A 57,671-nucleotide genomic window follows, 5' to 3' on the forward strand; every position below is an offset into this window, starting at 1 on the left:
AATTTGCTGCCAGATATCATCGGTGAGAAGAGTACGTGCCATTGAAAAAATATAGAAATCAAAAGAGCTTAAAGGAGGATTTTAAGTATTTAAAACCAATTTTTCAAATGAGGACACGCCCTAGTTAAAGTTATATTTTAAACGTTGATAAATAATATAAAATCATCGAATTATTTAAAAAATATTTTGGTTTAAATTACTGCGATCAAGTGCAAATTCCATCAAACATCTACAAACGAAAAAAATGCTTGTATGATGTTTAAATGACTTGAACCAATAACATCAGGGATATCATCATGAGTACAGATTCAGCTTTTCCAACACCAAATAATTTAGGGATAGCGGTTTATAGTAATAATGCAGACGCAATTGGAAATACACCGCTAGTTCGTATTAATCGTGTAATTTCAGCTCCGGTAACTGTACTTGCTAAAATTGAAAGCCGTAATCCGGCCTTTTCAGTCAAATGTCGTATTGGTGCAGCATTAATTAACGATGCAGAAAAATCTGGAAAACTCAAACCCGGTATGCACATCGTTGAACCCACCAGTGGCAATACCGGCATTGCATTGGCCTTTGTGGCAGCCGCTAAAGGTTATGAACTGACGCTCACCATGCCTTCAAGCATGAGTATTGAACGCCGTAAAGTAGTCAAAGCTTTAGGAGCCAATCTGGTCTTGACCGATCCGGCCAAAGGCATGAAAGGGGCGATTGAAGCAGCCGAGAGTCTGTTGAATGAGAACCCGGAGCAGTATTTCCTGCCACAACAGTTTGAAAACCCAGCCAATCCTAAAATTCATGAAGAAACCACCGGCCCAGAAATCTGGGAAGCTACGGCGGGTAACGTCGATATTCTGGTCGCAGGTGTCGGAACAGGCGGAACCATTACCGGTATTTCGCGTTACTTTGAGAAAGTTAAAAATAAGCCTCTATATTCGGTGGCGGTGGAACCTGCTGAATCTGCAATTATTGGTCAGGCCAAACGCGGCGAAACGCTGACACCGGGACCACACAAAATTCAAGGTATCGGAGCCAACTTTATTCCGGGCAACCTGGATTTAGATCTGGTCGATGAAGTGATTGCCATTAATAGCGCAGAGGCAATCGAGTGGGCACGCAAAACTGCAGCTCAGGAAGGTATTTTGGTCGGCATTTCAAGTGGTGCGGCCATGGCGGCAGCGGCACAACTGGCTGCACGCCCTGAAAATGCCGGTAAAAATATTGTGGTGATTTTGCCAGATGGCGGTGAACGCTACCTGTCTTCGGTTCTGTTTGAAGATATTTCTGCCGAATAAAATTGATGCATTCAATATTTTAAACACTGCTATAAAAGCCCGAAGTCATCTTCGGGCTTTTATTTGGTTCTTGGATGAGCATCCAATCGCAATACCGCTTTATCTTTCCTAAAATATTTAAATGAAAGACTTGACCTTGCCATGCTGGGAATGTTTAAGCTATAGCATCGGCAGCAAGTTGATGCATGGAGATGGGCATGGCAGAACAAGACAGCATCCGGTTATATGAACAGCAGGTGCAGATTGGCGGTATGACCTGTGCATCCTGCGTGGCTCGGGTCGAAAAAGCCTTGAAAAAAATTGAGGGCGTGGTTGAGGCATCTGTCAACCTGTCGACTGAAAAAGCTTTTATTAAAAGCCAGCAGCCGATTGCTGCCGCTGTGCTAGTTCAAGCAATTGAAAAAACTGGCTTTGATGTACCGACGCAACAGTTTGCTTTGAATATTGAAGGCATGACCTGTGCATCTTGTGTGGCTCGCGTAGAAAAAGCCCTAAAAAAAGTAGAAGGTGTACTGGATGCACACGTGAATCTGGCCACTGAAAAGGCGCATGTGAGTCTAATCAATTCTGTGCCATTGTCCAAGTTGACTCAGGCGGTGCAAAAAGCCGGTTTTGATCTTCAGGCTGACCGGATTGAACTGGCGATTGAAGGCATGACCTGCGCCTCCTGCGTCGCGCGTGTTGAAAAAGCTTTATTAAAAGTAGACGGCGTCAGTACAGCACAAGTCAATCTGGCGACTGAAACTGCTTCGATTCAGGCATCCCGTCAGCACATCCCAGCTTTGATTGCTGCTGTAGAAAAAGCCGGTTTTAAAGCCACAGAAAAAACCAATACACATCTCTCGGCAGATCGCCATGTGGCTTTTCAGGAAAAGAAAGCCACTGAAACCGCGCAACTGAAACGGGATCTTTGGCTTGCTCTTATTCTGGCAGTCCCTGTATTTATTCTAGAAATGGGTTCACATCTGATCCCGGCTTTTCATCATTTTATTGCGCAGACGTTGGGAATCCAGAACAGCTGGTATCTGCAGTTTGTGCTGACCAGTTTGGTGCTGATTATTCCGGGACGGCGTTTTTATCAGCATGGTATTCCGGCTTTATTGCGTTTGGCGCCGGATATGAATTCTCTGGTCGCAGTCGGAACAATCGCAGCTTATGGATTTTCCTGCATTGCGACCTTTTTTCCGCAGCTGTTACCCCAGTCCACCGTCCATGTATATTTTGAAGCGGCAGCTGTCATTGTTGCGCTGATTTTACTGGGGCGGTATCTGGAAGCCAAAGCCAAAGGTAAAACCTCAGAAGCGATTCAGTATCTGGTCGGCTTGCAACCGAAAACCGCACGGGTACAACAGCATGGCAACTGGGTTGATCTGGCGATTGCCGATGTACAACAGGGCATGCTGATTGAAATCCGCCCGGGTGAAAAAGTCGCCGTCGATGGTGAAGTGGTTGCCGGGCAAAGTTATATCGATGAAGCAATGATGAGTGGTGAGCCTTTACCCGTGGCCAAACAGGCCGGGGATCAGGTGGTGGGTGGTACAGTGAACCAGAATGGAACCTTGCAAATCAGGGCCACTGCGGTCGGACAGGATTCTGTACTGGCGCAGATTATTGAGATGGTGGAACAGGCACAAGGCTCGAAACTACCGATTCAGGCGGTGGTGGATAAAGTGACTTTATGGTTTGTACCTGCCGTCATGGCACTGGCGGCCTTGACCTTCATGGTCTGGTTCCTGTTTGGGCCTGAACCCAATCTGACCTATGCATTGGTCAACGCCGTGGCGGTGCTGATTATTGCCTGTCCGTGTGCGATGGGGCTGGCAACGCCGACCTCAATTATGGTCGGAACTGGGCGTGCCGCTGAACTGGGCGTGCTGTTTCGTAAGGGTGAAGCTTTACAGTTATTGCAGCAAACCCAAGTCGTCGCACTTGATAAAACCGGAACCTTGACTGAAGGAAAACCGTTGCTGACGGACTTTGAAGTCACAGCAGATTTTAATCAGCAGACTGTATTGCAACTGGTGGCTTCGGTTGAAGCCAAGTCAGAACATCCGATTGCCCATGCCATTGTTCAGGCAGCTCATGAGCAACAACTGGAACTGAGTGAAGTCACAGATTTTGATTCGATCACCGGCGCAGGGGTCAAGGCACAGGTAGCTGGTCAGCAGCTGCATATTGGAGCTGAACGTCTGATGCAGAACTTAGGTCTAAATGTCGATCTGTTTCGGTCTACTGCACAAAAACTCGGTGATCAGGGCCGTAGTCCCTTATATGTGGCGATCAATCAAAAGCTGGCGGCGATTATTGCCGTCGCGGATCCGATTAAAGCAACTACCTATAGTGCGATTCAGGCCTTGCATGAGCAGGGTCTAAAAGTAGCGATGATCACCGGTGACAATCAGCATACCGCGCAGGCCATTGCCAAACAGCTGAAAATTGATCAGGTAATTGCGGAAGTTTTACCGCATGAGAAAGTGGATGCGGTACGTCAACTCCAGCAGCAATATGGCGTACTCACTTTTGTCGGGGACGGAATCAATGATGCCCCGGCACTGGCACAGGCTGATGTTGGCATGGCGATTGGTACAGGCACCGATGTCGCGATTGAGGCAGCCGATGTGGTGTTGATGTCAGGTAATTTACAGCATGTGGCCACCGGAATTGGTCTGAGTCAGGCCACCATACGCAATATCCGGCAGAACCTGTTCTGGGCCTTTGTCTATAATATTGCTTTAATCCCGATCGCTGCCGGGGTGCTCTATCCATTCTGGGGCATCTTGTTATCGCCGATGTTTGCCGCAGGTGCGATGGCATTGTCTTCCGTGTTTGTTGTCACTAATGCTTTGAGATTAAAAGCCTACAAAGCGGTACAGTTCAAGGAGCAAGCAGGATGAATATTGGTCAGGCGGCAAAACGTTCCGGCATCTCTGCAAAAATGATTCGTTATTATGAAGACATCGGGTTGTTGCCCGCTGCGAAACGAAGCGATGCAGGCTATCGGGTTTATACTGATGCGGACATTAAAACCTTAAGTTTTATTCAACATGCACGCGAGCTCGGCTTTTCTTCAGAGCAAATGAAAGAATTACTCGGCCTGTGGCTAAACAGCTCACGTCAGAGTAGCGAGGTGAAACAGCTGGCCGAAAAACATATCCAGTTTTTACAACAGAAAATTGCCGATATGCAGCATATGCTGGTCATATTACAGCAATCGGTGGAGCAGTGTGCCGGCAATGAACAGTCCGATTGCCAGATTTTAAAACAGATTGAACAGGGTGTCGTCCCTGAGCAGTACTGAGCTGATCTGCAGCTCAGGTTAAATATAATCTGCCCAATCACATTAATTTTTAAAGCGATCCTATGGAGCCAAATATGAAATTCCGTATTGAAAATATGACCTGTGGTGGCTGTGCACGCAGTGTGACTGCTACGATTAAAGATCTGGATGAAAATGCCACCGTTCATATAGATGTGGCGACTAAGCTGGTCGAAGTTGAATCGACAGTCACTGAGTCCGAGATTGTCGCGGCTTTAACCGAAGACGGATTTCCGCCAATTGCTGCTTGATATTTGTTAAGTCATTCAATTGAAATAAAATGCCGGATTCAATCCGGCATTTTTTATTATAGGGCTTAGACTGACGAGATTTTATCCGGGGTCATCAGCGCCTGATTAATATACAGTTTAATCAGGCGTTCACGTGAACCAATCGCTTTTTGATAATTGGTCGAATTTAATAATAGTGAAGCACCATAAGTCACGGTCCAGATATAAGACAAATAATCCCGAATCGACATGGCACTTTCTAAAGCCACCAGATAATCATGGGTCATGTCTTTAATCCGGATAATCCGTTCTTCGCGAATCCGATAAAGCTCCTGAAATAAATCTTTCAGGTTTTTTTCATTATTGGTTAAACGCTCTTCAATCACATGCAACAGGATGGTGCGATTGGAATTGAGCATGTGATAGAGCATATATTGCGAAACATAATTTTTAATATCGTTATTATATTTTTTTGATATTTCCAGGATTCTTTTTTCATTCAGAATAATTAGTTCTAAATATAACTGGTTCTTGCTTTTGAAATGCTTGTAGATCGTTCCTTTCGCGATGTCCAGTTCACTGGCAAGTTCACTCAGGGTAATGTCCTGATTATTGTCCAGTAGCAGGCTTTCAGCCATGCTCAGGATCTTCTCTTTACGAAGAAGGAAGTTCTGCTGTCTTACAGTCGTCATCTTCTTGGTCCATATTTTTCGAAAAAGAACCTTTCAAGAATATTCAATTTTACCCAAGATAGCTATAAAACTAAGGTCGTGATATTTATCTAATTTTGTATATTTATGCAGCAACTGCTGACAATGAAAAATATATATGGTGTCAGTCTGGAAATATTGTCAAGAAAACTGAACCCTAGAGATCAACTTTGCTAAATAAAATTCCATTTTCAGCATAATTATTTTATTGTTTCAGCACATCAAGTGAAATCATTATTCGGTTTAAGACCGTCCTGGCAAAGGATTATAGTGGTGAATAAAGAATCATTTTAAGCCTGCTTGGTTCAGTAAATAACGGTGACATAAAGCTTGGGTTTTTAAATTTTATGTCGCTTATTTAGTTGAATGAGATTTACTGCTGGATTAATTCGAGATGATGATTTTCGATTGATATGCATTGATTGAAGTAAAATCATAAAAAAGATTTTCATGAATCAATGATTATAAAACGCTCAGCAACAGAATTGAGTATCACCAGTTAAGGAATGTAAGAATGCCTATTTATAATGCGCCGCTAAAAGACATGGAATTTATTTTAAATGATGTGTTTCAAGCTGAACAATTTTGGCAAGGTAATGAAAATCTTGCACATTTAGATATGGCAACTGCAAATGCAATTCTGGAAGAGATGGCCAAATTTTCCAAGAATGTCATTCTTGACCTGAATCGTCCTGCGGATGAAGAAGGTGGTGCTCAGTTTAAACATGGTGAAGTGACCACACCTACAGGCTTTAAAGATGCCTTTAAGCAGTTTGCTGAAGGTGGCTGGGTAGGTTTAGGTGCCAGTGAAGAATGGGGCGGGCAGAATATGCCAAAAATGCTGACCGTGCTGGCCGATGAAATGATCTGGAGTACCAATCCATCATTTATGCTTTACCCGCTGTTAACCGTGGGTGCAGGCATGGCGATCAATGATCGTGCTTCACAAGAACAGAAAGAAACTTATTTACCAAAATTCTATACAGGCGAATGGTCGGGCACCATGTGTCTGACTGAGCCACATTCAGGTACTGATCTTGGCATAATCAAAACCAAGGCTGAACCCAATGAAGATGGCAGCTATAACATCAGCGGTACCAAAATCTTTATTACCAGCGGTGAACATGACCTGAGTGAAAATATCATTCATCTGGTGCTGGCAAAAACACCAAATGCACCCGCCGGTTCACGTGGCATTTCCCTGTTTATTGTGCCGAAATTTCTGGTGAATGCAGATGGTTCACTCGGTGAACGTAATGCAGTATCTGCGGGTTCAATCGAACATAAGATGGGAATTAAAGGCTCGGCGACCTGCGTCATGAACTTTGATGGTGCCAAAGCTTATATGGTCGGTAACGAAAATGAAGGACTGGCCGGCATGTTCGTGATGATGAACTACGAACGTCTGTCGATGGGAATTCAGGGCATTGGCGCGGCAGAATTTGCTTATCAGAATGCGGCACAATATGCGACAGACCGTTTACAGGGACGCGCCTCGACCGGTGCGAAATCACCGGAAAAACCAGCCGATTCGATTCTGGTACATGGTGATGTGCGCCGGATGTTGCTGAATGTGCGCGCCAACAATGAAGCATCTCGTGCCTTTGCTGTCTATGTCGGTCAGCAGCTGGATATCACCAAATATTCGACCGATGCTGAAGCGGTGCGTAAAGCGACCGACCGTGTGGCTCTGTTAACCCCAATTGCCAAAGCATATCTGACTGATAAAGCATTAGATTCTGCACTGGAAGCGCAAATGTGCTTCGGTGGTCATGGTTATATCCGTGAATGGGGTATGGAACAATGTATTCGCGATCTGCGCATTTCACAAATTTATGAAGGCACCAATGGTGTGCAGGCAATTGACCTGATTGGCCGTAAAACTACCAAATGTAAAGGTGCTTATATTGCAGAGTATATCGCTGAAATCCGCGAGTTCGCCCAAGGTCTGGATGATTCATTGACGATTAAAACGGCGACATTAGAGACCTGTCAGCAACTGGAAGACATCACCAGCTTTATCGTCGAGCAGTCTCAACTGAATCCGGACTTTGCTAACTCGATTGCGGTCGATTATCTGCATGCGGTGGGTCTGCTCAGTTTTGTGTATATGTATGCGCGTATCAGCAAAGCTGCAGCAACGAAAGACGATAGCTATTTCCAGAACAAATTGGTACTGGCGAATTATTATGTCGCCAAAGTTCTCCCGGATTTGAGTGCCCGAATTCAACGTATTCAGGCAGGTGCAGAACTGGTCATGCAATTACCTGAAGACTATTTCACTGCACAGGCTTAAACCGGCAAGTATTGCGAAGGACAAACACTGCAGAGCTTCTGCTGTGCGGTGTTAAATAACAATGATGAAAAAGGATGAGATTAGAATGATTGTAATTGTAGAAGCTGTACGTACCGCAATGGGCGGTTTTCAAGGCTCACTTTCAAGCTGTACGGCGCCTGATTTGGGTGCTGTGGCGATCAAGGAAGCTGTAGCTCGTGCTGGTTTAACTGCAAACGATATTGATGAAGTCATTATGGGCTGTGTACTGCCGGCGGGTTTAAAACAGGGCCCGGCACGTCAGGCCATGCGTCAAGCCGGCTTACCGGATTCAACAGGTGCCACCACGATCAATAAAATCTGTGGCTCAGGCATGAAAGCGGTGATGCAGGCAGCAGATGCAATCAAAGCGGGTTCGGCTGAAATTGTGGTCGCAGGTGGCATGGAATCTATGTCTAATGCGCCATATTTGATGGACAAGGCACGTGCCGGTTTCCGTATGGGACATGGCAAAGTCACGGATCACATGTTCCAGGAAGGTCTGGAAGATGCAGAAACAGGTCTGTCGATGGGAGTTCTGGCACAGGAAATGGCAGATAAAAAAGGTTATACACGCGAACAGCAGGACGATTATGCCATTGGCTCATTAAACAAAGCGGTGACGGCTGTTCAGCAAGGCTTCTTTAAAGATGAAATCGTAGCAGTCACTGTCAGTAACCGTAAAGGCGATGTGGTGGTTGAGCAGGATGAACAGCCTTTAAATGCCAAAGCGGACAAAATTTCAAGCTTGCGTCCAGCCTTCAAAAAAGACGGAACCATTACCGCAGCAAATGCCAGTTCAATTTCAGACGGTGCTTCAGCACTGGTGGTCACCTCTAGTGAAATTGCTGCACAGCGTAACTTAAAACCGCTGGCTAATATTTTGGCCTATGCCAGCCATTCGCAGCATCCTTCGGAATTCACCATTGCACCTGTCGGTGCGATTGAAAAAGTGCTGAAAAAAACCGGTTGGGATGCCGCCGATGTTGACCTCTGGGAAATCAATGAGGCTTTTGCCATGGTGACGATGCTAGCCATTGATGGCTTTAAACTGGATACTGCAAAAGTCAACATCAACGGTGGCGCATGTGCGCTCGGTCATCCACTGGGGTCTTCTGGTTCCCGTATTATTGTGACCTTGATTCATGCCTTAAAACGTACTGGTGGCAAGAAAGGTATTGCCGCACTGTGTATCGGTGGCGGTGAAGCAACTGCGATTGCAGTGGAACTGGTTTAAGTCCAGCCAAAATTCAATGCTCGAATTAGCAAAATTAATTATTGATTGATTTAGACGCTAATGCTCTTGGTTCACCAGGAGCAGACGCCTCTTTATTTTATATTTTTGAGATTTTTTATGAACGGTTTAGAGCGCATTCGTTTGCTCCCATTACAAGATAAAGTCGTATCTGTCGAAAAAGCACTACAACTGATTCAAGATGGCGATGTAGTTGGTTTAAGTGGTTTTGGGGGGGCAGGTGAAGCGAAAACTGTGCCTTTGGCCTTGGCTGAATATGCACAGAAGTATCCAATTCATATTACCTTGGCGACAGGTGCAAGTCTGGGGAACCGGATTGATGGAAAACTCAATGAAGCACATGTCATAACCCGCCGTTATCCTTATCAGGCAGATCCTTCTTTACGTAAAGCGATTAATGCCGGTGAAGTGATGTATGTCGATCAGCATCTCTCTGAACTGGCCGATAATATCCGTCATAAAAACTTGCCAGCGATTAATGTGGCTGTAATTGCTGCAACTGCGATTACTGAAGACGGTCAGATTATTCCGACAGGCTCTTGCGGAAATTCTGCAAATTTCATCGAAATGGCAGATCGGGTCATTATTGAAATTGATATGACGATTAATCCCGTGCTAGAAGGCGTTCACGATATCTATGTACCTCAAGCGCGTCCAAACCGTGAGCCAATTCCTCTGACTCAAGCCAGTGACAAAATTGGAACAATCGGGATTCATGTTGCACCTGAAAAAATTTCTGCGATTGTCATCAATGAGATTCCAGACACTTCCTTTGGCATGGACGAACCGGATCAAGAAACGCTGGCGATTGCCAGTCACCTGATTCATTTCTTTGAACAGGAAGTGGCAGCAGGGCGTTTACCTGAAAATCTGGGGCCGCTGCAATCCGGTGTGGGCTCCGTGGCCAATGCGGTCTTTGCCGGCTTTGAACATTCCAATTTCAATAATCTGGAAATGTATTCTGAAGTCTTGCAGGATTGCACTTTCCAGCTTATCGATTCAGGCAAGATGACCTTTGCTTCAGGTTGCTCCATGACCCTGACCGATGACTGTGCCGCACGAGTGATGAACAATTTTGATCGATACAAAGATAAAATTGTCTTGCGTCCACAGGAACTTTCCAATAATCCTGAACTGATTCGCCGTCTTGGGATTATTGCGATTAATACAGCACTTGAGTTTGATATTTACGGAAATGTGAATTCAACCCATGTTACTGGAACCAAGATGATGAACGGCATTGGAGGCTCGGGAGATTTTACCCGTCATGCGCATATTGCCATCTTTGTGACCAAATCCTATGCCAAAGGTGGTGCGATTTCTTCAGTCGTTCCCCTAGTCAGCCATACCGACCATACCGATCATGACGTTGATATTCTGGTGACTGAGCAAGGTTTGGCAGATCTGCGTGGTTTGGCACCGCGTGAACGTGCCCGCAAGATTATCGATATCTGTGCTCATCCAGATTACCGCGAAAGTTTAAATCATTATTTTGAGCGTGCCTGTGCGCGTGGTGGTCAGACACCGCATTTATTGAATGAAGCTTTGTCTTGGCATGCCCAATTTGAAGAAACCGGTTCAATGAAAACCGCTTAATACGTTTTAATCGCATTGATCATCAAATAGAGCCCGTTGTATACGGGCTTTATTCATTTGATTACATCCATTTTTTTGTCGTTTAAAGATCATTTGGATGATTTAAAAACTTTTTCCAGTACATGCCGATGTATAAATCGAAGCTTGTCTTTTACCGCTTCGGTCAGCTTGAATGGGTAGGCATCTTCCAGACCCATACAACGGTTCAAGGCATTTAAATTAAAGGTTAAGGTAACCCAGTTTGCAAGAATATGTTCAACGTCCTGTCCGCCAATTGGACATTCTTTAAAATCCATGCTGGCCAGATAGCCACCATTGCCAATAACGCGGATTCCAGCATAGTAAGCAGTTTCCAGTGTTTCCATCATATGCAGATAATGCGCCCAGGTTTCTGCCCAGTCTTCCCAGGGATGTGCGGTGGCATAAGCACTAATATAGTTTTCCTGCCAGTTGATCGGGGCGCCGTCATTATAATAAGTTTGCAGCGCCTCACTGTAATTTTGCCGCTCATCGCCAAAATAATGACGAAACTCTTCAATCAGTTCCGGATGTAAGTGTTGCATCAGTGCAAAATAGTAATGTCCGCTTTCATGGCGAAAATGGCCCAATAAAGTCCGGTAATTTTCTCCCATATTCACGCGTGTTGTTTCACGATACACCACATCCGCTTCAATCGCATTTAAAGTAATCACACCATTGGCATGACCAATCAAAACCGGCTGATCATCTTCAGGCAGTAAAAAATCAAAACGCAGGCCAAATGGATCATCTTCAGATTTTTTGGGGCGTGGCATCATGTTCATACGCTGCGCCAAATAAAGGAAGCGGCGTTTGGCCTCTTCCAGTCGAAACCAGTAAATCAGGTTCTCTGAATTTTCCAGATCAGGAATCACATGAGTGAGTTGACAGGACTCACAAAAATCTTCATCTTCATTACTGGGAATCATCCAGTTACATACCTGATAGTGCGTATAGTTATGACAGGGTTTATAACTGGCATGCTGATAACTTTTGGAGACTGGAATCCATTGATCAGCACTCTGCTTTTTAAATGCGCACAATTCTTTTTCCGAAGCGACATAGCCGATTGGTGACATACAATGATCACAGACTGATTTGTAAAAAAATAGCTGTTGCTGGCAGACGGCGCATTCAAAATGTTTCATCTAAACTCCCTGTAGGGAAGCAAACTGTCTAGAATGCCTACCTAAATTTCATCCTATTGTAATAACATCATAAAAATTTTAATAAAAACTCTATATGGCTGAATTGTAAATGGAGGATGCTTGGCATTATATTGTGAGCTAAATAACTCGTTATTTTTAAATAGAAAAAGATTGCTTAGAGAAATACAAATTGACAGATGATCTGTTTTTGCAACAAAGCCAGGTTAAGGTGAAATTTAAAATAATATGAACATTAGAAAAGCTACTGTTCAGGATACATCTGCTATCGTAGAAGTCATTGCACCATTTGTAGAGGCTGTCACTACGGCAGAAGAGGGACGCTTACGTTTTAAAGCTGAAGTAATTCAAACCATTTTTGAACGGCCAGATAATTTATTATTATGTGGCTGAAATTGACCGCAGAATAGTCGGTGTGGTGGCTTATATAGCACCTGTACATTTCATGCATTTTTTCTTGAATAAGGCTTATCAAGGTCAAGGTTACGGTCGCCAAATGTGGCGCTTTTTAGAAAAACATATTCGTAGCCAAGGTCATCAATCTATTACTGTAAAATCCAGTTTATATGCTTTGGATATTTATAAACGCTTCGGTTTTGTTGAAATGGGCGAATACACTGAGGAAAATGGCATTCGTTTTATTCCCATGCGAAAAGACTACTTAGCTGAAATTTAAACCATCTAAAAACAATCCAAACTTTCCGCTATTCACCTTCACTCCATTTTTAATTAGTCATGCCTTTTACTTAGGCATAGAATTGGTTCACTTTTGTTATATATGCAAATCATTTTATGGCAATCAGCTGGATCTTTTTCACCTTAATGGCTGCATTTATGCAGGCATGGCGTAATGCATTTCAAAAACAGCTGAGCACTACGGTCGATGTTTGGGGGGTCACGCTGGCACGGTTTATCTTTGCCTTGCCCTTTGCAATAATCTATCTGTCCAGTCTTTATCACTTCAAGCCCGTTGAAAATATTATCCATTTTACTCCCAGGTTTTGGGTCTATATTGTGATTGCTGGTTCAAGCCAGATTTTAGCGACTGCCTTGATGGTGAAGCTGTTTCAACAAAAAAATTATGCGATTGGGGTCGGTTTGGCTAAAAGTGAAGCCATTCTTGCCGCCGTCATTGGTGTCGTGTTTTTAGCCGATCATTTATCGGTACTGGCCTGGATCGGTGTGGTACTCGGTGCTTATGCTGTATTCCTGCTGAGTAAAGGCCAGCAGATCAGCGGATTTTCTGCCCAGACCTTAGCGATTGGAATCGGCAGCGGCTTAAGTTTTGCGATTACCTCACTCTTGGTCAGGGAGGCGAGTCTGGAGCTAAGCACATTGCCAACTGTCCATCGTGCTGCATGGGTACTGCTGATGGTCATCAGTTTTCAATGCATCAGTATGCTGATCTATCTGAGTCTATTTAGCCGCCAGACTTTAGTGGCCATGTGGCAACGCTTGAGATTAACCTTTAAAGTCAGCGTGTGCAGCTTTATGGCATCGCTGGGCTGGTTTACTGCCATGAGCATGATGAGTGTGCCCATTGTCAAAACACTAGGTCAAATCGAGATTTTATTTAGTATGCTGATTTCTGCATATTTCTTTAAGGAGAAACTGGCACGTGCCGAACATTGGGGGTTGGGCTTGGTGGTGATCGCTGCGATTTTGGTCATTTGGGCTTAATGCTGACTCCATCTTGATAAAAAAAAGCCACTGATGATGATCAGTGGCTTTTTTCTTTTTTTGAGCAGTTTAAGCTGCAATAAATGCCTGAACTGCCTGATTGAACGCTTCAGGTTGCTCGACATTGGAAATATGCGATGCATTGATTTCAAACAGTTGGCTATTGGCAATGCTGGCTTGCATCGACTGACCATCAGCAACAGTCGTTACAGGATCTTGCTGACCTGCCACAATCAATACAGGAACTGAAATTGTCTTTAACTGTTCACGTAAATCCGCTTTAGCCAAAGCTTCACAGCAACTCGCATAACCTTCCGGGCTGCCAGCTCCAAGGTCGTTTGAAAGTTCTGCAACAATTGCTGCGTTGCTTTGAATAAAGGGTTCGGTAAACCAGCGTGATGCTGCGGTCGATGCAATCGGTGCCAAGCCTTGCTCACGCACCAGTGCAGCACGTTCCAGCCAGGCCTGTTCCTGACCAATTTTGGCTGCCGTATTACACACAATCACTTGGTTAAAGCGTTCTGGGCGGTTAATTGCCAGCCATTGGCCAGTCAGACCACCCATGGAAATGCCACAGAAAGCAGCTTTCTGGATATTTAAATGATCCAGTAGATTCACTACATCTTGACCCAGTTGATCCAGGGTATATGGCCCTTGTGGTGCGCTCGAGCCACCGTGACCACGGGTGTCATAACACACCACGAAATAATCTTTCTGGAAAAATTCAATTTGTGGCTGCCACATGCTGAATTTGGTGCCCAATGAATTGGAGAACACAATTGCAGGTTTAGAGGCATCCCCAAAAGTCTGGTAATTAATTTGTGCATCGTTAGATGTAAATGTTGGCATTAAAATCCCTCCCGACCTCCCTTTAAAAAAGGGAGGGGAAATTTTCATTAAGTGATATTGCTTTTAGACGCGTTCGATAATCAAAGCAATACCTTGACCGACACCAATACACATTGAACAGAGTGCATATTGACCGCCAGTTTGTTCCAGCTGGTTCAAGGCAGTGGTCACCAGACGTGCACCAGAGGCGCCGAGTGGATGACCCAATGCAATTGCGCCACCGTTCGGATTGACTTTTTCCGAGCCGTCTTCAATGCCTAGATCACGGGTACATGCCAGTGCTTGGGCCGCAAAAGCTTCATTCAGCTCGATCACATCCATCTGCTCTAGCGTTAAACCGGTTTGAGCAAGTAGCTTTTTGATAGCAGGTGCCGGACCAAAGCCCATGATGCGCGGCTCAACACCCACAACTGTTGAGCCAATAATTTTGGCACGTGGTTTTAAACCGTATTGCGCAATCGCTTCATCAGACGCGATCAGTAGGGCGGCAGCACCATCGTTAATGCCTGAAGCATTACCGGCTGTAACTGTACCATCTGCTTTTACCACAGGTTTTAGTTTTGCCAGAGCTTCTGCAGTGGTAGACGCACGTGGATGTTCATCTTTATCTACGACCACCGGATCGCCTTTACGTTGTGGAATCACCACCGGAATGATTTCTTTATCAAAGAAACCTTTGGCTTGTGCTGCTGCTGTACGTTGCTGGCTGCTCAGGGCAAATTTGTCCTGATCTTCACGGTTAATCCCGAACTGTTCAGCAACATTTTCAGCCGTTTGCGGCATGGTTTCTACGCCGTACATGTCTTTGAGTTTCGGGTTAATGAAACGCCAGCCCATGGTGGTATCTTCGATTTTCTGACTACGGCCATAGGCGGTTTCTGATTTACCCATGACAAAGGGTGCACGAGACATTGACTCGACACCACCGGCAATAATCAGATGGGCTTCACCCGCTTTAATCGCACGTGCAGCCATGGAGATAGTATCTAGCGATGAACCACATAGGCGGTTGACTGTAGTTGCAGGCACTTGATAAGGCACACCTGCAAGCAGCGCTGACATGCGGCCAACGTTACGGTTATCTTCACCGGCCTGGTTGGCACAGCCATAGATCACATCATCGACCTGTTCCCAGTTCACCGATGGATTACGTTCTATTAAGGCTTTGATTGGAAGTGCACCGAGATCATCAGTACGAACAGGAGCGAGGCCACCGGCATAACGGCCGAATGGGGTACGGATGGCATCGATAATATAGGCGTTTTTCATGTTTTTACTTTCCAAATCTTTGAATCCCTCCCAACCTCCCTTTACTAAAGGGAGGCGTTTTTCCCGGAATTTAAAGGGTGAAAGTCCCTCCTTTAATAAAGGAGGGATTTAGGGAGGATTTATGAATTAGTTTTGAGTCGCATCAATCAGCTTGGCGCCAGTCAATGACTGCAATTCTTCGAATGACAGACCTTCGACTTTCTCAATCACTTTCATGCCTTCGCTGGTGATATCAATCACACACAGGTCGGTATAGATACGATCCACACATTTCAAACCAGTCGCCGGATATGAAAGCTCAGCCACAATTTTTGGCTCGCCTTTTTTAGTCACGTGGTCGGTGGTGATGAAAACTTTCTTGGCACCCACAGCCAAATCCATTGCACCGCCCACAGCCGGAATCGCATCCGGTGCGCCAGTATGCCAGTTGGCCAGATCACCATTTTCAGCAATCTGGAAGGCACCCAATACCGCGATGTCTAAATGACCGCCACGCATCATCGCGAAGGAATCACCATGATGGAAGAATGAACCCCCTTCCAGTAAGGTTACGAATTCTTTACCAGCATTGATCAGCTCTGGATCACGGTCTTCTTCAGCAGGAGGAGGACCAAAAGCCAACAGGCCATTTTCAGAATGCAGGAATACATCTTTATCTGAAGGCAGGTAGCTGGAAATTTTGGTTGGCAAGCCGATGCCCAGGTTGACATAAGCACCATCAGGAATGTCTTGTGCCACACGTTCAGCGATCTGGTCACGGGTCAGTTTGCTATAGCTCATTATTTATCTCCGATGCCAATTATTGTGCAGGTTTAACTTGAACAACGTGTTGAACAAAAATTCCCGGGGTGATGATGTGCTCTGGATCCAGTGCACCGAGTTCCACGACTTCAGACACTTGAGCAATGGTGATATCTGCGGCCATCGCCATGATCGGGCCAAAGTTACGGGCAGATTTGCGATATACCAGATTGCCCCAACGGTCGCCTTTAGAGGCTTTAATCAAAGCAAAGTCCGCTTTAATTGGATTTTCTAAAACGAAGTCTTTGCCTTCGTAATTTAAAGTCGGTTTGCCTTCAGCCAGCAAGGTACCAAAACCGGTCGGCGTGTAGATTGGACCTAAGCCCATACCTGCGGCCTGAATACGGCAAGCCAGATTACCTTGCGGCACCAGTTCCAGTTCGATCTTACCTGCACGGTAAAGTTCATCGAATACCCAGGAATCAGACTGACGCGGGAAAGAGCAAATGATTTTACGTACAGCCCCGGCTTTCAGCAGTTTCGCCAAACCGTAGTCGCCATTGCCGGCATTGTTATTGACGATAATTAAGTCTTTGATACCCAATTCGATCAGACCATCAATCAGTTCAGCAGGCTGACCTGCTGTACCGAAACCACCAATCATGATGGTTGAACCATCTTTGATCTGGGAGAGTGCTTCTTTCAATGACAATGAACTTTTATCTATCATAATCTGGTCCTTTCATATCCTAAACTTATGGATGTCTTTAAACTCATTTTGAATCTGATGCTGCAAGCGGAACAGCGTTACGGTCTTTCTGTGACAATACAAAGTGCGCCACCAAACCAATACAAATCCCCCAAAAGACTGAGCTCAGTCCAAGGAACTGCATACCAGATGCAGTCGCCAAAAAGGTGATTAGGGCAGCATCACGTTGTGATTCTTTGCCCATTGCAACGGAAATATTGGTGGCAATTGCACCGAGCAATGCCAGTCCTGCCAAAGCCGCAATGAGTTCTTTGGGCATCAGGCTAAACAGCATGACAATGCTGCCGGCAAATAAGCCGCCTAAAATATAAAAAAGCCCATTGGCCACGCCGGCGATATAACGCTTTTCTTTCAGTTCATGGGCATCTTTACCCAAACATAAAGCAGCCGTGATTGAGGCCAGTACAATGGTAATGCCGCCTACACAGGCCACCGCAAGCGAAGCAATACTGGTCACACTAATAATAGGTTTGGCCGGCATGTCATAACCGCTGAGCTTGATAATACTCATGCCTGGTAAAAACTGGCCAGAAAGACTGACTAAAATCAGCGGTAGTGCCAGATTCAAGGTAGAGTTCCAGGTCCATTCCGGGGCAATAAATTGTGGAATCGCCAAGCTAAAATCAGCGGTTACCGGGTTAATTTTGCCCAGTAACAGACTTAAAACCACACCTGCCACTAATACCCAAACCATGGCATAGCGTGGGCTGAAACGCTTGGCCAGTAAAAATACTGCCAGCATGCCAAACACAATGTAGGGCATGGTATCGGTTGCCGTAAACAGACCTAAACCAAACTGCAATAAAATCCCGGCCATCATTCCGGCAGCCACTTCCTGAGGAATCCAGGACAGCAATTTGTCGAAATAACCGGTGATCCCAATGAAAAAAATCACCACGGCAGAGGTGATATAGGCAGCAACCGCTTCATTGAGCGAAATATCAGGAAAAAGCGTGACTAATAAAGCCGTTCCGGGTGCAGACCAGGCAGTCACCACCGGTATTTTGTATTTAATCGATAAGAAAATACCGGCAAGTGCAGCACCAATAGAAATTCCCCAAATCCATGAAATCATCATGTCTGGGGAAACTTGGGCTTGTTGAGCAGCCTGGAAAAAAATGATTAGTGGGCCTGAATAGGAAATCAGTACTGCTAAAAATCCTGCAACAGTTGCTGAAATTGACCAATCATTTTTTAATGTCTGAAACAGGGTGTTCATTGGTGATGTGCCTCCTTGCGTCAAACCATGATCCTGTTAAAAAAAAGTCATGATCAGGATTTAGCCCTGATCACCACCACCGACCGGTACGACGGTACCAGTCATATACGATGATTCATCCGAAGCCAGGAATACAATGGCATTCACCTGTTCCTGAATCGTACCGTAGCGACCCATAAAAGTACGGTCAATGGTCTGATCAACCACTTGCTGCATCCAGTCTTTTTCTGATTCAGTCAGCGGATTGGCATTGCGTGGCACTTTACGCGGTGGTGCTTCGGTACCGCCAGTTGCAATCGCATTGACACGAATTCCATCTTTGGCATGTTCAAAGGCGAGGGAAGCGGTCAAACCGTTCACACCACCTTTAGATGCTGAATATGGAACACGGTTAATACCACGTGTGGCAATAGAAGATACGTTTACAATTGTACCTTTCTGATTTTTAATCATTTCTGGAAGAACTGCACGGCAGCACCACAGCGTTGGGAACAGTGAGCGGTTCACCTCCTTGATAATTTCCTCTTCAGAAAATTCTTCAAAAGGTTTCATCCAAATCGCGCCGCCAACATTGTTGATCAGGACATCGACACGGCCATAAGTTTGCAGCGCTTTGGCGACAACAGATTCTGCGCCGGCAAAGGTTTCCAGATTGGCTTTGACAGTAATCGCATCACCGCCAGTGGCTTCAATTTCAGCCAGAACTTCCTCTACAAAAGGGGAAAGATCCGCCATGACGACTTGTGCGCCTTCGTTTGCCACTTGCAGCGCCACACCGCGCCCGATGCCTTGGGCAGCACCGGTCACGATCACGACTTTATTTTCAAATCTTTTTGAACGGTTCATTCTATTCTCCGGTTCAGTCTGAACTTAGTTTGCAGAGAATTTTTCAAACAGGAAGTTTGCAGGTTTAACGCCTTCAGCATCTAACCAGCCGCGAACTGCTTCAACCATTGGCACAGGACCACACAGATAAATATCCACATCACCCGCATTTAGCCATTCTTTTTCGATATGACCGGTCACATAGCCTTTACGCTCATGATTAGATTCTGGATTCGCAATCACAGTACGGTATTCGAACCAAGGGAATTTATCCTGCAGCTCATTTAGTTTTTCAATCGCCACCAGGTCAAAATCATTGGTCACACCAAACACCAGACGCACTGGATGTTCTGAACCTTTTTCTTCTAAGACTTGCAGCATCGACATAAACGGCGCGATCCCTGTACCACCCGCCAGCATCAGCACCGGCCGTGTCACATTACGCAGGTAGAAGCTACCAAATGGACCCGTGAAAGTCATTTTGTCGCCAGCTTTGGCATTGACGCTTAAAAATTCACTCATTTTACCGTTTGGCACGTTACGTACCACAAACCCGGTTAAACGGTTACCTGGTTTTGAACTGAATGAATAAGAACGGGTTTCAGTCGTTCCCGGAATACCGACATTGACATATTGACCGGCAAGGAAGTGAATGTCTGCCTGACCTTCGTCTAACTGGATGTCAAAAGTAATGGTCGAGTCAGACAGGTTTTCGACACGCGCCAAAGTACCTTGGAAAGCGTGAATTTCAGTTTTGCAGACTTCTGAAGACGCCTGAATCTGGAACACTGCATCTGAAGTTGGTTTACATTGGCAAGCCAGAATAAAGCCTTCAGCGGCTTCTTCAGGCGTTAAAGCATCTTCAATATAAGTTTCTTCAGGCATGTCAAATGAACCTGATTCACAAAACGCACGACACGTTCCACAAGCACCATCACGGCAGTCCAAAGGAATATTGATCTTTTGACGGTAAGCTGCATCCGACAGTGTTTCACCATCTGAAACAGAAATAAAACGTGTAACGCCATCTTCAAATTGAAGTGCAACATTGTGGTTTGACATGGCTGAATATCCTATATAAATCTTTGTAACTGAGCCTTTCAGTCAATTTTCCATCTGACTGAAAGGCTTAACCTGGCTGTATGAACAGTCTTAGAGGTGATAAATGTCGATAACCTGGTTGATGTAATCGTTTTTCAGTACCACGTATTTGCTTAAAATTTGTGGTTTATCGCCTGAGAAATCGATTTCATAACGAGACATACCGAAATAGCTGTAACTTGTTTTGTAACGGAAGCTCAAAGTATTCCAGTTAAAACGTACAGTCACTTTGTCGCCATCACGTTCAACAATTTCAATATTGCTGAGGTTATGGCAGGTACGTGTGTCCGGCATGGTTGCAGACGAACGTTCAGTCTTGATACGGAACACACGGTCTTCAAGTCCTTGACGGTCCGGGTAGTAAATCAACGAGATTTCAGACTGTGGATCTGTGGTCAGTTTGTCGTCATCATCCCAGGCTGGCATCCAGAAAGACGCAGTAGGGGCATAACAAGTTAACCAGTCATCCCATTGCTCATCATCTAAAAAGCGGGCTTCTTGATACAGGAACTGCGCAATATTTTCTAAAGTGATGTCGCTCATGCGTTTTCTCCTTCAGTCGATGCTGCAATTTCTTTCTCGGACGCGATACCTTTCTTGATCAGTTCTAACCAGTATTGATGCTGAGCCAGATACAGACCTTCATCTTCAGTTTTAATACCAGACAGTTTTGGTTTTAAACCGATTTCGTTCGCTGCATCGTCCGGACCATGGATCCAGTGTTTTGAACCGCGACACATATCGTTCCATTCCAGCGCGATACCGGCATAACCTGCCTGACAGGCACGGAATTCTTCAAGATCGTCTGGTGTCGCCATACCTGAAGCGTTAAAGAAATCTTCATACTGACGGATACGACGGGTACGTGCTTCTGGCTCTTCACCGACAGGCGCGATACAGTAGATGGTCACTTCAGTCTTATCGACAGAAATCGGGCGCAGTACACGAATTTGTGAACCGAACTGATCCATGAAGTAAACGTTTGGATAGATACACAGGTTACGTGAACGTTCGATCATCCATTTCGCCATGGCTTCGCCATATTGCTCGGTGTATTCATCTTTCTTGGCAAAGTTAGGACGGTCTTCCGGGTTCGCCCATTGCGTCCAAAGTAGCATGTGACCATGTTCAAAGCCGTAAGAACCACCGCCTTGTTTGCCCCATGAACCTGCGCTCATGGCACGGATGTTATCACCCGCTTCTTTTTCTTTACGTTGCTGAGTCGTGGCAGCATAGTTCCAGTGTACAGCAGACACGTGATAACCATCGGCACCGTTTTCAGCAGTCAACTTCCAGTTGCCTTCATAAGTATAAGTTGAAGAACCACGTAATACTTCCAGACCTTGCTCAGACTGACCCACGATCATGTCAATGATTTTGGTTGCTTCACCCAGGTATTCTTCCAGAGAAGGGACATCCGGATTCAAACTACCAAACAGGAAGCCTTTATAGTTTTCAAAGCGCGCTACTTTTTTCAGGTCATGTGAACCATCTTTATTAAAACAGTCTGAATAACCTGCCTCAGCCGGGTCTTTAACTTTTAATAACTTACCGGAGTTATTGAACGTCCAGCCATGGAAGGGGCAAGTATAGGTCGCTTTATTGCCCTTCTTGTTACGGCACAACTGTGCACCGCGATGCGAACAGGCATTAATCATTGCATTGAGTTCACCTTGACGGTTACGTGCAATGATAATGGGTTGACGGCCCATATAAGTGGTATAGAAATCGTTGTTGTTTGGAATCTGGCTTTCATGTGCCAGATAAACCCAGTTGCTTTCAAAGATGTATTTCATCTCAAGGTCAAACAGGGCCTGGTCTGTAAATACTGAACGGTGTAGTTTAAATTCACCAGATTCATAATCATCAACCAGTAATTCGTCAATGCGGTCTAAATGGCTGGTGTTAATTACGGGAATACGAGGCATGTCCTTTCTCCGACTTTCCAAGGGGGAAGTCAGCGGGATATATCTCAAGGCATATCCCGCTTCTTAATGTATTAAGCGCTAGCGCGGCGACGATCAACTTCAGTAGAAGGTACGTTTTGTTTCTCTTTCACAAGTTCAATATCAAATTGAATGTGTTTGAAAGGACCGTTTAGACCACGTTTTGCAATTTCAGCTTCATCAGTCACGTCAACCGCAGTTGCAACCAAGCCTTCACGAGTCGCGAATGCAAAGTCATCCCACAGGTATTGGTCGCCTTCAATGTTGAATTGAGTAGTCAGTTTGCGGTAACCCGGTGCAGATACGAAGTAATGTACGTGCGACGGACGGTTACCGTGACGGCCTAATTTGTCCAGTACAAACTGGGTGGTACCTTCTGGAGGGCAGCCATAACCCACTGGCATTGTAGTCAATGCAGTATATTGACCATCGGCAGCGGTAATGATGCTGCGACGCAAGTTAAAGTCAGACTGTGACTTGTCAAAGAATGAGTAGTTACCCAGGCTGTTTGCATGCCAGATTTCAACTTTGGCACCTTCAACACGGTTGCCGTCAGTATCCGTCACTGTACCTTCAATGATCAGCGTCGGGATTTTGCCTTCTTCAGAACCATCATCCATACGCGCAAAGCTTACAGTTTCAGGTGCGCCAGCGACATAAAGTGGACCTTCAATCGTACGTGGCGTACCGCCAGTAATACCTGCTTTAGCATCTGCTTCATCAGCACGTAAGTCTAGGTAATGCTCCAGACCCAAACCTGCAGCCAATAAACCTAATTCGTTCGCTTGACCGGCATCAGTAAAGTATTCCAGGCCTTTCCACAGTTCTGACTGGGAAATATCAAGATCTTCGATAGCCTGGAAAAGGTCGCCCAATAAACGCACAACAACTTGTTGTACACGTTCATCTACAGGACCTGTCGCTGTATCAACGTTCATTTGCTTAACTAATGCATCAATTTCTTGGCGATTCATACTATTGCTCCTAAAGTATGTCTTTCATCTTTTAGTGGCGCACTTTTTTAGCTTTCATTGGCTGGCTAAATCTGGCTGGCCACAATCCTTGTTGAGGTACCCTCTGTTTTCGATTCGGAAGGGGAATCCGGTGACTCCCAATCCGCTCATTTAATCAACTGTCGTCATCTCGAACTGAAGATGGGTGACGGTTTAATGCCATCACTTCAATATTCATATAAGGATAGAGCGGCAAGCCTTGTAACAGGTTGTGCAACTCTTCATTGCTTTCAACATCAAAAATACTGATGTTTGAGTACTGGCCCGTGATGCGCCAGATATGACGCCATTTGCCTTGACGCTGCAATTCCTGCGAATAGGCTTTTTCAATGGCCTTGATTTCATTGGCCTGTTCAACTGGCAGGTCACGTGGAATGTTTACATCCATACGTACGTGGAAAAGCATGGTTTTCTCCTGATTACTGACGACGCAAGTTGTCAATCTTGTTTTCATCCAACTCAATCCCCAGACCTGGTCCTTTCGGAATCTCAAGTTCAAAGTTTTGATAGTTGAGTGGGGTTTTTAAAATATCTTCAGTCAGCAGCAAAGGACCAAACAGTTCGGTACCGAACGCCAGACTTTCAAAAGTAGAGAACACATGTGCCGAAGCAATCGTGCCCACCGGGCCTTCCAGCATTGTGCCGCCGTACAGGTCAATACCTGCAAGTTTGGCAATCTTGCCTACTTCACAACCTTCGATCAGACCACCTGACTGGGCAACTTTGACTGCAAAAACAGATGAACCGTTTTGTTTGGCAATCTCATACGCTGAGTGCGGGCCCATTAACGATTCGTCTGCCATGATGGCAATATCAAAACGTCGGGTGAGACGGCGCATTGCATCGAGGTTATCAATCGCACATGGCTGCTCAATCAGATCAACACCGCCGTCTTGCAGCAACTGAATTCCTTTAATGGCGTCTAATTCTGACCAGGCACGGTTGACATCGACACGAATCGAAATATCTTTACCCAAGGCTTTTTTAATCGCCAGCACATGCTCAACATCTTCTTCAACTGGACGGGAACCAATTTTGAGTTTGAAAATGTTATGGCGTTTTGCTGCAATCATTTTTTCTGCTTCAACAATATCTTTTTCTGTATTGCCTGAAGCCAAGACCCAAAGCACTGGAATACTGTCACGTAAGCGGCCACCTAAGACTTCACTGAGCGGCTGCTGCATGCGCTGTGCCTGAATATCTAGCAGGGCAGTCTGAATCGCGCATTTGGCAAAACGGTTACCATTAATATTCTTTTTGATCGCTTGTAATGTTTGTGCAACATTTAAACCGGATAATGTCTTTAAAAGGGGGGCGAAATAAGTTTCAATATTGACTTTAACGCTTTCCGGGCTTTCATCACCATAACCTAAGCCGCCGATCGTCGTTGCCTCACCCCAACCGATATAACCATCTTCAGTGGTGATTTTAACTAAGACCAGGGTCTGGGTTTGCATCGTCGCCACAGCCATCTTGTGAGGGCGAATGGTCGGGATTTCTACCAGCAAGGTTTCAACTGACTTATACATAATACGGATTCACATTCTTGCTTTAATGCTTCGATTTGATATACCTTAAAAGAATAATGTTGATTGGTCTAAGATCGATTTAGCATTTTTTTATACTTTAAAGGTATTCTAGATCATGGAACTTAGACATTTACGCTATTTTGTTGCGGTGGTAGAAGAGCAAAGTTTTACTAAAGCGGCAGAAAAACTATTTATTGCTCAGCCTCCTTTAAGCAGACAGATCCAAAACCTTGAAGCAGAGCTGGATATTCAGTTATTTGAGCGTGGTAGCCGTCCATTGAAGACCACAGAAGCAGGTCAGTTCTTCTATCAGCACGCTGTTAAACTTTTGTCTAATGCGGAAGAAATTAAGTCGATGACCAAGCGCATCGGCATTGCAGATCGCACCATTACCATCGGTTTTGTTGGTTCTTTATTGTTCGGTTTACTGTCGCGTATTCTGTTTTTGTTTAAACAGCAGCATCCTTATCTCAAAATCGAGATGATGGAAATGAATACTTATGAACAGATTCAGGCCCTCAAAGAAGGCCGTATAGATGTCGGTTTTGGCCGCTTAAGAATCTCGGATCCGGCCATAAAGCGGGTGTTGTTGCGTGAAGAGCGCTTGGTGGTGGCAGCACATGCCAGTCATGTCCTTGCTCAACGCGAGAGCCTGCATTTATCTGAACTGGTCGATCAGCAGTTGTTTTTATATCCGAATACGGGAAAGGCTAATTTTGCCACCCAGGTGCGCGGCATATTTTCTGAGTATGGATTAGAGCCTAAAAATCTGCGGATTGTACGCGAATTGCAGCTGGCACTCGGTTTTGTAGCGGCGGGAGAGGGTGTTTGTATCGCGCCGGAAAGTGCACAAAATATTAAATTGGCCCATCTCAACTTTATACCTTTAGCAGATGCATTTGCTGTGAGTCCTGTATTTATGGCCATGCGTAATATGGATGAAAGTGAATATATCCGCTACCTGTTTGATGCTGTCTATCAAGTCTATGATCTTGAAGCATTAAAGTATGATCGTTCGGTGTTTTAAGTCCAATCAATTATCTCAAGAGGCACAGCAATCAGCAGCTCTTGGCAAGTTTATCGGCCTATGTTAAAAAATATTCCACGATTCAATAATATATTTTTTAATTAATTTAAATGCTTAGCCTGAATCAGACTTTATAGGTATAAAGACATGCCTATTCAGTTTTGGACATTATTCTGCATCTTCTTCATTGTGGCTTTCATAAATTGAACTTCACAATCTGGAGGTGGAGATGTCTACAAATAAAGTGAATATAAATACGCTGATTGATGAAGCAAAGTTCACGCCCTTTCACTGGGGCGTGCTGATCTGGTGTTTGCTGATCATTATTTTTGATGGCTATGATCTGGTGATCTATGGGGTCGCCTTGCCTCTGTTGATGCAAGAATGGTCATTAACTACAGTGCAAGCCGGGATGCTGGCCAGTACCGCATTATTTGGCATGATGTTTGGTGCCATGACTTTTGGAACCTTGTCCGATAAGTTAGGTCGTAAAAAAACCATCATGATGTGCGTGGCTATTTTTAGTGGATTCACATTCATCGGTGCTTTTGCGACATCACCGGTCGAATTCGGAATCTTACGTTTCCTTGCCGGTTTAGGGATTGGCGGGGTTATGCCGAACGTGGTGGCCTTGATGACCGAATATGCGCCTAAGCGTATCCGCAGTACTTTGGTGGCCTTAATGTTTAGTGGCTATGCGATTGGCGGTATGACCTCTGCGCTGTTAGGTGCATGGCTGGTGCCACAATATGGCTGGAAAATCATGTTCTTGTTAGCCGGTATTCCACTGTTACTTTTGCCAATTCTTTGGAAATACTTGCCAGAATCGCTGATGTACTTGACCAACAAGCAACAGACTGCACAAGCAAATGATATTATTCAAAAAATATCTCCGACACAGGTTATTACCAGTGACACCCAGTTTGTACTGAATGAAGTACAAAAAGGCGATGAAGCCCCATTAAAAGCACTATTTCAACAAGGTCGCAGCTTCAGTACCTTCATGTTCTGGCTGGCGTTTTTTATGTGCCTATTAATGGTCTATGCCTTGGGAAGCTGGTTACCTAAACTGATGATTCAGGCCGGTTACTCGCTAGGTGCCAGTATGATCTTCCTGTTTGCATTAAATATTGGGGGTATGGTCGGTGCAATTGGCGGTGGTTATCTGGCAGATCGTTTCCACATCAAAAAAGTCCTCACGATCATGTTCTTATGCGGAGCAATCGCCCTGATCTTGCTTGGCTTTAACAGTCCGCAGTTTGTGCTCTATACCCTGATTGCTGTAGCAGGTGCTGCAACGATTGGCTCACAAATTCTACTCTATACCTTTGTTGCGCAATATTATCCATCGACGGTGCGTTCTACCGGCATGGGCTGGGCATCAGGGATTGGACGTATTGGGGCGATTGTTGGTCCGGTACTGACCGGTGCTTTATTAACCATGAATTTACCGCATCAAATGAACTTCTTTGCTATTGCGATTCCTGGCGTGATTGCTGCGCTGGCAATTTTCCTGGTGAACTTAAAAAGCTCTGTAGATGGTCAAGCCCTTACAGCGAAGACTATTCAGCCAGATTCACTGGCAGAAAAGACCAGTTAATGAATTAAACTATAGTTAATAAAGATAGTATTACCAATGATATAGATCGCCATCGTAACGGGTGGTGATCTGTTGCTAGAATCTAGTCGAACAATAAAAAGCGAGTTTAGGATGAACACGACACTATTCACCACAACAATCAATAAGCCAACACGAAAACACACGCTTTTGATGAGCATGATTGCAATCAGTATGGGGAGCATGAGCTTATCGGTTCAAGCACAAACCACGCAGAGCAGTCAGCAGGAAATTGAACAACTACGCCAGGAAGTTCAGGCCTTACGTGCCTTGATTGAACAGCAGCACGTTCAGAAAGCGGCTGTAACTGCGCCGGTCGTCGCATCTACACCTGCAACTCCAGCCAGCAAACCGGTGATGAAAATCGCCAGTGGTGCCGAGTTTAATCTATACGGAAACATTCGTGCCGATGCATCTTATCAGGCTGAAGGTGGGTCAGCAGCACGCATGTTCAACCAGATTGGTTCAGTACCACTTGAAGGTGCTGGGGAGCGTAGTGATGAGTTTAAGTCGACACTTTCTGCCACGCGTTTAGGGATGGATTTTAAAGCACCTGTAGGTGCTGGGGATAAAGCACTCAGCGGTAAAGTTGAGGTGGACTTTTTAGGTGGAGCCGGCTTTGACAACCTGCGAATTCGTCATGCTTATATCAGCTATGCTAACTGGCTGATCGGTCAAACCTGGTCAAACTTTGCCACGCCAGACTATATTCCGGAAACTGTAGATGCTCTGGTATATGCTGGGGGTTCGATTAAACGCACACCACAAGTGCGCCACACCAGCACTTTCAGCCCTGAAACCAATCTGGTCGTTGCAGTTGAAGATCCGAAAGATACGAATCCTGGGATCAAACAACGCCTACCGGCTTTAACCGCACGTTTAAATCATAAATTTGCCGATAATTTTGCAGTCAGCGCACGTGCCATGGGTCATGAAAAGCGCGTGAATGAAGATGAAGAAATGGCGTGGGGCGTGGGGCTGGGGGCGAAATATGACATTGTGCCGGGGACGACTTTAAAAGCCGACTACTATCATGTCAAAGGCGATAGTAGCTTTATCTCGAATGCCAATACGGGTGTAATTACAGCTGTAAATGGTGATCTGTTACAAAGTGAATTCGATTCGATTTCGGTGGGCTTAACCCAGCAATTTAATGACAAGTTGCGCGGTACTTTAGGCTATGGTTATATGAGTTTTGATGATGATCAACGTTATACCGATGCGCTTATTGCTTCGACGCCAGCTGATGCAGCGCAATCTAATGCAACTAGAGCCAACAAAGACCTCTGGCAAGCGTGGGCAAACGTGTTCTATAGCCCAACCAAGCCACTCAGTTTTGGTCTGGAATATGTCTATGGTGAACGTACAGCTTTAGCTCCAGCTACAAATGGCAGTGACAAAGGTGAAGACAACCGAATCAATGCGGTTGCCATTTACAACTTCTAAGATGCTTGTAAATTCGGGTATCTTGACCTAAAAAAAGCGTGGATGAACTCATTCACGCTTTTCTATTTCTGCTGAATGGTATCTGCTAAAAGATTCACTGCATTTTCTATCTCGGCGGTCCATTCAAAAGAACAATTCAGGCGCATATAATGCTGACTGGCATGATCCGGTTTAAACAATAATGCAGGGGCGATTGAAATACCTTTCTGAATCAGTTGCTCATAAAGCACCTGTCCATCTAGACCATTTGGCAATTCGATCCAGAGAAAATAACCACTGGAATAATAGTAAATTTTACATGTAGGCGCTAAGCGGTTTTTGAGATCCTGATAAAACTTCTTTTTATATTTTTCCAGATGATGTCTTAGCTGTCGTAAATGTTTTTCATAATGATGATGCGAAATAAATTCTACCAGCGTGTTCTGGAGTAAGGGACTGACCGTTAAAGTGCTCATGAGCTGCAAATGCTGAATGGCATCGGAAAATGGACCGGCATAGACCCAACCGACGCGTGCGCCCATGCCTAGTGTTTTGGAAAATGAAGCACAGTGCAGCACCATCTGATGCTGGTCAAAATATTTAACCGGTAGCGGTTTGGATGAACCATAATTCAATTCCTGATAAACATCATCTTCGATTAAATAGACCTGATATTCATACAAAAGTTCAGCAATTCTCTGTTTAATTTCCGAACTAACAGTAAAGCCAATCGGATTATGCGCGTTCAGCATTAGCCAGCACACCTTGATTGGATACTGTTTCAAAGCCTGTTCAAATGATGCCAGATCAAAACCGAATTGCGGATGCTCAGGGATAGTAATCACCTGTAGCCCCAAACGCTCGGCTGCCTGCCAGGCCCCATAAAATATGGTTTGTTGCAGCAGGATAAAATCACCGGGTTGGGTCAATGCCTGTAAAGACAGATTCAGTGCTTCTAGTGCACCGGATGTAATGACAATGTCATCTGCATGGCAAGCAATGCCTTGCAACTGGTAACGATTGGCAATCAGTTGGCGTAAATCCTGATTGCCAGGCGGCATATGATTCTGGTTGTTATAACTGCTTTTTCTTTTGGCCTGCTGCGCCAGAATCTGCATAAATTTGGCGTTATATAACAGCTCTGCATTGGGAAATGCGGAACCAAAAGGCACAATTTCTGCTGCTTGGATCGATTTTAAATAATTAAATACCACAGAGTTGATTTGAACTTTTGGGCTTAAACTAATCTGGATTGGTTGTTTGCTGTTGACCAGATCTGTAGAACGCTCTGCAACGTAATAGCCGGATTTATCTCTGGCATAAACCAGACCTTGCGCTTCAAGTTCCTGATAAGCATTGAGTACCGTCATCAGGCTATAGCCAGACAATTGGGTCTGTTCGCGGAGTGAAGGTAATTTTTCATGTACCCTCCATACGCCGTTTTCAATCATCTGACGGATATTCTGCGCCAGTTTTTCAGACTTATACATACACTTGCTTGAACTAAGACTGTTCTAATTATTTTGATTTATAGCATATTTCAAGGTGCTCAATATAACAAATTAAGTTTAATGTGGTTGTCAGTCTATTTTCAAGCTGGCGTTCTATCGATCTGCTGTACTGTTCTTCTAAGATCAGTATCCAAGTAAATATTTCCATTCAAATGGGATGGTTGTATTAATCGGGTCGACATGAACTCAATACATGATCATTAAACTGAATATCAGGCCTCAACCTTTCTAGAGAAATTCTCTACCTCTCCATCAATCGTATTCTAATTTTTATACGCCTGAGTCACTTCTCTTAATTTGTCACAATTCGATACTTACAAATTCAGATTTACTTGCTAAATTCAGTCCACATGATGATAAAAACTATGTCACGGTCTTAGGCCACCCCATCATGTCTATATAACAACGATACGAATACACGGACCAATAATAAGCACAAAGGAGTGGACAATGCTCGGAAATATGATGTTTCAGCCTTTACTGATCAGCAGCATGATTGAACATGCAGGACGCTATCATGCCGATACCGAGGTAATTTCCAAAAATACCGACACCAGCATTAAGGTGACCAACTGGGGCAAAATTCATCAAAACTCGAAACGTTTTGCCAAGGTATTGCAACAACTCGGCTTGGAACAGGGAGATCGGGTTGCCACCATTGCCTGGAATAATCATCGCCATTTAGAGTCCTGGTATGCTATTTCTGGCAGCGGTCTGGTCTGTCATACCATTAATCCGCGCCTGTTTCCGGAGCAGCTGATTTTTATTATGAATGATGCTGCAGATCGTGTGGTCATCTTTGATAAAACATTTGTACCTTTAATCAAGGCGGTAAAACCGCTGCTGACCTCAGTCGAGCATTTTATCTGTCTGGATGCTGCCGATCCGAGCGTCACTGAAGCCATTCCAGAAGTGCAATTTTATGATGATCTGATTGCCAGTCAAAACACAGAATTTGAATGGCCAGTCATTGATGAAAACTCAGCCAGTTCACTGTGCTATACATCAGGAACCACGGGCAACCCTAAAGGCGTGCTATATAGCCACCGCTCTACTGTATTACATAGCTATGCCATCATTTTACCGGACTCACTAAATGTCTCGGCTGCCGATATTATGTTGCCAGTGGTGCCGATGTTCCATGTGAATGCATGGGGTACGCCATACGCGGCGGCCATGGTGGGATGCACACTGGTACTGCCGGGGCCAGGTCTGGATGGTGCCAGTCTGGTGAATCTGATTGATACTTATAAAGTTTCAGTGGCGCTTGGCGTGCCAACCATCTGGCAGGGTTTGATTGCCGCAGCAACACAGTCAGGATCTAAACTAGACAGTTTAAAACGTAATGTAGTCGGCGGTTCGGCCTGTCCACCGGCAATGTTACGAACTTTCAAGGAACAGTTTAATTGTGAAACGATTCACGCTTGGGGCATGACCGAGACCAGTCCGCTGGGGACTGCCAATCAGCTCAAGACCAAACATTTGCAGCTATCAGATGAAGAAAAACAGCAGATTCGGTTGACCCAAGGCCGTCCGCCATTCGGAGTAGATCTGCGTTTGACCGATGCAGAAAAAGGGACACATGAAATTGAACGTGATGGACATACCACAGGAAATTTACAGGTGAAAGGGCATTGGGTCATCAATCATTATTTTGGCAAGGAGGAATCAGCGCTGACTGCTGATAGCTGGTTTGATACCGGTGATATTGCCACCTTGAATCAAGATGGTTTTATGAAACTCAGTGACCGTTCCAAAGATTTAATCAAGTCTGGCGGCGAATGGATTTCATCGGTGGATCTGGAAAATATTGCCATGGGACATCCGGAAATTGCGATGGCGGCGGTGATTGCCGCCCAGCATCCAAAGTGGGATGAACGTCCGGTATTGATTGCGATTAAAAAATCGGACAGTCAGCTGAGTGAGACAGAGCTACTCGATTATTATGCTGATAAAGTCGCTAAATGGCAGGTTCCAGACAGAGTGGTTTTTGTAGACTCAATTCCACTAAGTGGAACTGGAAAGATGCTGAAAAAAGATTTGCGGGAACTCTATGGGAATATTCTTTTAGAGCAGGCTGTCGGTTAGAGCCTCAACATGAAATTTTGATTGAGCCATATATGACATATCTTTTGTCATAAGAAAAGCCTATTCTAAAGAGGATAGGCTTTTTATAAATACTCATATCATTGATTTTTAAAGTTATATATGGAGTTTTAGGGCATTGGTTTTAGAAAATTATAAAATCTTAAATTTCTTTTTCATAAAGTAAAAAGCTAATAAAACACTTAACCAAAATAAATAATTTAAAAGAAAATAGTTAAAGAGAAATTCATCTTGATCCCAGAAAATAAATAACACACTTATATTATTAGCAGGTGATGTAAAATCTCCATCAATTAAGAATACAAAAGGAAATCCTCCTGCAAGTCTATGTACTTCCTCAATTTGATCTACCACTATACGATTAATAGGGATGTATCTTTGATAAAACAAAGATACCGAGGTTAGTGCAAAAGATAAAATGCTGATATATAATATTTTTTTCATAGACTAATTCTTTGTCTTTTAAGTTTATCAAAAACAACCAATAACACAGCCAGGAAATAGAGTCAGAAGAATGGTTGGTATATTGCTATACATTTCAACTATTCTTTAAAAAACTACCCTTTACGAATTTGTCTAAAAAGAATAAAACTAACGTAGCAATAATTAGAGAAGCTAATATATACGGTTAGCAATTTAAGGATGCTATGTTATCAATTCAAATTACTAGAGATGACAAATAATGTATCGCATGACGATCTCACAAGCAAAAAAATCACTCAGAATTGATTTCCCTATAAAAGTCAGCTTTTTATATAGAGTTAGCAGAATTAACAGATATAAAAATCCCTTTTTCTAAAAACTATAGTTTCAGCAGATGCTTTTGCTTCATATTGTCCGACAAAAAGCTCTATTATGTTTGATAAGCACATAATTTGACCTGTATTGATATGGTCTGAATTATAAAACGCTTTATGCTGACAACATAATAAATAGACAGTTGTACATTAATATTACTGTCTGCGGATAAGGGGATAAAAATGACAAGTATGCCGACCTATCAGCCGCATTGGGTGCGTGAAGATTTCATTGATTTTATTGGTGAAAAAATCCATCCAACCTGGGCGTTTAAAAAAGTTAAAGCGGCCATTATGGGCATTCAGGCCATCAGTCCTGACTTTTTCAAGATTCACTTGCGCCCGAATCATAATTTTAAAGCCAGGTCATTTCAGGCTGGCCAGCATATTGCAGTAACAATAAGACTCGATGGTGTACGTCATCAGCGATATTATTCTGTGGTGACGGTATTAAAAAATGGTGATCTGATTATTGCGGTGAAACAGCAAGGCAAAGTGTCACGCGCCTTGAGCCAGATGCAAATCGGGGCTGTCATTGAAATTTCGCAGCCGCAAGGTGACTTTATACTGCAAAACTCTAGCCAGCCAACCTTATTTCTGGCATCCGGCAGTGGTATTACTGCAATATATTCCTTGCTGCAAAAAGCAGTGATCCAGTCCCTGGAACAGATCGACCTGATTTATTTTACTCGCGATGATGCCTTTCATGCTGAATTGAAAACCCTGGCTTTAATGCATCCAAACTTGAAATATCATCATTTTAATACACGGGAACAGCAACAGCATCTGAATCAAAGATTATTGCAAAAACTGGTGCCAGATGTTGCAGAACGAAAAATATATGCCTGTGGCTCTGCTGGGATGATGAAGGCTGCACTTAGAATTGTAGAAAAACTGGATTTGAAATCCAATTTTCATTCGGAATATTTCCAGATTGTGGTCGATGAAAAAATTAAGGCGCAGCCAGTACAGTTTTTAAGATCGCAGCAAGTGTTTCAGGCTCAGTCCAACTTGCTGGAAAGCGCTGAAAATTCAGGCCTGCGTCCTGCTCATGGTTGCCGGATGGGAATCTGTAATACCTGTTCCTGTACCAAAGTCAGTGGCTCGGTGCGTAATGTCCTGACCGGTGAGGTTGATCATGGCAATAACACCCAGATTAAACTTTGTATTTCCCAGGCGATGAGTCCAGTCGTTATTAATTTATAAGCCAGTATTAAACGAATAAAAAGGTGCTCCCATGAATATGCAAATTGATTTTAAACGACACAGTAAGTCGCAATTTCTCAGTCCTGAACAGGTTGAGGAGTTTGGTGCTAAAGTCGATGCGATCCGCCGCGAGGTCATGGACGATCTGGGTGAAAAAGACGCCAATTATATTTATAAAATCCGTAATTTTGTCCGTTATAGCGAAATTGCATCCCGAGGCATGTTGATGTTTGCTGGCTGGTTGCCACCGGTTTGGCTGGCAGGGACAGGGCTGCTTGGCATCTCCAAAATTGTGGAAAATATGGAGCTGGGACATAATGTCATGCACGGTCAGTTCGACTGGATGAATGATCCGACCCTGAACGGAACCACCTATGACTGGGATACGATTTCCACAGGAGATGACTGGAAATATACCCATAACTATATTCATCATACCTATACCAATATTGTCGGGATGGATCATGATGTCGGTTATGGCCTGATTCGGGTCAGTGAATCCCAAAAATGGGAACCACGTTTCCTGTTGAATATTCCACTGGGCATGCAGTTAATGGTGTTTTTTGAATGGTATGTCGGCCTGCAACGCTTGCATCTGGAAGATGTGATTGCCTATAAAACCAAAACCTGGAAAGAAGTTTGGAAAGAAGCGGCTCCACTGCGTCAAAAAATGCGCCGTCAGGTGTTAAAAGATTATGTATTTTTTCCAGTGATTGCTGGCCCGAATGCCATTCCTGTGTTTGCCGGAAATGCCGTAGCCAATGTAATTCGTAGTCTGTGGGCGTCTGCAGTGATTTTTAATGGTCATTTTACGGAAGATGCTGAAACTTTTGAGATGGACAATACCGACAATGAAACCCGTGCTGAGTGGTATTTACGCCAGGTTCGTGGTTCGAGTAATTTTACCGGGACGGACTGGCTGCATATTTTGAGTGGTAATTTGAGCCATCAGATTGAACATCATCTATTTCCGGACATGCCAGCCAATCGCTATGCGCAGGTGGCGCCGAAAGTAAAAACGCTGTGTGCTGAATATGGCATTCATTATAATGAAGCGAGCTTTATAAAACAGTTTTCTACTGTTTGGGTGCGTCTGGCCAAATGTTCATTGCCGAATCACTGGACTGCACAGATTATTGAAAAAACCCACTCTGCTAAATCTGTATTGAGCCACTTTAAATCTAAAATCATGCCCTAATTTTTAATGTGTGGTATTCACCCGTTTGCTACACCTCAATAGATTTACATGGTCTATTGGGGACTTTTTTGCTTTTTTGTCGTTTTAGTAGAAATTGAATCATCCATTTTTATGAATGAAGTATGGAGAGATATTTCAAAAAAATCACCAAAGAAAAACAGATACGGTACTGCTGAAACGCTTTGCCTACAACAACCTGCTTAAGCTCTAGAGGGTTGTCTCTATAATGGCCGCGTTGTCACACTCAAGGGCTCAGTTTTGAAATATCTTCAATTTTTTTCAGGCATCTCATTATTACTGCTTTTAACTGCTTGTAACCTCACAGAAGCACCAGCTCCAGATTATCATGGAAACTGGAAAAATACGCTGGAAAATCCAAAACTTGAAAATGTATTGGTCATTTCGAAAAATGGTGAAAATTACTTCATTACCAACACCATAAAAGACAAAGAAACTGGTAAAACCGAAAAGAAAAATCCGATGCCGGCAGCAGTGAGCAAAAATGGCTTACTTCAGTTAAATGCAGGTGCAGGTATGGTTGATTTTGCAATCGATGAAAAAACAGGAAATCTGGTCGGTTCAGGCTCAGTCTATGAGAAAGCCAAATAACGTTTTCTTCTCAGGTCAGAGATCTGCAGAAAAAATATCATGAAATACAATGATTCATGGCATTTTTTTTATTGGGCTAAACTTAATAACTCAGTAAAATCTTCTGCAAAATAATTTGCTTGGACCTTGATCAAATCTATTTCATGAACAGAGTATTGATCATAAACTGCAATCACATCGATTCCTGCATTGTTGGCCGCTTCAACGCCAATTAATGAATCCTCAATAATCAGGCAATCTGCGGCTTGCACCTGAAAATGCTGAAGGGCATTGAAATAGACTTCAGGATGCGGCTTGATGTTCTGCACATTTTCACGGGTCAAGAGCAGGGCAAAGTCATCATTAAAGCTGATTTTTTTGTTAATGTTTTGATTATTGTCCTGATAACGCTGCACATTGAACAAACTGGTGGTTGTGGTCAGGGCGATCTGAATCCCTTGTTGTTTCAGGGCTTGAATGAACCGTTCAGCATGTGGTTTTAGCTCGACCACATGATCGAGAAAATGCCGTGAAATTGCATAACGGCGGTTTTTTACTTCTTCTTTATTCGGCGCAAATCCATAAAGCGCTTTTAAATAAGCACAATATTCCAGATAGGGATCCGGCCGATGTTTAAATTTTTTGAGCTGAAGATCGCGCTGTTGCTGGATCTGACCTAAGTCGACTTCAATATTTGCCAACTCCTGAATCAGCGCAGCATCGACCTGATTCCAGACTCCCACAGAATCAATCAAGGTGCCATCCAAATCAAAACACACCAACTTTTTGCCTTGGAACATATGATATTTCTCTTAATTTGCATCGTTAATTCTGTGGGTTTGAGTATATAGCATGAAGCTTGCGTGTTTAAGTTGACCAAGGAAAAACAGAAGTGCATATTTACAACAGAACTACTTGTAACGAGGCTCCACATCAGAGAAAAGTAATTTTTAACACCACATGGAAATTGACTGATCCTAGAAATCGTTGCAAAGTGTTATATTTGAACATTGGCAATTGATAAAATGATGTCGATGATATCTTCGTCAAAATTATTAGAAAGTTAAAGGAAATGTGTTTCTGTGTTTGAACTTGACTGTAAATTGCTCAGTATTTTTTATTATGTCTATAAATTTAAAAACGTATCTCAGGCAGCTGATCATTTAGACATGAGCCAGCCAGCGGTGAGCAATCTGCTGAATAAAATTCGCCAGCATTATGGTGATCCTTTATTTTTACGTATTGGCAATGAAATGCTGCCGACAGATTTATCTAAGCAGTTGTTTCCCTTGGTCAGTGAAGCACTCAGTAAAGTTGAAGCGATTAATAATTTCACCATCAATTTTGATCAGGTCACTTCACAGCAACGTTTTACACTGGCGATGACCGATGTATCGCATCTGGTGTTATTGCCAAAAATTTCACAGTATCTCAAGCAGCATGCATCACATATCCGCCTGAATGTGCGTCCGATTACCTCGGAAACCAGTTATCAGATGGCCAATGGCGAGATTGATCTGGCTTTGGGCTTCTTGCCAAATCTGGAGAATGGCTTTTATCAGCAGAAACTGTTTGAACAGTATTATGTGGTGATCGCAGCGAAAGACCATCCGCGACTAACGGGTGACAGCATCACGACCGAAGAGTATTTACGTGAAACCCATATCGATATTGATGCCGGGATGGGGCATTACCATATTGAAAATGAATTGCTGAATCTGGAACTCAAGCGCGACATTCTAATGCGTCTGCCCAGCTATTTAGGCGTGGGACTGGTGGTACAGGAAACCGATGCGATTGCGACCGTGCCTTATTATTTGAGTGAAGTCCTGTTATCACGTGGCAATCTCAAGATTTTTGGGGCACCGATTGCTTTCCCGACCTATTCTGTAAAGCAGTATTGGCATATGTCCTGTCATCATAAAACCAGTCATCAATGGCTACGCAATATGTTGCATGAAATCTTAAGCAAATAGCATTTCAGCATACATGCATTGTGCTGCAATCTGCTTTTTCTCTATCTCAGAGATTTCGACACCATCCCATTTTTCAATCTGCTCGATTAACCAGATAAAATCGGCAAGCTGCGGTTTCGCACTTGCACCAACAAGATTGCGGATGATGTTTTGAATTTTATGATAGTCACAGACATGACGCTGTGCAGAGCATTCAAACTGGATAATCTGATAATCAACCAGCATGTCCCAAACTTGGGACAGATCAGCACGCTGTTTTAAATCCGTTTGGGCTTTCTGGACAGCATTGACCAAAGCCTTCACCGTGCATGGATGTAATTCTGCCCATTCCTGAGTCATGGCCAGAACCTTGTCGGCAACTTTAGGAATGACATTCTGGCTTGCAGCGACAATTAAACTATAGCCTTCAAGCTTGGCCTGAATATTCCAGGGTTCTCCCACACAAAAGCCATCAAAGACCTGTTCCGAGATTCCTTTTACCATCGAAGCTGGTGGTGAGGTCATGAGCTGAATCTTGTGGGCAATATTGACATCTGTCAGGGCTAACCATTCTTTTATACAATAATGATGAATTGAGTGCTTATAGACATAGGCCAGATTCATTTTCTGCTGTTGTTGCAAGGCCTGCACCAGTTTTTGAGAACTGCTTTTTTCATCATCTTCTGCATCAATTCCCAATTCATGACACAGATCTTGACGCAGGCTGATAAAAGCCTGATTCATGCTCAGTACCAACGGGGTTTGCAAAGCCACCTGTAACTGGTCTGTACCCAGAGCAGCAGCAGGTAGCATGGCGGACAAACAATGCGCAGCGTCCAGAAAGCCATAGGCCAGACGGTCTCTTAAACTGGACCAGGAGGCCTCCCGGATTAAGTTGATGGTTAATCCCTGTTCGGCAAAATAACCCTGTTTTTCGGCCCAGAGAATGGCCACACAATCAAGCAAAGGAATATAGCCAATATTGAGTTCAGTTTTTTCTAATGTGGACATATGCTTTTCCTTATTGGCCCAATAACAGCTTCTGTGCATCGAGCAGGCGTCTGGCCATTTCACCAATGGTAATCCGGTGACTCATGGCATTTTTACGTAATAAGGCAAAGGCCTGTTCTTCAGATAATGCATGCAGCTGGATCAGCAATGCTTTGGCTTTATCGATATCTTTACGGTCAATCAGCTTGTCTTGGGTTTCTTTTAAATCGTTCAGCAGCTTTTTATGCTTGCGGAACTGTTCAATTGATATTTCCAGAATGCTTTCTAATTTGCTGGGATCAATACCATCGACAATATAAGCCGTGATCCCGGCATCAATCGCACTTTTGATGGTGTCTTTATTGGAGTTTTGGGTAAACAGTACGGTAGGAAGTTCATATTGGCTGACACAGCTTTCAATAATATCCCGATGTGGATGATCCATATTTAGCAGAATCACATCTGCATGGATGCCTTTGACATGCACCATATTCAGATCATTCAGGATTAAACAGGCCACCACCTGAAAATCATGTAACAGCAGCGATTCCTGGATGAATTGGGCGCGCTCCAGATCATCATCAATAAGAGCAATTCGTAATTTAGACATGGAATATTTTCAAGTAAGGCCTAAGGAATATTCAAGTACGAATAATGCAAAAAACATGCCATGATATTGGTGCATCAAAGAGTTATTTTGAGTTCAATTTGGTGCAGGAGTTTGGCATCCATCATCAAAATAAAGCATTTCCTGCAATTTTCTGGCTGATATCAGTCATTGTGTTGCTAAAAAAGTTGGCATGCTTCCTGCATTTATCAAATTGTCAAAGATGACTTTCAATACGAATAACGGCCAACGATGCCCGTTCTGATCGTAGTTGCACTTTAAAAGGGTGCAACTGATATTTCGTTCAGCACAGGATAAATGACATGGTCAGTTGTTCAGCAATACAAACCGTACGGGCATTTCAACCTTTGATCCAGCATTTCAAACAGCTGGGCACGGTATTTACCACCCATTCAAACAGTCGACATATCAACCACTAGATCTGATATGTGGCTTTTTATCGTCTTTAAAAAAACAATAGTCGGAGCGCAGATATGAAAATTCTCATGATTGGGCATGGCATGGTGGGGCATAAATTCATCGAATCTGTACTGGAACAGGCCGGTGATGACATTGAGCTGACCATTTTGGCAGAAGAGCCACATTTGGCTTATGACCGGGTACATTTGACCGAATATTTCAGCGGCAAGTCGGTCAAGGATCTGAGTCTATGCCGTAGTGATTTCGCCGATGCCTATGGCATTGATTTACGACTGAATACCAAAGCAGTTGAAATGGATCAGCTGAATAAAACGGTAACGACTAATCACGGTGATGTGCTGAGTTTTGACAAGTTGATTCTTGCCACCGGCTCTTATGCCTTTATACCGCCAATCCCGGGCAATGAGCGTCAAAACTGTTTTGTCTATCGTACTATTGAAGATCTGGACGCGATTCGTGCCGCCAGCCTGAATGCAAAAACCGGTGTGGTGATTGGTGGCGGCTTGCTCGGACTGGAAGCAGCGAAGGCATTACGAGATCTGAATCTAGACACCCATGTGGTGGAATTTGCACCGCGTCTGATGGCGGTGCAGATTGATGATCTGGGTGGCCGGGTATTGCGTTCTAAAATCGAAGATTTAGGCGTCAAGGTTCATACCCAGAAAGCCACATCAAGTATTGAAGATGGTGACAGCACTCAGCATGTAATAAAGTTTGGCGATGGCTCAGTCCTTGAAACCGACATCATTTTATTCTCTGCCGGCATTCGCCCACGTGATGAACTGGCCCGGCAGAGCGGTCTGCTCATCGGTGAACGAGGCGGTATCATCATTAATGATTATTGCCAGACCTCACATCCGGACATTTATGCCATTGGTGAATGTGCACTTTGGGACAATAAAATTTATGGTCTGGTTGCACCAGGCTATGACATGGCGCGTATCGCAGCGAAACATGTACTGGGCCAAGAGAGTCATGCATTCGCTGGCGCCGACATGAGCACCAAGCTCAAACTGATGGGTGTGGATGTTGCTTCTATTGGTGACGCACATGCCATGTCACCTGGTGCCTTGAGCTATTTCTATGCTGATGAAGCCGCGCAGGTTTATAAAAAAATCGTGGTGTCAGCAGACAGGACCAAGCTGCTGGGCGCGGTGCTGGTGGGCTGTGCCAAAGAGTATAGCGATCTCCTACAAATGATGCTGAATGGTCTGGCTGTGCCGGAGCAACCGGAAAGCCTGATCATGCCAGGCTTTGATCAGTCAACTTCCAAATCGGGTGGCAGTGGCATCGATTTATTGCCTGACAGTGCGACCATCTGTTCCTGTAATAACGTTTCCAAAGCTGATATCTGTTCAGCCATTGATGGCGGTGCAACTTCATTGGGTGCACTGAAAAAATGCACGCAGGCTGCAACGGCGTGCGGTGGCTGTGCGCCACTGGTGACGCAGGTTCTCAAATCCGAATTACAGCGTCAGGGTGTCACGGTGAACAATCACCTGTGCGAACATTTTGCCTATTCGCGTCAGGAACTGTATCACCTGGTACGCGTGCATGAAATCAAGACTTTCTCTGACCTGATTCAGCAACATGGTCATGGGATGGGCTGTGATATCTGCAAACCGACTGTGGCCAATATTCTGGCATCCTGCTGGAATGATTTTGTTCTGAAACCAAGTCATGCCGGTTTGCAGGACAGCAATGACTATTATCTGGGCAATATCCAGAAAGATGGTTCCTATTCGATTGTGCCACGTGTGGCAGGCGGCGAGATCACCCCGGATGGCCTGATTAGCATCGGTCAGATTGCCAAAGATTATGGCTTATATACGAAAATCACGGGTGGACAACGGATTGACATGTTTGGTGCGCAGGTACATCAATTACCGGAAATCTGGGGAAAACTGATCAATGCCGGTTTCGAGTCCGGACATGCCTACGGCAAATCCTTACGTACCGTGAAATCTTGTGTGGGCAGTACCTGGTGCCGTTTTGGAGTCGATGATTCTGTCGGCTTGGCGATTTTCCTGGAGAACCGTTATAAAGGCCTGCGTTCACCACATAAAACCAAAATGGCAGTATCTGGCTGTACCCGTGAATGTGCAGAAGCACAGAGCAAGGATGTCGGTGTCATTGCCACGGAAAAAGGCTGGAATCTGTATGTATGCGGCAATGGCGGTATGAAACCGCGCCATGCTGAACTACTCGCCTCGGATCTGGATACTTCCACACTGATCAAATATATCGACCGCTTCTTTATGTTCTATATCCAGACGGCAGACCGTCTGCAGCGCACCAGCGTATGGCGTGACAATATGGAAGGCGGGCTGGACTATCTGAAAGATGTCATTGTGCATGATTCACTCGGTATTGCTGCTGAACTGGAAAGCCGTATGCAGCATGTGATTGGCACTTATCAGGATGAATGGCGTACCGCAATTGAAGATCCTGAAGTGCGCAAACGCTTTAAGACCTTTATTAATGCCAAAACAGCCGAGCAGAATGACCCGCATATTCAGTTTGCGCCTGTACGTGGCCAGATTCGTCCAAAGACAGAAGCTGAACGTGATTTAAACCGTATTCCAGTGGTTGAAGCCTAAATACCACAGTCAGGGAGAATGAAAATGACAATTTTAAAAGACATGAACGAACTGTACTGGTACGAAGTCTGTCATCTGGATGAGATCACCCCGAATACCGGTGTTGCAGCCCTGATTGAAGATCAGCAGATTGCAATTTTTCGCGTGGGTCAGGAACAGCGGGTTTATGCGCTTAGCAATCAGGATCCGTTTAGTCTGGCCAATGTCATGGCACGTGGCATTCTGGGTGATCTGCAAGGTGAGCGTGTAGTCGCATCCCCAATTTACAAGCAGCATTTCAGTCTGGTGACCGGTCGTTGTCTGGAAGAACAAGAGCAGAAATTACTAGTATTTCCAACCCGAATTGAAAATGGCAAAGTTCTGGTGAGTCCAACTCCACAAAAGACCTATATTTCCAGTAATGGTCAAAACACAGAGCGTTTAAAACTGGTACTGGTCGGGAATGGGCTAGCGGGTATGCGTTGTCTGGAAGACTTGCTGGATATGGCGCCAGATCGTTATGACATTACCGTGATTGGGGAAGAGCCATGGGGTAATTACAACCGGATCATGTTGTCACCGGTATTGTCTGGTGAGAAAAGCTTTGCCGAAATTATGCTGCATTCAGCCGACTGGTATGCCGAAAAAGGCATTCGATTCATTGCTGGAGATGCTGCCATCTCTATCGACCGTTCACGTAAGCAGGTTCATACCGAAAAAGGCGAAGTCGTTGCTTATGATCGTCTGATCCTCGCGACCGGTTCGAAACCTTTCGTACCCCCAATTCCAGGTACTGAACTTGAAGGCGTGATTAGCTTCCGGGATATTCAGGATGTTAACCGCATGCTGGATTACTGCAAAACCAAACAAAACGCCGTCGTGATTGGGGGCGGCCTGCTCGGACTGGAAGCAGCTTATGGACTGAAGCAGCAGGGGATGAATGTGACTGTGCTGCACTTGATGGACCGTATTATGGATCGTCAGCTGGACATGAAAGCCAGTCAAATGCTGAAAAAATCAATTGAAGACAAAGGTATCCAGATCATCACCAAAGCCGACACCGAAGAGCTGCTCGGTATTGATGGTCACGTGACTCAACTGCGTTTAAAAGACGGGACAATGCTGGATGCCGATTTGGTGGTTTTTGCCATCGGGATTCGTCCGAATAAAACCTTGGCTGAACAGGCTGGCCTGCGCTGCAATCGCGGAGTACTGGTGAATGACACCATGCAAACCTATGACCCGAGTATTTATGCAGTGGGGGAATGTATTGAGCATCGTGGCCAGACCTTTGGACTGGTTGAGCCACTCTGGGGGCAGGCCTTTATCTGTGCGACACATCTGGCTGAACATGGCCGACTGACCTTTAAGGCACCACCTGTTCCGACCCAACTCAAGGTTAGCGGATGTGATGTCTTCTCAGCCGGAAATTTCGAACCTCAGGATGATTTTGAAGATATCGTGCTAAATGATGAAAAGCGTCAGATCTATAAACGGATCATTATCCAGCAGGACAAAGTCATTGGTGCTGTGCTATTTGGCGATACTGAAGATGGGGCTTGGTATGCAGAACTGATTGCAGACCAGACACCGATTAGTAATATCCGCAGCAAACTGCTTTTTGGTCGGGATTTTGCATTAAGGAAAGTAGGCTAATCGGATAAAGCTCTCCAGCCCTTCTTTAGCAAAGGAGGGTTGGGGAGGATTAAATTTTAGGCTTGCTCATTCAGAAATTATATTGCTGGATAAGCCTTCAATTGTAGGTTGGTGCAACAAAGCCAATTACATTTAAAAATATGGCACGTTATTTGCTGATCTATTTAGTAAATATGGCAACGGCGCCATGACACGATTGATCTGCTTAAATAATGCAAGGCAAAGACGCCTAGGGTTGAAATAGACCTTAGGCGTCTTTTTATTTAATAACAGGCAAGAAATTTTTATATAAAGGGGATAAAACTATGGCTTATCTTGCTCCTGCAGAGTTTGCAAAAAAAGTAGTCGATGCTGGTGAAGCAAAACTGCATATGGCCACACGTGATGTTGTAATTCGTGCATTTATGGCCGGTGCGATTCTGGCGCTGGCAGCAGTATTTGCGGTGACGATTGCTGTACAGACAGGGGTGCCACTGATCGGTGCACTGTTATTTCCAGTCGGGTTTTGCATGTTATATCTATTGGGCTATGACCTGCTGACCGGGGTATTTGTATTGACTCCTTTGGCCTGGCTAGACAAACGTCCAGGGGTGACATGGGCGCGTATTTTAAAAAACTGGGGGCTGGTGTTTTTAGGCAATTTTATTGGATGTTTAACCGTCGCAATCTTGATGGCGGCGGTCTATACCATGGGTTTCGCAGCTGAACCAAACGAAGTCGGCGTAAAAATTGCTCATATTGGTGAAGACCGGACTTTGGGTTATGCCGAATATGGCTTTGCTGGCTGGATGACCATCTTTATACGCGGCATGCTGTGTAACTGGATGGTGTCACTTGGTGTGATTGGCGCCATGATGTCAACAACTGTAAGTGGAAAATTCATTGCCATGTGGATGCCGATCATGCTGTTCTTTGCCATGGGATTTGAGCATTCTGTCGTGAATATGTTCCTGTTCCCATTTGCCATGATGATGGGCGGTGATTTCTCGATTACAGACTATTTCTTGTGGAATGAATTACCGGTAGTGCTGGGTAACTTGGTTGGTGGTTTAGCTTTAACTGGTCTGGCGCTGTATACCACGCATGTCCGTACAGGTGATAAAAAAGAATTTTAATTTGAGCATGATATTTATGTCTTGAAATTGAAGGGATCGATTCGATCCCTTTTCGAGTGTCTACAATGAATAAAAAATTAAAAATCAGTATCGGACAATATTCTTCCGCCGGAATCAAAGCACAAAATCAGGATTTTTATGGCATTTATATTCCTGAAGGCCATGCGCTGAGCAGCAAAGGTATTGCCTGTGCCATTGCAGACGGGATTAGCAGCAGCAATGTCAGCCATATTGCGGCAGAAACGGCGGTCAGTAGTTTTTTATCCGATTATTATTCAACTTCGGATGCATGGAGTACCCAAACTTCAGCTGCTCGGGTGATTCGTGCGACCAACTCTTGGCTGTATGCGCAAACCCAACAGAGTCAGGGACGTTTTGATAAAGATCATGGTTATGTCTGCACCTTGAGTGCACTGATTTTGAAACAAAACAGGGCACATATTTTTCATGCAGGTGATGGCCGTGTTTATCGCATTCAAGCCCAAAGCATTGAACAGCTGACCATTGATCATCGGGTTCGTTTATCTTCAACCGAGCATTATTTAAGTCGTGCTTTAGGTGTAGATCATCGGATTGAAGTCGATTATCAACAACTTGAATTATGTGAAGATGATTTGTTTCTCTTGATGACCGATGGTGTCTATGAATTTATCGATATACAGCAGATCTCGGATATGCTGCAGCAAAAACAAAATCTGGATACTATTGCCCAATCTATCGTCGAACTGGCCTTAAAGCGCGGCAGCGATGACAATCTCACCATTCAAATCATCCGAATTGATGCATTAGCTCAAGAGAAAAGCTTTCAGATTCAGGAAAATATTTTATTTCCACAGCAACTCAGTCATGGTGATTTGTTTGAAGGTTATCGCATTCATAAAATCCTGCACCAAAATCATCGCAGTAGCCTTTATTTGGCGCAGGATGCAGCCACACAAGCTCAGCTGGTCATTAAAACCTTGTCTGTCGATTTGCAGGATGACCTGAAAGCAGTGGAACAATTCCAGCTGGAAGACTGGGTATCCAAGCGTTTAAAACATGAAAACCTGATGCACTACTATCCGCATACAGGCAGTAAAAAGTTTTTATTTCAAAGTTATGAATACTTGCAAGGGGAAAGCTTAAACCGATGGCTACATCGTCAAAAAACTGCTTTAAGTTTAAAACAACTGATTCCGATTATTGAACAGGTGGCCAAAGCACTGAATGCCATGCATCGACTTGAAATGCTGCATCAGGATGTACGGCCAGAAAATGTCATGCTGCTTGAACCGATTGATGCTTTGAAAGTAAAACTGATTGATTATGGATCGACGGCAGTTAGAGGGCTGGTCGAACTGAATCCTAAACATGCAGATGTGCCTTTGGGAACGTTGGCATTTATGGCACCAGAGTATTTTATAGGGCGCTCACCCTCGGTAAAATCAGATCAGTTTTCACTGGCAGTGATGAGCTATTATTTATTGACCCGGCAATTGCCTTATGGGACAGAGCTGGCGCGCTGCAAGACCGAAAAAAAATTAAAAAAGGTACGCTATCATTCACTGTCTGAATATCGTCCGGATTTGCCCAAGGGTTTGGATGCGATTTTTAAAAAAGCACTGTCAATTCGTCCAGAGCAACGTTATGAGGCACTTTCAGCATTTATCTATGACTTGAAACAGCCTGATCTTGAATTAAAAAAATCTGTTTCACGTCCTGTGATTGAGCGTCATCCCCTGACATTCTGGAAATGCTGCACCGCGATTCTGTTTATCTTATTACTCTTGGTCTTTTCCCTATATTTTACAAAATAAAGCTCTTTAATAGGCTATTCAATTATATTTTTTGAATTGTCAGCAGCAAGTTCGGGAATGTTTGGCATATTATTCAGTCCAAATATCTGCTTATTCTATGTGCAGGTTTTAATGAAACAGTTGCTGTTTGCATCACTTTATGTTCACGCGGTTTTCACCCTTTTTCTGCTCAATGAGTGAATAATTTTTGAATATGAGTCAGGTTGAGTCTGATCCAAAATTTATCCTTTAGCCCAGATCCAAGACCCAGTGCTCAGTAATTTTCTCAAAATATATAAACGACTGTGGGCTCGATCCAAGACGATGCTATGAGCTAATTCAAATCGATATGCTACTCAATTTCAGTGAGCTTTGAATATGAAGTAACTGGTTTAGTCCACTATGAATTTAACGCAGTATTACATTATGCCAACTGGAAATACATGTGTGCAGAATTAAATAGCATATTATTTAATATCAAATACTTAATTATTAAGTTCTTGGAACTTGTGAGGATGTGGTAGCTATCTTGCAAGTTGTATAATCAAAAAATACCAAAATTACATCAAAAAATATACGCTGATCAGTCAGTTTTTTGGCAGAAAATAATGCCTTGATTCGGCATTGTTCATTTATGCTACAGCATAATTTTTAAAACCAGAATCCCTCTAGGATTAGGATCATGTATACAGGATTGTATAAACCCGATATGAGCACGAGAACAATTCCGCTGAACAAAAAACCGCTAAGCTTGATGATCCTTTCAGTTCTTTCCAGTGCTGTCTATGCTGAAACATCTCGCAGCCAGCATCCTGTGCAACAACTCAACACCATCGTGGTCAGTGCTGAACAGACAGATCCGCAGCAGCAATACCAGACCGAGCTTGCGCAAACCTCAGGTGGAACCAATTTTATTTCAGCCCAGCAGCTTGAACATCAACATATTGCAAATAATGCCGATGTATTTCGTCTGCAACCCGGTATCTATGCTCAATCCCCGGGCAATGAAGGCGCCAAAGTGTCTATCCGTGGCTCGGGTATTAACCGGACATCAGGTGCGCATGCCTCTGGTACCTTTGTGCTGATTGATGACATTCCATTTACCGGGCCGGGCGGCACCGCTTATGAATTACTAGAGCCTTGGTGGATTGATCATGTCGGCGTCTATCGCGGTGCAAACGGTTTTAAACAGGGGGCGCTGGCGCTAGGCGGAGCGATTAACTATAAAAGCAAGACTGGTGCCGAGCAGAATGGTTCTGAACTGAAGTATGAGGCAGGCAGTCATGGTTATCAAAAATATCAGTTCAGTACCGGCCGTAAACTGGATCAGCTGGATTATTATCTGGCACTAACGGGTAACCAGTTTGACGGAATTCAGGATCATGCCAAAGGTGATGGCAAAGGCCTAGCTTTTAATCTCGGCTACCAGATTAGCCCGGACATTGAAACCCGTTTTTATGCCCGTTACCGTGAGAGCAAACATCTGACACCGGGGCGTATTAGGCAAGAACAATTAAAAAACAATCCTAAAGTAGCTGATCCTAATTTTGTAGGAATTGATGCCAAACGTATCCAGTCGGGCAGTACCTGGCTCGCCAACACCACCACCTGGAATTTACAGGATGATGCAAAATTGACTGCTAGTCTGGCATATCATCATTATCCGTTAGACTTACGTGAAAGTCGCTATCGTACCAATGTCGATTATGAAGATATTACTGCACGTATTCAGTATGAAAAGCCCTATCAATTGTTAGGTCTGGAACATCAGGGGCGTATTGCCTTACGCAGTACCACCCATCGTCCAAACAGTGGTGTAACGGAAACTTTAAGATTTAATACAGAAATTGGTAATCAAACATATCCGGCAGATACGGTCACACGCCGTTATACCTATCGTGGTTCAGACAATGTATTGCAATTTGATCAGCAGACGGCGCTCAATGACCAGCTCTCCCTAGATCTGGGGCTTGCAGCAGTCTATGCCCATCGTGAAAGTGAAGTGACTTATCCAGTTGCCAGTTCTAAGATCAATCAGTATGAGTGGGATTTTGCCCCACGTCTCGGGATGACTTATCAACCGAATGAGTCTGTGCAGTGGTTTGCCAATTTAAGCCGCAGCATTGAACCGGCTCATCCTTGGGCGATGGCATGGTCATCCCCCTATTATTTTGATGAAGGGGTTGCCTCAGGTCGGGTACGTGCTCCGATTCATTTAAAAACCCAGACTGCAAATAGTTTTGAAGTGGGTGGACGTGGCCAATCAGGCTTTGGTGACTGGGCGCTAAGCTATTATTATTCTAAAGTTAAAAATGAACTTTTAACGTCTGAAATGATTAAGGATTATGGAAATAATGCTGACCCTTCAGAAGATAGAATTGGTGTAGAAGCAAATGCCACGCCAACCATTCATCAAGGCGTCGAACTCAGTTTAGATACACCTCTACGCGAATTTCAACACGGTGAGTTGCGCTTGCAACAGGCCTATACACTGAGTGATTTCCAATATAAAAATGATCCGCTATTTGGCGAAAACCAGTTGCCCGGGATTCCAAAACATTTGTATCAGGCACAGCTCAGTTATGCCATGCATAATGGTTTTTATATTGGCCTGAATACCGAATATGCCTCTAGAATGGCGCATGATTATGCCAATAGCCGCTTTAGTGATGATTACCAGATCTGGGGCATTGATCTGGGTTATGCACCTGAACATCAGTCCTGGAAAACCTGGATCAACTTCAAGAATATTACCGATGAAAAATATGCTGCGGTCGTGATTCCAGGCTATAACGATCAAGGTGATGATGTAGCCCGATCTTCGCCGGGAGAAGGATTCTCGACTTATGCTGGCGTATCTTTCAAGTTTTAAAAGTTAGGCTTTAATAGCAAAAAAAGAGCGGGGATTAACCCGCTCTTTTCATTGGTCAATTTAATATCAGAAGTGCTTCTTGATTATCCCTGGATAATTCCATTGACGCCCGTGACGATCATGTCGATCGCAATGGTACCAATCAGCAGCGCAGCAACACGGCCAACAATATCCACATATAAATCTATATAGTTGGAATATTTATGCTGCAAATGATCATGCAGGTATTTCATTAAAATCAGCAGGCTACAGGTCAAAAACAGGGTAAGAAAAATCACCAGCATCGTTTGCCATAAACTGAGCTGAATTCCGGTAATCACCGCCGCTGAAATGGTGCCCGGGCCAATCATAAATGGCATGGCAATGGTGCCTGCCAGATGATGAGGCGCCCCACGCATCACGCCAATGGTATCGGCGCCTTCAAAGACATAGCGATAACCAATCACCAGAAAAATGATACCGCCAAAAATCTGGAAAGATTCAAAACGGACATGCAGTACTTCCTGAAAAAAGGCTTCACCGGTCTTGGCAAAAATAATAAAGACGATAAAGCTGATCAGGCTGCCCTGAATCAATGCCATGTTAAAGACTTTGGCTTCGGAATTACGGATAATTCCGAGCATATAAATACTCATCAAAAATGGATTGAGTAAAGAGAAGAACAGGGCAAAGGCATGTAAGCTTTCTGACATTATCGATTCCTTCTAGGGCCTTGGACGGTATTAATTTTCACGGTCTGGAAACAGCGGGCGTGTACCCGGACTGATACGGTTAATATGCAGATACATCATATGACGTTCATATTTATCCAGAATGTCGTTAATGACCTGTTCCTTGCTATAACCGACCAGATCATTGCCTTGCGAACCTTCAAACAGATAGCTTTCCAGACGATAGTAATAACGTTTGGCACGTTTCCCGCGCGAACTGAAGTTTGGGGTGTCATAACGCACCGGCCAGATTTCATAAACAAAATTTTCTTCTTCATCGAGCTGAATAATCAGATCCAGATGATAGAGTTCCGGTTCATCCTCTACCGGTTTTTCCTGTACATCAACATGCACACCTTTAGTGATGAGTTCGGCTGCAACAGCCTCAATAGCCGGTTTGCACACCTCATTTAGCATGCTTCGGGTCTGGGGCAGGCTTGGATGTAACATCACCCGACTCAGCCGTTTTTTCCAGTTAAAGATGTCCACGTTTCCGACCACAGGTGCCGCATTCATACTGGTACTGGCCTGACGGAAATCTTCCAGACGCAGGGATTTATACAGGCCCGCCATGACAAAGAAAATCACAAAGCTAAAAGGCAGTCCCATAATAATGGTGGTGTTTTGCAAGGCTGTAACACCGTTGGCCATCAGCATCGCCAAAGTCAGCAAGCCAATCGCAATGGCCCAGAAAATACTCAGCCAGCGCGGTGAATCATGCTCGATATTGGTAAATTTAGTGGTGAAATTCCCCAGTACCAAAGCGCCAGAATCCGCAGAAGTGACATAGAACAACAAACCGGTAATGGTCGCGATCCCTGCGATAAAGCTAAAGCCAGGATATTGCGCCAGCAAGTCATAGAAACCATGTGCCGGATTTTCCAGGACTGTGGTCGCCAGTTGAGTATTGCCATCAAACATGACGCTATGGAGTGCACTATTACCAAAAATAGATAACCAGGTCAGGGTAAATAATAGGGGAATAATCAAGGTGCCGGCGACAAACTCACGGATGGTTCGTCCACGTGAAATACGCGCCAGAAACAGCCCGACAAAAGGAGACCAGGCAATCCACCAGGCCCAGAAGAACAAAGTCCAGCTATTCATCCATTCTTTAGGTTGCTCAAATGGAAAACTGGTTAAGGACAGCTTTGGAAACTGACTGATATAGTCACCAAAGTTCTGAATCAGGGCGGCCAGCAAGAATTCGGTATTGCCCATCATTAAAATAAACAGTAACAGGCCAATCGAGACATAAATATTAATTTCTGAAAGGACGCGGATGCCTTTATTGACACCGGATGCAACAGAAATAATGGTAATAATCACCGCGACTGCGATTAATCCGGTCTGTACCCACAGGTTTTCCGGTAAATCAAACAGCACATGCAGGCCGTAATTGAGCTGGACCACACCAATACCGCAGGTGGTCGCAATACCGAAAATCGTGCCGAGTACTGCCGCAGTATCGACCGTATGCCCAATCGGACCATGAATCTTTTTACCAAAAATCGGATAGAGTGCTGAACGGATGGTCAGTGGCAGGTTATAACGATAACTGAAATAGCCCAGGGCCACACCTATCAGTGCATACATGCTCCAGCCAGTTAAACCATAGTGGAACAGGGTCCAGACCATGGACTGGCGAGCCGCCTCGAAAGTCTGGCCTTCACCGACGGGTGGATTCATATAATGCGAGAGAGGTTCCGCCACCGAGAAGAACATCAGGTCAATCCCGATTCCGGCAGAAAACAACATGGCTGACCAGCTTAATAAACTAAATTCAGGCTTGGAATGTTTAGGCCCTAATTTAATTTCCCCATAACGTGAACAGGCAATAAAAATAATAAACACCAGATACAAAGTGGCAGCCAGCAGGTAATACCAGCTAAATGTACGACTGACCCAGTTCAGAATATTGGTGATGACCAGATTGGCCTGTTGATTGAATAAAATCGTGACGAGAGAAAAAAGCAGAATAAGTGTTGCTGAAACATAAAACACCACTTTATTCAGACTATCCTGCACTTGTTCAGTTTTCTTTTGCATAAATCTGTGACCGTAGTTTTATTGTCATGTGATTTACAGCGCAGTTCGATTTGACACAGGGTTCGACACTTAAAGAGTCAAAGCCGAATCAATTACAAACATTTGCAAATCCAAAACAAACTGCGCTGTACATCTGAGGTTGCTAGGCACTATAATTTTTATTAATTGATCGTTCAATTAAAAAAACGTTTTTTAATGTTACCTCATTCTGCTATTGCAGCATGAGTCCGATTTATAGATTCGTTATTCAGGTTAGTCTTATGCCAAAAGTTGGTATGCAACCGATCCGCCGTCAACAGCTTATTGACGCGACCCTAGCTGCTGTAAATGAACTAGGTTTTGCAGAAACCTCAATCAGCCAGATTGCACAACGTGCCGGTGTTTCGACCGGCATCATAAGCCATTATTTTGGCGGGAAAAATGGCCTCATTGAAGCAACAATGCGTTATTTATTGCAGCAGTTAGGTAAAACCGTGGCAGAGATGCAGACCCAGGTGGATGCCACACCTGAGCAACGTTTGCTTGCCATTGTACGGGGTAATTTTGCTGCACCTCAAACCAATAAGGCCGCTATGAAAGTCTGGCTGGCATTTTGGGCCAGTAGTTTACATCAGCCTGAATTACACCGGTTGCAACAGGTCAATCACTACCGTTTACATTCCAATCTTAAGTACGAATTTATGAAAGTGCTGTCCCAATCAGAAGCAGAAACAGCGGCTCAAGGACTGGCTGCACTGATCGACGGATTCTGGTTACGCGGCGCACTGATCAGTGGCGAAATTGATCCGGCGATGTCGATCGAACTGTGTAGCCAGTTTATCCAGCAGCAATTGAAATCACACCAATAGGCGAGGGAATTACATTGACTACATATAAGCTACAGCGTCCTTATATCCACGGACAATATGTCGATGCGACATCTAATCAGACATTTGAAAGTATCAACCCTGCGACTGGCGAGGTTCTGGCTGAAATCCAGATCTGTAGCAAAGAAGATATCGATCGCGCTGTAGAATCTGCGCAAAAAGGCCAGAAAGTCTGGGCGGCAATGACAGCAATCGAGCGCTCCCGGATTTTAAATAAAGCCGTTGCTATTTTGCGCGAACGTAATGATGAACTGGCGCGTATTGAAAGTCTCGACAGTGGCAAAGCCTTTAGCGAAACCTCTACAGTAGATATTGCCACTGGTGCAGATGTACTCGAATATTATGCCGGAATCTTGCCTGCGCTCGAAGGACAGCAAATTCCGCTGAGAGAGACTTCATTTATTTATACCCGTCGTGAACCTTTGGGTGTTGTGGCCGGCATTGGCGCCTGGAACTATCCGATTCAGATTGCCCTATGGAAATCTGCACCTGCACTGGCAGCAGGCAATGCCATGATTTTCAAAGCCAGTGAAACAACACCTTTAACCGCACTCAAACTGGCGGAGATTTATACCGAAGCCGGTGTACCGCATGGTGTGTTTAATGTCGTGACGGGTAGTGGCGAAATTGGGGGTTACTTAACTGCGCATCAGGATATTGCCAAAGTGTCGTTTACTGGTGGTGTTGCGACGGGCAAAAAAGTCATGGCACAAGCAGCAGATTCCAGCCTGAAAGAAGTCACCATGGAACTCGGTGGGAAATCTCCCCTGATTATCTGTGAAGATGCCGATCTTGATCTTGCCGCTGACATTGCCATGATGGCCAATTTTTACAGCTCAGGTCAGGTCTGTACCAACGGCACCCGGGTATTCATTCCCTATACCTTAAAAGCGGCTTTTGAAGAAAAAATCTTGCAGCGTATTCCTCATATCCGTATAGGCGATCCGCTCGATCCGGAAACCAATTTTGGGCCAGTCTCTAGTTTTGCGCATATGCAGAAAGTACTGAAATTTATCGAGCAGGGCAAAATCGAAGGGGCACGATTACTTTGTGGTGGTGGCCGTGCCACACAAGGTGATTTGGCCAAAGGTGCCTACGTCTTGCCCACGGTATTTAGTGACTGCCGGGATGATATGAGTATCGTCCAGCATGAGATCTTTGGGCCTGTCATGAGCATTTTAAGCTATGACTCTGAAGAGGAAGTCATTCGCCGTGCCAATGCGACCGAGTACGGACTGGCTGCGGGTGTTGTCACGCCTGACCTTGCCCGTGCGCATCGTATCATTCACCAGATTGAAGCCGGAATTTGCTGGATTAATACCTGGGGCGAATCTCCAGCGGAAATGCCGGTCGGTGGTTATAAACACTCGGGCGTAGGGCGTGAAAACGGAATTATGACCTTGCAGCAATATACCCAGACCAAATCGGTTCAGGTGGAATTGAGCCCATTCCAGTCCGTGTTTAGCGCATAAGGAGGTCTCCGCTTGATGAATTACGATTATATTATTATCGGGGCAGGCTCGGCCGGAAATGTGCTGGCTGCTCGATTGACTGAGGATCCGGATACCAAAGTCTTGCTATTAGAGGCGGGCGGGCCGGATTATCGTCTGGATTTTAGAACCCAGATGCCGGCAGCCTTGGCTTATCCTTTACAGGGACGCCGTTATAACTGGGCCTATCTGACCGATCCTGAACCACATATGAATAATCGCCGCATGGAATGCGGACGTGGTAAAGGCCTTGGTGGCTCATCGCTGATTAATGGCATGTGTTATATCCGCGGCAATGCCATGGATCTGGAACAGTGGGCCAGCTTGAAAGGTCTGGAACACTGGAGCTATGCAGAATGTCTGCCCTATTATAAAAAGGCTGAAACGCGTGATATTGGTGGCAATGACTACCATGGCGATGCCGGGCCGGTTTCAGTCGCAACACCAAAAAATGATAATAATGAACTGTTTCATGCCATGATCGAGGCCGGTGTACAGGCAGGTTATCCACGAACAGATGATTTAAATGGCTATCAGCAGGAAGGCTTTGGCCCGATGGATCGTACCGTGACGCCAAAAGGTCGTCGTTCCAGTACTGCGCGCGGTTATCTGGATATGGCCAAAGGGCGCGATAATCTCACCATTATTACCCATGCCATGACCAATAGAATTTTGTTTAGCCAGAAGCAGGCGATTGGCGTGGAATATTTTGAAGGGCAAAATGCCTTACAACCCATTCAGGTCTTTGCCGATAAAGAAGTTCTGCTGTGTGCTGGGACGATTGCTTCCCCGCAAATTTTGCAGCGTTCAGGTGTGGGTCCTGCCGCATTATTAAAAAGTCTGGACATTACAGTCGTTCAGGACTTGCCGGGTGTGGGCGAAAACTTGCAGGATCATCTGGAAATGTACCTGCAATACCAGTGTAAAAAACCGGTCAGTCTCTATCCCGCCTTAAAGTGGTATAACCAGCCGATGATTGGTGCTGAATGGTTATTTCTAGGCACAGGTATTGGCGCCAGTAATCAGTTTGAAGCAGGCGGCTTTATCCGCTCCTCCGACGAGTTCGACTGGCCCAATATCCAGTATCATTTCCTGCCGATTGCAATTAACTATAATGGAACCAATGCCATTCATGAGCATGGTTTTCAGGCGCATGTCGGTTCGATGCGTTCACCCTCCCGCGGGCGTATACAACTCAAATCCAAAGATCCGTTTGAGCATCCAAGTATTTTATTTAACTATATGAGTACCGAGCAGGATTGGCGCGAATTCCGGGATGCCATCCGGATTACCCGGGAAATTATGCACCAGCCAGCACTTGATCCTTATCGGGGTGAAGAAATCAGTCCGGGTCAAGCTGTACAGACAGATACCCAGATTGACGAGTTTGTGCGTAATCATGCTGAAACCGCATATCACCCATCTTCTAGCTGTAAAATGGGCGAGGATGATATGGCAGTTGTGGACGGTTATGGCCGGGTACATGAAATGCAGGGTCTCAGAGTCATTGATGCTTCCATCATGCCCTTAATTATTACCGGAAATTTGAATGCCACCACCATCATGATGGCCGAGAAACTGGCAGATCATATTCGGGGAAATCCGGCTTTAGCTGCATCGACTGCGCCGTTTTATCAGGCAGCTCGAGTCTCAAGCCAAGCTTGAAATTTCTATTTTACAGGTGGAAATAGGCATAAACTTATATTAATTATGCGTTAAAATAAGCTGTATATTTTGATATTAATCAATCTTTAAGTAGGGCTGCATCATGTGTTCAGCCCTTTTATTTACCTAAAAAGAATTTTATATTTTATGAGAATCTTAAATCAAACCTTGCTCTTCGGCTGTGTCACATTTTCCAGTATTTGTAGTTTTGCAAATGACGTTCAAAATACTCAAATACAAGCAAGTGGCAACCTGAGCGTGGTGTCTAAATATGTATCACGTGGTTTAAGCAATGCACCGGAAGACGATAATATTGCACTACAAGCAGGGTTGAATTTGGCCTATGGCAACTTTTATGTGGGCTATTGGGGTTCTACATTGGGTTATTCCTATGCTGAGGTGCAAGGACGCAAAGGGCATAGCACCGATAAATTCGAGCATGATTTTCTGGTCGGTTATACGCACAGCTCGGAACATTATGATTGGGATTTCTGGAATGCCACCTACTATTATCCAGGGGGCGAAAACACCACCGGTAATGAGTTGGGTTTAAATGTCAGCCGTATGCTGGATGAAAAAACCAG

48 protein-coding genes (1 of these 48 running past the window's edge) are annotated in these 57,671 nt (G+C 44.5%); 27 read left to right on the plus strand and 21 right to left on the minus strand.

Translation table 11 applies throughout. The features are described 5' to 3' along the window. Window positions 1–296: 296 nt before the first annotated feature. The 4 genes from cysK to FTU90_RS11980 all read left to right on the plus strand — a co-directional run bounded on the left by cysK (window position 297) and on the right by FTU90_RS11980 (window position 4,862). Window positions 297–1,295 carry a cysteine synthase A gene (cysK, locus tag FTU90_RS11965; RefSeq protein ID WP_005170784.1) on the plus strand — a complete coding sequence of 333 codons (999 nt, stop codon included), beginning with the start codon at window positions 297–299 and terminating at the stop codon, window positions 1,293–1,295. 191 nt (window positions 1,296–1,486) lie between these two features. Continuing rightward, window positions 1,487–4,189, plus strand: coding sequence for a heavy metal translocating P-type ATPase (locus FTU90_RS11970; protein ID WP_180072706.1), 2,703 nt, complete (start codon window positions 1,487–1,489; stop codon window positions 4,187–4,189). Beyond that, complete coding sequence (gene cueR / locus FTU90_RS11975; protein ID WP_159138096.1) at window positions 4,186–4,593, plus strand: Cu(I)-responsive transcriptional regulator; 408 nt, start codon at window positions 4,186–4,188, stop codon at window positions 4,591–4,593. Before FTU90_RS11970 ends, cueR begins: the two co-directional genes overlap by 4 nt. Window positions 4,594–4,667: 74 nt before the next feature. After that, a complete protein-coding gene (locus FTU90_RS11980) occupies window positions 4,668–4,862 on the plus strand; it encodes a heavy-metal-associated domain-containing protein (protein WP_005096981.1) in 195 nt (64 codons plus the stop codon). Between the two features lie 65 nt (window positions 4,863–4,927). Here FTU90_RS11980 and FTU90_RS11985 read toward each other — a convergent pair whose 3' ends face one another. Beyond that, window positions 4,928–5,533 carry a TetR/AcrR family transcriptional regulator gene (locus FTU90_RS11985; protein ID WP_005096979.1) on the minus strand — a complete coding sequence of 202 codons (606 nt, stop codon included), beginning with the start codon at window positions 5,531–5,533 and terminating at the stop codon, window positions 4,928–4,930. A gap of 532 nt (window positions 5,534–6,065) precedes the next feature. On the opposite strand from FTU90_RS11985, the gene FTU90_RS11990 reads away from it, so the two are divergent. From FTU90_RS11990 to FTU90_RS12000, 3 genes are all read left to right on the plus strand, one after another. Further along, window positions 6,066–7,847 carry an acyl-CoA dehydrogenase C-terminal domain-containing protein gene (locus FTU90_RS11990; protein ID WP_005096978.1) on the plus strand — a complete coding sequence of 594 codons (1,782 nt, stop codon included), beginning with the start codon at window positions 6,066–6,068 and terminating at the stop codon, window positions 7,845–7,847. 79 nt (window positions 7,848–7,926) lie between these two features. Next, the gene (locus FTU90_RS11995; protein ID WP_180072726.1) at window positions 7,927–9,102 is read left to right on the plus strand and encodes a thiolase family protein; all 1,176 of its coding nucleotides are present in this window, start codon (window positions 7,927–7,929) and stop codon (window positions 9,100–9,102) included. A 117-nt stretch (window positions 9,103–9,219) separates the two neighbouring features. Then, a complete protein-coding gene (locus FTU90_RS12000; protein WP_005096976.1) occupies window positions 9,220–10,716 on the plus strand; it encodes a succinate CoA transferase in 1,497 nt (498 codons plus the stop codon). An 89-nt stretch (window positions 10,717–10,805) separates the two neighbouring features. Here FTU90_RS12000 and FTU90_RS12005 read toward each other — a convergent pair whose 3' ends face one another. After that, window positions 10,806–11,882 (minus strand): putative zinc-binding metallopeptidase, encoded by a 1,077-nt coding sequence (locus tag FTU90_RS12005; protein ID WP_005096974.1) that lies wholly within the window; start codon window positions 11,880–11,882, stop codon window positions 10,806–10,808. A 246-nt stretch (window positions 11,883–12,128) separates the two neighbouring features. Between FTU90_RS12005 and FTU90_RS16315 the strand changes: the two genes are divergently transcribed. The 3 genes from FTU90_RS16315 to FTU90_RS12020 all read left to right on the plus strand — a co-directional run bounded on the left by FTU90_RS16315 (window position 12,129) and on the right by FTU90_RS12020 (window position 13,580). After that, a complete protein-coding gene (locus FTU90_RS16315) occupies window positions 12,129–12,293 on the plus strand; it encodes a hypothetical protein (RefSeq protein WP_005096973.1) in 165 nt (54 codons plus the stop codon). Continuing rightward, window positions 12,286–12,576 (plus strand): GNAT family N-acetyltransferase, encoded by a 291-nt coding sequence (locus tag FTU90_RS16320; protein ID WP_005096971.1) that lies wholly within the window; start codon window positions 12,286–12,288, stop codon window positions 12,574–12,576. The genes FTU90_RS16315 and FTU90_RS16320 overlap by 8 nt, the downstream gene beginning before the upstream one ends. 116 nt (window positions 12,577–12,692) lie before the next feature. Then, window positions 12,693–13,580: a DMT family transporter gene (locus tag FTU90_RS12020; RefSeq protein WP_005096969.1), complete on the plus strand. Its 888-nt coding sequence runs from the start codon at window positions 12,693–12,695 to the stop codon at window positions 13,578–13,580. Window positions 13,581–13,649: 69 nt separating this feature from the next. On the opposite strand, the gene pcaD is transcribed toward FTU90_RS12020, so the two are convergent. The 12 genes from pcaD to FTU90_RS12080 form a co-directional block, all read right to left on the minus strand. Continuing rightward, on the minus strand, window positions 13,650–14,429 hold the full coding sequence (gene pcaD / locus FTU90_RS12025) for a 3-oxoadipate enol-lactonase (RefSeq protein WP_005170799.1): 780 nt from the start codon (window positions 14,427–14,429) through the stop codon (window positions 13,650–13,652). Between the two features lie 63 nt (window positions 14,430–14,492). Next, the gene (pcaF, locus tag FTU90_RS12030; protein ID WP_005096966.1) at window positions 14,493–15,698 is read right to left on the minus strand and encodes a 3-oxoadipyl-CoA thiolase; all 1,206 of its coding nucleotides are present in this window, start codon (window positions 15,696–15,698) and stop codon (window positions 14,493–14,495) included. A 126-nt stretch (window positions 15,699–15,824) separates the two neighbouring features. After that, on the minus strand, window positions 15,825–16,478 hold the full coding sequence (locus FTU90_RS12035; RefSeq protein WP_159515746.1) for a 3-oxoacid CoA-transferase subunit B: 654 nt from the start codon (window positions 16,476–16,478) through the stop codon (window positions 15,825–15,827). Between the two features lie 19 nt (window positions 16,479–16,497). Next, window positions 16,498–17,169 carry a 3-oxoacid CoA-transferase subunit A gene (locus FTU90_RS12040; RefSeq protein WP_005096964.1) on the minus strand — a complete coding sequence of 224 codons (672 nt, stop codon included), beginning with the start codon at window positions 17,167–17,169 and terminating at the stop codon, window positions 16,498–16,500. A 43-nt stretch (window positions 17,170–17,212) separates the two neighbouring features. Beyond that, window positions 17,213–18,427, minus strand: a complete 1,215-nt coding sequence (benE, locus tag FTU90_RS12045) for a benzoate/H(+) symporter BenE (protein WP_074382750.1) — start codon at window positions 18,425–18,427, stop codon at window positions 17,213–17,215. Between the two features lie 60 nt (window positions 18,428–18,487). Next, a complete protein-coding gene (gene benD / locus FTU90_RS12050; protein ID WP_074382751.1) occupies window positions 18,488–19,273 on the minus strand; it encodes a benzoate diol dehydrogenase BenD in 786 nt (261 codons plus the stop codon). A 24-nt stretch (window positions 19,274–19,297) separates the two neighbouring features. Beyond that, window positions 19,298–20,314, minus strand: a complete 1,017-nt coding sequence (gene benC, locus FTU90_RS12055) for a benzoate 1,2-dioxygenase electron transfer component BenC (RefSeq protein ID WP_100357616.1) — start codon at window positions 20,312–20,314, stop codon at window positions 19,298–19,300. A gap of 90 nt (window positions 20,315–20,404) precedes the next feature. Further along, window positions 20,405–20,896, minus strand: coding sequence for a benzoate 1,2-dioxygenase small subunit (gene benB, locus FTU90_RS12060; protein ID WP_005096959.1), 492 nt, complete (start codon window positions 20,894–20,896; stop codon window positions 20,405–20,407). Then, window positions 20,893–22,281, minus strand: a complete 1,389-nt coding sequence (gene benA, locus FTU90_RS12065; RefSeq protein ID WP_159138099.1) for a benzoate 1,2-dioxygenase large subunit — start codon at window positions 22,279–22,281, stop codon at window positions 20,893–20,895. The genes benB and benA overlap by 4 nt, the downstream gene beginning before the upstream one ends. A 71-nt stretch (window positions 22,282–22,352) precedes the next feature. Beyond that, window positions 22,353–23,273 carry a catechol 1,2-dioxygenase gene (gene catA / locus FTU90_RS12070; RefSeq protein ID WP_004731099.1) on the minus strand — a complete coding sequence of 307 codons (921 nt, stop codon included), beginning with the start codon at window positions 23,271–23,273 and terminating at the stop codon, window positions 22,353–22,355. Window positions 23,274–23,427: 154 nt separating this feature from the next. Next, the gene (gene catC / locus FTU90_RS12075) at window positions 23,428–23,718 is read right to left on the minus strand and encodes a muconolactone Delta-isomerase (RefSeq protein ID WP_180072708.1); all 291 of its coding nucleotides are present in this window, start codon (window positions 23,716–23,718) and stop codon (window positions 23,428–23,430) included. Window positions 23,719–23,731: 13 nt separating this feature from the next. Then, window positions 23,732–24,841 carry a muconate/chloromuconate family cycloisomerase gene (locus tag FTU90_RS12080; protein ID WP_159138100.1) on the minus strand — a complete coding sequence of 370 codons (1,110 nt, stop codon included), beginning with the start codon at window positions 24,839–24,841 and terminating at the stop codon, window positions 23,732–23,734. 115 nt (window positions 24,842–24,956) lie between these two features. On the opposite strand from FTU90_RS12080, the gene FTU90_RS12085 reads away from it, so the two are divergent. The 3 genes from FTU90_RS12085 to FTU90_RS12095 all read left to right on the plus strand — a co-directional run bounded on the left by FTU90_RS12085 (window position 24,957) and on the right by FTU90_RS12095 (window position 28,932). Continuing rightward, the gene (locus tag FTU90_RS12085) at window positions 24,957–25,868 is read left to right on the plus strand and encodes a LysR family transcriptional regulator (protein ID WP_005096953.1); all 912 of its coding nucleotides are present in this window, start codon (window positions 24,957–24,959) and stop codon (window positions 25,866–25,868) included. 229 nt (window positions 25,869–26,097) lie between these two features. Then, window positions 26,098–27,468: an aromatic acid/H+ symport family MFS transporter gene (locus FTU90_RS12090; protein ID WP_005170831.1), complete on the plus strand. Its 1,371-nt coding sequence runs from the start codon at window positions 26,098–26,100 to the stop codon at window positions 27,466–27,468. A 111-nt stretch (window positions 27,469–27,579) separates the two neighbouring features. Then, window positions 27,580–28,932: a DcaP family trimeric outer membrane transporter gene (locus FTU90_RS12095; protein ID WP_005096951.1), complete on the plus strand. Its 1,353-nt coding sequence runs from the start codon at window positions 27,580–27,582 to the stop codon at window positions 28,930–28,932. Window positions 28,933–28,994: 62 nt separating this feature from the next. Here the strand turns inward: FTU90_RS12095 and FTU90_RS12100 are convergent, their stop codons facing one another. Next, the gene (locus tag FTU90_RS12100) at window positions 28,995–30,401 is read right to left on the minus strand and encodes a PLP-dependent aminotransferase family protein (protein ID WP_005096950.1); all 1,407 of its coding nucleotides are present in this window, start codon (window positions 30,399–30,401) and stop codon (window positions 28,995–28,997) included. 471 nt (window positions 30,402–30,872) lie between these two features. Here FTU90_RS12100 and FTU90_RS12105 point away from each other — a divergent pair, with 471 nt between their 5' ends. Then, entirely contained in the window at window positions 30,873–32,510 is a 1,638-nt protein-coding gene (locus tag FTU90_RS12105; RefSeq protein WP_180072710.1) for a long-chain-fatty-acid--CoA ligase, read from the plus strand. A 150-nt stretch (window positions 32,511–32,660) separates the two neighbouring features. Here the strand turns inward: FTU90_RS12105 and FTU90_RS12110 are convergent, their stop codons facing one another. Next, on the minus strand, window positions 32,661–32,972 hold the full coding sequence (locus tag FTU90_RS12110) for a hypothetical protein (protein WP_005096948.1): 312 nt from the start codon (window positions 32,970–32,972) through the stop codon (window positions 32,661–32,663). A 536-nt stretch (window positions 32,973–33,508) separates the two neighbouring features. Here FTU90_RS12110 and FTU90_RS15990 point away from each other — a divergent pair. The 3 genes from FTU90_RS15990 (at window position 33,509) to FTU90_RS12130 (ending at window position 36,338) form a co-directional block, all read left to right on the plus strand. Next, window positions 33,509–34,531, plus strand: a complete 1,023-nt coding sequence (locus FTU90_RS15990) for a flavin reductase family protein (RefSeq protein WP_005096945.1) — start codon at window positions 33,509–33,511, stop codon at window positions 34,529–34,531. Between the two features lie 31 nt (window positions 34,532–34,562). After that, window positions 34,563–35,729, plus strand: a complete 1,167-nt coding sequence (locus FTU90_RS12125) for an acyl-CoA desaturase (RefSeq protein WP_180072712.1) — start codon at window positions 34,563–34,565, stop codon at window positions 35,727–35,729. Between the two features lie 258 nt (window positions 35,730–35,987). After that, on the plus strand, window positions 35,988–36,338 hold the full coding sequence (locus tag FTU90_RS12130; RefSeq protein WP_180072714.1) for a hypothetical protein: 351 nt from the start codon (window positions 35,988–35,990) through the stop codon (window positions 36,336–36,338). A 68-nt stretch (window positions 36,339–36,406) separates the two neighbouring features. On the opposite strand, the gene FTU90_RS12135 is transcribed toward FTU90_RS12130, so the two are convergent. Then, complete coding sequence (locus tag FTU90_RS12135; RefSeq protein WP_180072716.1) at window positions 36,407–37,117, minus strand: HAD family phosphatase; 711 nt, start codon at window positions 37,115–37,117, stop codon at window positions 36,407–36,409. A gap of 282 nt (window positions 37,118–37,399) precedes the next feature. Here FTU90_RS12135 and FTU90_RS12140 point away from each other — a divergent pair, with 282 nt between their 5' ends. Beyond that, window positions 37,400–38,293 (plus strand): LysR family transcriptional regulator, encoded by an 894-nt coding sequence (locus FTU90_RS12140; RefSeq protein WP_005096940.1) that lies wholly within the window; start codon window positions 37,400–37,402, stop codon window positions 38,291–38,293. On the opposite strand, the gene FTU90_RS12145 is transcribed toward FTU90_RS12140, so the two are convergent. Both FTU90_RS12145 and FTU90_RS12150 read right to left on the minus strand, forming a co-directional pair. Then, a complete protein-coding gene (locus FTU90_RS12145; RefSeq protein ID WP_005096939.1) occupies window positions 38,282–39,283 on the minus strand; it encodes a CmpA/NrtA family ABC transporter substrate-binding protein in 1,002 nt (333 codons plus the stop codon). The two genes, FTU90_RS12140 and FTU90_RS12145, sit on opposite strands and share 12 nt — an antisense overlap. 10 nt (window positions 39,284–39,293) lie before the next feature. Next, window positions 39,294–39,872, minus strand: a complete 579-nt coding sequence (locus tag FTU90_RS12150) for an ANTAR domain-containing response regulator (protein ID WP_100328604.1) — start codon at window positions 39,870–39,872, stop codon at window positions 39,294–39,296. Window positions 39,873–40,363: 491 nt separating this feature from the next. On the opposite strand from FTU90_RS12150, the gene nirB reads away from it, so the two are divergent. The 5 genes from nirB to FTU90_RS12175 all read left to right on the plus strand — a co-directional run bounded on the left by nirB (window position 40,364) and on the right by FTU90_RS12175 (window position 50,307). After that, on the plus strand, window positions 40,364–42,910 hold the full coding sequence (gene nirB / locus FTU90_RS12155) for a nitrite reductase large subunit NirB (protein WP_218945106.1): 2,547 nt from the start codon (window positions 40,364–40,366) through the stop codon (window positions 42,908–42,910). 24 nt (window positions 42,911–42,934) lie between these two features. Next, entirely contained in the window at window positions 42,935–44,545 is a 1,611-nt protein-coding gene (nirD, locus tag FTU90_RS12160; RefSeq protein WP_180072718.1) for a nitrite reductase small subunit NirD, read from the plus strand. Window positions 44,546–44,850: 305 nt separating this feature from the next. Next, on the plus strand, window positions 44,851–45,660 hold the full coding sequence (locus FTU90_RS12165; RefSeq protein ID WP_005170868.1) for a formate/nitrite transporter family protein: 810 nt from the start codon (window positions 44,851–44,853) through the stop codon (window positions 45,658–45,660). Between the two features lie 65 nt (window positions 45,661–45,725). Further along, window positions 45,726–47,456 carry a bifunctional protein-serine/threonine kinase/phosphatase gene (locus FTU90_RS12170; RefSeq protein ID WP_159138106.1) on the plus strand — a complete coding sequence of 577 codons (1,731 nt, stop codon included), beginning with the start codon at window positions 45,726–45,728 and terminating at the stop codon, window positions 47,454–47,456. 688 nt (window positions 47,457–48,144) lie between these two features. Continuing rightward, on the plus strand, window positions 48,145–50,307 hold the full coding sequence (locus FTU90_RS12175; RefSeq protein ID WP_159138190.1) for a TonB-dependent receptor domain-containing protein: 2,163 nt from the start codon (window positions 48,145–48,147) through the stop codon (window positions 50,305–50,307). An 83-nt stretch (window positions 50,308–50,390) separates the two neighbouring features. On the opposite strand, the gene FTU90_RS12180 is transcribed toward FTU90_RS12175, so the two are convergent. Together FTU90_RS12180 and FTU90_RS12185 are read right to left on the minus strand one after the other, a co-directional pair. Then, entirely contained in the window at window positions 50,391–50,999 is a 609-nt protein-coding gene (locus tag FTU90_RS12180) for a MarC family protein (protein WP_100357603.1), read from the minus strand. Window positions 51,000–51,029: 30 nt separating this feature from the next. Further along, on the minus strand, window positions 51,030–53,066 hold the full coding sequence (locus FTU90_RS12185) for a choline transporter (protein ID WP_159138107.1): 2,037 nt from the start codon (window positions 53,064–53,066) through the stop codon (window positions 51,030–51,032). A 260-nt stretch (window positions 53,067–53,326) separates the two neighbouring features. Here FTU90_RS12185 and betI point away from each other — a divergent pair, with 260 nt between their 5' ends. From betI to FTU90_RS12205, 4 genes are all read left to right on the plus strand, one after another. Beyond that, window positions 53,327–53,914 (plus strand): transcriptional regulator BetI, encoded by a 588-nt coding sequence (gene betI, locus FTU90_RS12190; protein WP_159138108.1) that lies wholly within the window; start codon window positions 53,327–53,329, stop codon window positions 53,912–53,914. A 14-nt stretch (window positions 53,915–53,928) separates the two neighbouring features. Next, a complete protein-coding gene (gene betB, locus FTU90_RS12195; RefSeq protein WP_180072720.1) occupies window positions 53,929–55,404 on the plus strand; it encodes a betaine-aldehyde dehydrogenase in 1,476 nt (491 codons plus the stop codon). A gap of 15 nt (window positions 55,405–55,419) precedes the next feature. Then, complete coding sequence (gene betA, locus FTU90_RS12200) at window positions 55,420–57,087, plus strand: choline dehydrogenase (protein ID WP_180072722.1); 1,668 nt, start codon at window positions 55,420–55,422, stop codon at window positions 57,085–57,087. 147 nt (window positions 57,088–57,234) lie between these two features. Beyond that, window positions 57,235–57,671 carry the 5' portion of a hypothetical protein gene (locus FTU90_RS12205; protein ID WP_180000139.1) on the plus strand. The gene runs 334 nt beyond the window's last position, so the window shows 437 of its 771 coding nt (coding positions 1–437); the start codon lies at window positions 57,235–57,237; its stop codon lies beyond the right edge, outside the window.

The organism is Acinetobacter sp. YH12200, assembly GCF_013418175.1.
In the GTDB taxonomy this organism is placed as follows: domain Bacteria; phylum Pseudomonadota; class Gammaproteobacteria; order Pseudomonadales; family Moraxellaceae; genus Acinetobacter; species Acinetobacter pseudolwoffii.

Excerpts from the sequence above, each read along its gene's own strand:
- cysK (WP_005170784.1), top strand. The coding sequence starts at position 297 with ATGAGTACAGATTCAGCTTTTCCAACACCAAATAATTTAGGGATAGCG.
- FTU90_RS11970 (WP_180072706.1), top strand. The coding sequence starts at position 1,487 with ATGGGCATGGCAGAACAAGACAGCATCCGGTTATATGAACAGCAGGTG.
- cueR (WP_159138096.1), top strand. The coding sequence starts at position 4,186 with ATGAATATTGGTCAGGCGGCAAAACGTTCCGGCATCTCTGCAAAAATG.
- FTU90_RS11980 (WP_005096981.1), top strand. The coding sequence starts at position 4,668 with ATGAAATTCCGTATTGAAAATATGACCTGTGGTGGCTGTGCACGCAGT.
- FTU90_RS11985 (WP_005096979.1), bottom strand. The coding sequence starts at position 5,533 with ATGACGACTGTAAGACAGCAGAACTTCCTTCTTCGTAAAGAGAAGATC.
- FTU90_RS11990 (WP_005096978.1), top strand. The coding sequence starts at position 6,066 with ATGCCTATTTATAATGCGCCGCTAAAAGACATGGAATTTATTTTAAAT.
- FTU90_RS12000 (WP_005096976.1), top strand. The coding sequence starts at position 9,220 with ATGAACGGTTTAGAGCGCATTCGTTTGCTCCCATTACAAGATAAAGTC.
- FTU90_RS12005 (WP_005096974.1), bottom strand. The coding sequence starts at position 11,882 with ATGAAACATTTTGAATGCGCCGTCTGCCAGCAACAGCTATTTTTTTAC.
- FTU90_RS16315 (WP_005096973.1), top strand. The coding sequence starts at position 12,129 with ATGAACATTAGAAAAGCTACTGTTCAGGATACATCTGCTATCGTAGAA.
- FTU90_RS12020 (WP_005096969.1), top strand. The coding sequence starts at position 12,693 with ATGGCAATCAGCTGGATCTTTTTCACCTTAATGGCTGCATTTATGCAG.
- pcaD (WP_005170799.1), bottom strand. The coding sequence starts at position 14,429 with ATGCCAACATTTACATCTAACGATGCACAAATTAATTACCAGACTTTT.
- pcaF (WP_005096966.1), bottom strand. The coding sequence starts at position 15,698 with ATGAAAAACGCCTATATTATCGATGCCATCCGTACCCCATTCGGCCGT.
- FTU90_RS12035 (WP_159515746.1), bottom strand. The coding sequence starts at position 16,478 with ATGAGCTATAGCAAACTGACCCGTGACCAGATCGCTGAACGTGTGGCA.
- FTU90_RS12040 (WP_005096964.1), bottom strand. The coding sequence starts at position 17,169 with ATGATAGATAAAAGTTCATTGTCATTGAAAGAAGCACTCTCCCAGATC.
- benE (WP_074382750.1), bottom strand. The coding sequence starts at position 18,427 with ATGAACACCCTGTTTCAGACATTAAAAAATGATTGGTCAATTTCAGCA.
- benD (WP_074382751.1), bottom strand. The coding sequence starts at position 19,273 with ATGAACCGTTCAAAAAGATTTGAAAATAAAGTCGTGATCGTGACCGGT.
- benC (WP_100357616.1), bottom strand. The coding sequence starts at position 20,314 with ATGTCAAACCACAATGTTGCACTTCAATTTGAAGATGGCGTTACACGT.
- benB (WP_005096959.1), bottom strand. The coding sequence starts at position 20,896 with ATGAGCGACATCACTTTAGAAAATATTGCGCAGTTCCTGTATCAAGAA.
- benA (WP_159138099.1), bottom strand. The coding sequence starts at position 22,281 with ATGCCTCGTATTCCCGTAATTAACACCAGCCATTTAGACCGCATTGAC.
- catA (WP_004731099.1), bottom strand. The coding sequence starts at position 23,273 with ATGAATCGCCAAGAAATTGATGCATTAGTTAAGCAAATGAACGTTGAT.
- catC (WP_180072708.1), bottom strand. The coding sequence starts at position 23,718 with ATGCTTTTCCACGTACGTATGGATGTAAACATTCCACGTGACCTGCCA.
- FTU90_RS12080 (WP_159138100.1), bottom strand. The coding sequence starts at position 24,841 with ATGTATAAGTCAGTTGAAACCTTGCTGGTAGAAATCCCGACCATTCGC.
- FTU90_RS12085 (WP_005096953.1), top strand. The coding sequence starts at position 24,957 with ATGGAACTTAGACATTTACGCTATTTTGTTGCGGTGGTAGAAGAGCAA.
- FTU90_RS12090 (WP_005170831.1), top strand. The coding sequence starts at position 26,098 with ATGTCTACAAATAAAGTGAATATAAATACGCTGATTGATGAAGCAAAG.
- FTU90_RS12095 (WP_005096951.1), top strand. The coding sequence starts at position 27,580 with ATGAACACGACACTATTCACCACAACAATCAATAAGCCAACACGAAAA.
- FTU90_RS12100 (WP_005096950.1), bottom strand. The coding sequence starts at position 30,401 with ATGTATAAGTCTGAAAAACTGGCGCAGAATATCCGTCAGATGATTGAA.
- FTU90_RS12105 (WP_180072710.1), top strand. The coding sequence starts at position 30,873 with ATGCTCGGAAATATGATGTTTCAGCCTTTACTGATCAGCAGCATGATT.
- FTU90_RS12110 (WP_005096948.1), bottom strand. The coding sequence starts at position 32,972 with ATGAAAAAAATATTATATATCAGCATTTTATCTTTTGCACTAACCTCG.
- FTU90_RS15990 (WP_005096945.1), top strand. The coding sequence starts at position 33,509 with ATGACAAGTATGCCGACCTATCAGCCGCATTGGGTGCGTGAAGATTTC.
- FTU90_RS12125 (WP_180072712.1), top strand. The coding sequence starts at position 34,563 with ATGAATATGCAAATTGATTTTAAACGACACAGTAAGTCGCAATTTCTC.
- FTU90_RS12135 (WP_180072716.1), bottom strand. The coding sequence starts at position 37,117 with ATGTTCCAAGGCAAAAAGTTGGTGTGTTTTGATTTGGATGGCACCTTG.
- FTU90_RS12145 (WP_005096939.1), bottom strand. The coding sequence starts at position 39,283 with ATGTCCACATTAGAAAAAACTGAACTCAATATTGGCTATATTCCTTTG.
- FTU90_RS12150 (WP_100328604.1), bottom strand. The coding sequence starts at position 39,872 with ATGTCTAAATTACGAATTGCTCTTATTGATGATGATCTGGAGCGCGCC.
- nirB (WP_218945106.1), top strand. The coding sequence starts at position 40,364 with ATGAAAATTCTCATGATTGGGCATGGCATGGTGGGGCATAAATTCATC.
- nirD (WP_180072718.1), top strand. The coding sequence starts at position 42,935 with ATGACAATTTTAAAAGACATGAACGAACTGTACTGGTACGAAGTCTGT.
- FTU90_RS12165 (WP_005170868.1), top strand. The coding sequence starts at position 44,851 with ATGGCTTATCTTGCTCCTGCAGAGTTTGCAAAAAAAGTAGTCGATGCT.
- FTU90_RS12170 (WP_159138106.1), top strand. The coding sequence starts at position 45,726 with ATGAATAAAAAATTAAAAATCAGTATCGGACAATATTCTTCCGCCGGA.
- FTU90_RS12175 (WP_159138190.1), top strand. The coding sequence starts at position 48,145 with ATGAGCACGAGAACAATTCCGCTGAACAAAAAACCGCTAAGCTTGATG.
- FTU90_RS12180 (WP_100357603.1), bottom strand. The coding sequence starts at position 50,999 with ATGTCAGAAAGCTTACATGCCTTTGCCCTGTTCTTCTCTTTACTCAAT.
- FTU90_RS12185 (WP_159138107.1), bottom strand. The coding sequence starts at position 53,066 with ATGCAAAAGAAAACTGAACAAGTGCAGGATAGTCTGAATAAAGTGGTG.
- betI (WP_159138108.1), top strand. The coding sequence starts at position 53,327 with ATGCCAAAAGTTGGTATGCAACCGATCCGCCGTCAACAGCTTATTGAC.
- betA (WP_180072722.1), top strand. The coding sequence starts at position 55,420 with ATGAATTACGATTATATTATTATCGGGGCAGGCTCGGCCGGAAATGTG.